This is a genomic window from Pseudomonas fluorescens group sp. PF-69 (genome assembly GCF_054481235.1).
This window is the reverse complement of sequence record NZ_JBTMNC010000001.1, coordinates 6,300,153-6,354,566: the sequence shown is the minus strand read 5'-3', so window position 1 is coordinate 6,354,566 and position 54,414 is coordinate 6,300,153. Positions and strand designations below refer to the sequence as shown.

The following is a 54,414-nucleotide window of genomic DNA, read 5'->3' as shown; positions in this document are numbered from 1 at the left end:
TGCGGGTGATGAGGGACATGGCTGGCTTCCTCCATCACCTCTACCAGCAACACGGCATCGAGCTTGCTATCCAGCCCTTTCAATGAGGCCAGATCAAACGATAACTGGTCGCCCAGCACCAGGCACAGCCGACGGGTGTTTTTCATGAGGCAGGGGCCGGGGTCACAGGTTCACCAGGGCGCAGCCAGTGAAAAAGGAATGCGCATCGACTCGATGGGGCCTTCACGCACGCCGCACATCTCATCGTGGACACATTGCTGCACCAGCACGCAGGGAAAGGGCGGGACAAGCTGCAGCATTTCACGCAGATGACTGACAGAGCGCAGGTGCATCGGCTTCGCTGCATCATCCAGCAGGGTGAACTGGCCGTGATCCAGCCTGACGCGAGCCAGATAAAAACCGCCCTCCAGCGACAGCAGCTCCAGTTCGCGGACTTCACGCTTCAAGGCCCGCTCGGTCAACGCTTGCAGATTCAAGGTGCACTCCTTGCCTACCCGGGTAGGCGTTCGCCGTCAAAAGCAAAGAAACTGCCGCTATCGGCGCCCAATCAGTTGCAGGAACTCCTGGCGCGTCGTGTAGCCGTTGCACAGGTATTGCATCGCTTTGGCTGCGCGCCTGGGTGTGTCCAGCAGTCCTTCGCGCTCAGGGTTCTCGCCGACGCCGACGAGAATTTCACGGTAGTGCTCGGCTAATGATGGGTTCACGTTGATTTTTCTCAGCCATACGGCCTTCAGGAAAGGGACACCCCTGGAGCAGGGGAGTGCTGGTCACTCAAGGTTTTACGCGGGTTTGGTCAAAGCCCTGTGGCCCAAATCCCCAGGCCGGCTGCTCGCCAGCTCCAGAGCGTGGCGTCCAGGCCCGTCATCCAGGGGCCATCGGCGAATCTGGCATGAAGGGAGGACTGCATTTGCTCGACAGTGAACCCCAGGGCCTTTGCGTCAAACGCTTCGTCACTGATGTCAACAAACAGCAGTCGGGCGTTAATCGCGCGTCGGCTCAGGAACCTGATTTCCCGAGCGCAGAGCGGGCATTCACCGTCAAAGTACAGTGTGAGTGGCCATGGCTGTTTGTTATACATGTCATAACTACTTGTATAGGTTTTGTATAAGATAGGCCGAAAAAAACCGACTGACAATGGTCGTCACTCTTCTCCGTGTCATTGGCTCCCGGTGTGGGCCGTATAAGCGACACGCAACCTGCATGGCCAGGAGCGTCTAAGGTTCATCCCTGATGCGGTTTACCTGAATGCAGCTGGCTGAAGTTATGATACGAACGCGCCGGGATGCTGGCGTCTTCGCTGTGAACCTGTGGACAGGGCGCTACACAATCGTGCCCGGATAACCGTAAGTGAGAGGCCCGTCTTGAGCACCAACATCATCACGAAGGAAGGTCATGAGGCTTTGAAGCAGGAGCTTGATTTCCTTTGGCGAGAAAAACGCCCGGACACGACACGCAAGGTCACCTGGGCGGCATCGCTCGGCGACCGCAGTGAGAACGCGGATTATCAGTACAACAAAAAGCTGCTTCGGGAAATCGATCGGCGCGTCCGTTACCTTCGCAAACGGCTCGAGGATGTAAGGGTTGTCGAGTATTCACCCGAACAGGACGGAAGGGTGTTTTTCGGGGCCTGGGTCGAGATCGAAAACGAGGCCGGGGATATCAAGAAATTCCGGGTCGTGGGGTATGACGAGATCTACGGTCGCAACGATTACATCTCGATAGATTCCCCCATGGCCCGTGCGCTGTTGAAGAAAGAGGTGGGGGACGAGGCCGTTGTGCAGACACCCAGTGGAGAAGTGCTGTGGTGGATCAACGGGATTTCATACCGAAAACAGGATGAAACACTCGGATAACGGCATCGTCATGGGGTGGAGGAGGGTTGATGGATCAACCCTCGCGCAGGACTGTCAGGGGGCTGGCGTTCAAGGCGCGACGGGTGCCGAACACGCCGGCGCCGCCGATCAGCACGGCTCCGATCAGTGGCAGCAGCAACAGCCATGGGTGCGGATGCCAGGGCAGGTCAAAGGCGAACCGGTAGAGCACCAGGCTCACGACTTCCGACCCCAGCGCGGCCAGTAATCCGCTGACGGCGCCCAGCAAACCAAATTCGATCCGCCGCGCCTTGACCAGCAACTGGCGTTCCGCCCCCAGTGCCCGCAGCAGCGCGCCCTGACGAATGCGTTCATCCAGCGTCGCCTGCAGGCCGGAAAACAACACCGCCATGCCAGCCGCCAGCACGAACAACAACACGTATTCCACCGCCAGGGTGACTTGGGCGAGGATGCTGCGCAGTTGCTCCAGCAACGCTTCGACCTGCAGGATCGTCACCGCTGGAAAGCTGCGGGACAGATCGACAATCTGCTGATCGTGGCCCGCTGACAGATAGAAGCTGGTCAGATAGGTCGCCGGCAGATCCTTGAGGGTGCCGGGCTGGAAGATCATGAAGAAATTCGGCTGGAAGTTGTCCCAGTTGATTTCCCGCAGGCTGGTGACCTTCGCCTCGCGGTTGACCCCGCCGACGCTGAATACCATGTGGTCGCCGAGCTTGAGCTTCAGGCTTTCGGCGACCTTGCCTTCGACCGATACGCCAGGCACCTCGTCCGGAATCTGGTCTTGCCACCAGTTGCCCGCGGTGAGTTTGTTGCCCGCCGGCAGGTCCGCCGCCCAGGTCAGGCTCAGGTCACGCTGGATCGCCCGATCACCGGCCGAATCCTTGCTGACGATTTGCTGCACCGGTTCACCGTTGATGCTGATCAGCCGCCCTGGCACCACCGGGTAAAGGGGCGCCGATTGCGCCGACAGTGAGATCAGGCGATCGGTAAAGGCCTGTTTATCCGCGGGCAGGATGTTCAGCGCGAAATAATTCGGTGCATTTTTGGGTAACTGGTTTTGCCAGGTGTCCAGCAATTCGCCGCGAAGTAGCGCGATCAACGCCATCGACAGCAGGATCAAGCCGAACGCGAGGGACTGGCCTGCGGCCGCCAGCGGATGACGCAGCAATTGGCCCAGACCGAGGCGCCACGGCAGGGAGGCTCGGGCGAGCATGCGTCGCAGGCTTTTCAGCAGCAGTAACAGCAGGCCACCCAACACCAGCGCGGCGATCATACCGCCGCCCAACAGGGCGAACGTCAGCAGCAGATCCAGGCTCAGGCGCCACATGATCAGGCCCAGTGCAGCCAACGCGGCGCCATAAACCATCCAGGTACTGGACGGAATGGGCAGCATGTCGCGGCGCAGCACCCGCAACGGTGGCACCCGGCCCAGCGCCGCCAATGGCGGCAAGGCAAACCCGGCCAATGCCACCAGCCCGGTACCGATTCCGGCAAAGGCCGGGAACAGGCCGCCCGGTGGCACGTCGCTGGGCAACAAGTCGTGCAGCAAGGCAAATAACCCCAGTTGCGCCAGCCAGCCGATCGCGGCGCCGCTGATGCTCGCGAGCAATCCGAGTACGGTCAATTGCAAACTGAACAGCATCATGGTTTCGCGCCGGGACAGGCCCAGGCAGCGCAGCAGCGCGCTGGCATCGAAGCGGCGGGTGGCGAAGCGTGTCGCTGACAATGCCACCGCCACGCCGGCGAGCAAGACCGCCACCAGACTGGCCATGTTCAGATAACGTTCGGCCTTGCCGAGCGCACCGCCGATCTGCCGGTTGCCATCGCGGGCATCCTGGATGCGCTGGTTGGCTGCCAGGCCAGGCTTGATCAGTTGGCGATAGGTTTCCAGTGCCCGGGCATTGCCACGCCAGAGTTCGCGATAACTGACCCGACTGCCCGGCTGCACCACGCCGGTTGCCGCAAGGTCGTCGAGATTGATCAGCACCCGTGGCGTCAGGCTGTAGAAGTTGCCGGCACGGTCGGGTTCATAGGTCAGCACCCGCGCCAGGGTCAGGGTTTTCATGCCGACATCGATGCTGTCGCCGATCTTCAAATCCAATGCAGTCAGCAATCGTGCTTCGACCCAGGCTTCGCCGGGTTTCGGCCCGCCACCGGACGTTTCCGGGGCGAATGGGGCTGGGGCGCTTTTCAGTTCGCCGCGCAATGGGTAGACACTATCCGCAGCCTTGATACTCGACAGCTGAATGCCGTTGTCGGTGGCGATGACGCTGGAAAACTCCACCACTTGCGCATGTTCGAGGCCCAGATCGGTGCCGCTTCTTATCTGCTCCGGGCGCGCCGGTGAGCTGCCTTCGAGCAGCAGGTCGGCGCCGAGAAACTCGGTGGCGCGCAGCATCATGGCGCCGTTCAGGCGGGCACCGAAATAACCGATGGCCGTACTCGCGGCCACGGCCACCACCAAGGCGAAAAACAATACGCGCAATTCGCCGGCGCGGGCGTCGCGCGTTAATTGGCGAATGGCGAGGCTGAACAGGCGCACAAACGGCAGGCGTGCCATCAAGGCTCCAGGGGGGCGACCAGCAGGCCGGCTTCGAGGCGGATCAGGCGCCGGCAACGGTGTGCCAGGCGTTCGTCGTGGGTCACCAGCACCAGGGTCGTGCCGCGTTCCTTGTTGAGTTCGAACAGCAAGTCGCTGATGCGCTCGCCGGTGTGGCTGTCGAGGTTGCCGGTGGGTTCATCGGCAAACAGCACGTCCGGTTCGGCGGCAAATGCACGGGCAATCGCCACGCGCTGCTGTTCGCCACCGGAGAGCTGGCGTGGCGAATGGGTGAGACGCTGGCCAAGGCCCACGCGCTCGAGCAATTCGGTGGCGCGTTCGCGGGCATCTTTGCGGCCGTCGAGTTCCAGCGGCAACATGACGTTTTCCAGGGCATTGAGGCTGTCGAGCAACTGAAAAGACTGGAAGACGAAACCCACGTGTTCGGCGCGAATGCGGGCGCGCTGGTCTTCGTCGAGGTGGCTCAGGCTTTGCCCGGCGAGGGTGACTTCACCACTGCTCGGCAGGTCGAGTCCGGCGAGCAGGCCGAGGAGGGTGGATTTGCCGGAGCCGGAGGCGCCGACGATGGCCAGGCTGTCACCCTTGTTCAGTTCCAGGCTGAGTTCATGCAGGATAGTCAGTTCACCTTCCGCGCTGGGGACCACTTTGCTGAGGTTCTTCGCGGTGAGAATGCTTGCGCCCATGGAGAATCCGATGCGTGTGTGGTTTTTGAGTGCTGGCCTGGCCTTGATGTGCATGGCCCAGAACGCAGCGGCGGGTACAGTCCTGATCGTTGGCGATAGTATCAGCGCCGGTTTCGGCCTGGATACCCGGGTGGGGTGGGTGTCGTTGCTTGAACAGCGGCTCAAGCGCGAAGGTTTCGACGACAAGGTGTTCAATGCGTCCATCAGCGGCGACACCAGTGCTGGAGGCCAGGCGCGCCTGCCAGCGCTGCTTGCAGAGCATAAACCGGAGTTGGTGATCCTCGAACTTGGGGGTAACGATGGCCTGCGCGGAATGCCGCCCACTCAATTGCAACAAAATCTTGCCTCAATGATCGACAGCTCCCGTGCCAGCGGTGCCAAGGTGCTGTTGCTCGGCATGCAGTTGCCGCCCAATTATGGCAAGCGTTACACCGATGCCTTCGCCGAGGTCTACAGCAATCTGGCCACCGAGAAAAACATCCCGCTGGTACCGTTTTTCCTCGACGGCGTGGGCGGTCATCCGGACTTGATGCAGGCCGACGGCATACACCCGGCAGCCGGGGCCCAGGACAAGTTGCTGGAGAATGTCTGGCCTACCCTAAAACCGCTGTTATGACTCTTTTCTAGGCGCGGGCTTTCGGCTAAGGTGGCGCCCCCGATTTGGAGCCCCCGATGCCGCGTCCCGCCTGGTCACTTTTTGCCTATCAACTGATCGAGCCTGACGAACAGCTGGATCTGTTCGCCTGCCAGGAAGTGCGGGTGCATCTGGTGACGCGTCAGCTGGAGTTGGGCGGCTCGGCGGACCGTACCTTGTGCGGCAGCCTGTTGCCGGCGCAGCCACGCTGGTCGAGTGTCGATCGCCGGGTGTTTCAGGACCAGCGCCTGTGCTCGTTGTGCCGGGCGATTCTCGAGTCGCAAAAGCGCGGCACCTCGCCGATCTGGCCAGAGCTGCGGTTCGAGCTGTAAATCATCAACGATAGCAAGCTATCGGCCAGCTCCCCGAAATAACGGGCGTCAGTGTACAATCGCGTCCTTATACCCTCTGTTGATCATGCGAAGGATTTTCCGGATGTTGCCGCGCTTTCCTGCCGTCACCCGCTGCCTGACACTTGCCGCCCTCTGTGTGGCGGGTCCTGTTGCAGCATTGGAGCTGCCACTACCACCGCCCGGTGAAGATATCGTCGGCCAGGTGCAAGTCATCAAGGCCAAGTACGAAGACACCTTCGCCGACCTTGGTACCACCTACGACCTGGGCTACACGGAAATGGTCGCGGCCAACCCGGGCGTCGACGCCTGGCTGCCGGGGGCCGGTACCGAAGTCATCCTGCCGACCCGTTTCATCCTGCCGCCGGGTCCGCGTGAAGGCATTGTGATCAACCTGGCCGAATACCGCCTCTACTACTACCCGAAAGGCAAGAATGTGGTGTACACCTTCCCGCTGGGTATCGGGCGTGAGGGCTGGGGCTCACCCATCGCCCACACCACCATCACCGCGAAAACGCCTAACCCGACCTGGACGCCTCCAGCGTCGATCAAGGCTGAGCACGCCGCCGACGGTGATCCGTTGCCGAACGTGGTGCCGGCGGGCCCGGATAACCCGCTGGGGCCGTTCAAGTTCAGCCTGGGCACACCTGGCTACCTGATTCACGGCTCGAACAAGAAGTTCGGCATCGGCATGCGCACCAGCCACGGCTGCTTCCGCATGTTCAACAACAACGTGCTGGAAATGGCGAGCATGGTGCCGGTCGGTACGTCGGTGCGGATTATCAATGACCCGTACAAGTTCGGCGTCAGTGGCGGCAAGGTGTATCTCGAAGCGCACACCCCGCTGGATGACAATGGCAACCCGTCGGTGGTCGACAAGCACACGGCGGTCATCAACGCGATGCTCAAGCGTGAAGACATTACCAACAATCTGCGCATGAACTGGGATGTGGTGCGTGACGTCGTTGCTGCTGAAGACGGCCTGCCGGTGGAAATCGCCGTGCCGAGCACTTCCGCGCCGATGGTCACAAGCGCACCGCTCGACCCGATGCAGTAAGCCTGGAAAAGGACCCGCCGACGCAGGCCGCGTCGGCGGGTTTTTTATTGCTTGCGACAAACGCCGGGCAATAAAAAAGCCGACCCAAAAATGGGTCGGCTTGATAACAATCCCGAAGGATTATTACTTGCGGCTAGCTTTGTCCAGCATGCGCAGAGCACGCTCGTTAGCTTCGTCAGCAGTCTGTTGTGCTTTTTGAGCAGCAGCCAGAGCTTCATCAGCTTTACGGTAAGCTTCGTCTGCACGAGCCTGGGAGCGAGCTGCTGCGTCTTCAGTAGCAGTCAGACGTGCTTCGGTTTCTTTCGATGCGCTGCTGCAACCGGTAGCCAGAACTGCGGCCAGGGCCAGAGCAGAGAATTTCAGAACGTTGTTCATCGTGTTCCCCTTCAAGGACTTTCCATTAAATTAGCTATCTCCTCACAGTGAGGAATTAGCCGGCGTACATACTACCCATTACTTGTCGTAAGTAAACTGACGTAAAGCAAGAAGCCAAAAAAATTGTAGGCGTTGATTCTTTTTCGAGCAACTTTTAACTGCTCTGTTTAAAAAATATACAGCTGCAAAGCCCGAGCTGAGCGATCCAGTGAGAAAACGCTTACCGCTCTCGTAGCACTTTTCCTCTGTCTTGGCTGAAGAGTGTCTAGATGGATTCGTCTACACTTTTGTTCGGATCTTGGGTGGCGCCTCTCATATCTTTCTCTATCTTCAGGTGACTTTAACAAAGGGCGTTCGTCTTAAGTCTCAACATCCGGCAATGTTCAGGCTATCGACCTTGGGGCGATCTTCGGTCGAGCCAGCCCTGCGTCACCCGGAGCGGCACCCGCCAACCAGCATGATGACGAGTGTACCTTGAGCATTTTTGCCAATGGTGCCTACTATTTGTACGTGCTCGGTTGCGCGAGATCGGTGTAGCTCTTCTCGGTGTCCATTCAGGCACGGGGTGGCGTAGATGTTTCTTCGCCGGAAAAACATCGGTAAGGTAGGGGTCGGAATCCAAGACCCGCGAGGAGTAGTGATGAGCGAGGCGTTGTCCATCCACCATGACCAGGCTGGTCATCAGTTCGAGACCAATGTGGACGGTCATCGTGCCTACCTGACTTATATGGATCTGGGGAAACAGACCCTGGATATCTATCGCACCTTTGTGCCCAACGCATTGCGTGGTCGTGGCATCGCGGCGGCGCTGACCGAACAGGCGCTGCAGTACGCCGAGGAAATGGGCTACACCGTCATTCCATCGTGCTCCTACGTCGAGCGCTACATGGAGCGTCACCAGCGGCATGCCGCCAAGCTGAGCCAGTAAGCTTGAAAAAAACGAACGCATAAAAAAACGCCGGGTTCAGCCCGGCGTTTTTTTGTCTGCAGCCAATGGCGCGATCAGGTGCGATCGCGTTTAGGCAGCACATCCTTGAGCTTGGCGTGCATGCTGCGCAAGGTCGTTTCAGTGGCCGACCAGTCGATGCAGGCATCGGTGATCGAAACGCCATATTTCAGGTCGGCGAGGTCTTTCGGAATGGCCTGGCAACCCCAGTTCAGATGACTTTCGACCATCAGGCCAATGATCGACTTGTTGCCTTCGAGGATCTGGTTGGCGACGTTTTCCATCACCAGCGGTTGCAGGGCCGGGTCCTTGTTGGAGTTGGCGTGGCTGCAATCGACCATGATGTTCGGCTTGATCTTCGCTTTGTTCAGCGCCTGTTCGCAGAGGGCGACGCTGACCGAATCGTAGTTCGGCTTGCCGTTGCCACCGCGCAGGACCACGTGACCGTAGGCATTGCCCTTGGTGGTCACGATCGACACGCCACCTTCCTGGTTGATACCCAGGAAACGGTGCGGGCTGGAAACCGATTGCAAGGCGTTGATCGCCACGGTCAGGCCGCCATCGGTGCCGTTCTTGAAGCCGACGGCCGAGGACAGGCCGGAGGCCATTTCGCGGTGAGTCTGGGATTCTGTGGTGCGCGCGCCGATGGCCGACCAACTGATCAGGTCCTGCAAGTATTGCGGGGAGATCGGGTCGAGGGCTTCGGTGGCGGTAGGCAGGCCCATTTCGGCCAGGTCCAGCAGCAGTTGGCGACCAATGTGCAGACCGTCCTGGATCTTGAACGAGTCATCCAGGTACGGATCGTTGATCAGGCCTTTCCAGCCGACGGTGGTGCGTGGCTTCTCGAAATACACGCGCATGACCAGATACAGGGTATCGGACACTTCCGCGGCAAGTACCTTGAGGCGCTCGGCGTATTCGTGCGCTGCCTTGATGTCGTGGATCGAGCAAGGCCCGATGACCACGAACAGGCGATGGTCGGTGCCATCAAGAATATTGCGAATGACTTCGCGGCCCTTGGTGACGGTGCGCAGGGCGGCGTCGCTCAGGGGAATATCGCGCTTGAGCTGATCGGGGGTGATCAGAGTCTCGTTGGAGGCGACGTTTAGGTCGTTGATCGGTAAATCAGCCATCGTTTACTCGTCAGGTCACGGGTGCCGGCCGCCAGCGAACCCGCGCGGCGGAGCACAGCAAATTAAGCGCGTCGGGGAGCGGAACCTTAGCGCGTTACACCGTGGCTCGACAATGGGCAGGGGGCGGTTTAATCAAGCATTGATTGCGCAAATGCCCTGTGAACCGTGTCATCGGAGAACTCGTCGGCATGCTCCTGAACCCACTCGAGGGCCAGCGCCTGAACTTCCTGCAGGTCGTTGTGTGCGTCATGCTGGCGGCAGAGGCGCTCGATCTGGCATACCTGCTCGCCCATCCGGGCGCTGAACAAGGTCTGCTCGTCCACGAAGGCAATGCCCACCAGATAGCCATGTTTGCGTCGCAGGCACCAGGCCACGTAGCCTGAAATTCGCATGTCGGGGTTCAGGGTCGGCATGCGCACTTCCAGCGCCGTACCATGGCGCCAGGCGCGATGATAATTGCAAGCCATGCCCCCGAGGCTGGTAGTGTGCAATTGTTGCCGTGAAATACACTCAGGTGTCAGCAACGTTAATTCGACGGGCACTTCATCAGGATGAGGAATGAATCGTCCCATGAACACGGACTCCATGTGTCGGCCATCTGACAGTGTTTCCCCCAGTATAGTGGTCGAATTGGAACTGACCGATTTCGACGCCGACCAACGGCTGCTGACAATGAGCGGCGTATCGCTGGTCATTTTCACCAGCGTGGGCTGCTCCAGTTGTCGTTTTGCCCGTGAGCGATTGCCCTCTCTCGATCTGGCCGTCGATCGGCTGTGCTGGATCGACGCCGGGAACAATGGCGGGGTGGTTGAGCGTTATCAGGTCTTTCATTTGCCGGCGCTGTTTGTCGTGCGCGACGGTGAGTTCTTTGGAGCATTGAATTCGCGCCTGACGGGCAACGAGCTCAATCGAGCGGTGCGCAAGGCATTGAGTCGAACAGCAGAGGAGTTGCCATGATGGGGGCCGTTGCCAAGCCGACAATCGGCATTATCGGGACCGGTGCAATCGGCGGGTTCTACGGGGTGATGCTGGCGCGTGCCGGTTTCGATGTGCATTTCCTGCTGCGCAGCGAGTTTTCCGCAGTGGCCGAGCGTGGGCTGCACGTCGACAGTGCGCCCTACGGTGCCATGACGTTGAGTCCGGTTCAGGCTTATTCGACGGCCGAAGACATGCCGCCGTGCGACTGGCTGCTGGTCGGGACGAAAACCACCAGCAATGCGGACCTGGCCCCCGCCATTCTTCAAGCCGCAGCACCGAATGCCAAGGTATTGCTGCTGCAAAATGGCCTGGACGTCGAAGACAGCCTGCGTGAACGGCTTCCCGATTCGCTGCATGTGCTCGGTGGCCTCTGTTACATCTGCGTTCATCGCGAAGGTCCGGGCGTCATTACCCATCAGGCGCTCGGCGCGGTGCATATCGGCTTCCACAGCGGTCCCGCGACCGATGCGATGGCGCGTGCGGCGATTGTCGAGGAAGGTGTCGGACTGTTCCGTGCCGCCGGTATCGATTCCCAGGCGATGGCGAATCTGCATCAGGCGCGCTGGCAAAAACTGGTCTGGAATATTCCCTATAACGGTTTGTCGGTTTTACTGGGGGCGAGCACTACGCCGTTGATGGCCGATGCCGACAGTCGCGAGTTGATCAGGGCACTGATGGCCGAAGTGGTCCTGGGCGCCACCGCTTGCGGTCACGATATTCCGGCGGGCTATGCCGAACATTTGTTCATGGTCACCGAGAGAATGCCCGATTACTGGCCCAGCATGTATCACGACTTCCTGCACAAGCGCCCGCTGGAGCTGGCGGCCATTTACACCCGTCCGTTGGCGGCGGCCAAAGCGGCGGGGTGTGAGTTGCCGCGCATCGAGGCGTTGTATCGCAGTCTGAGTTTTATCGATCGACGCAACACCTGAGTCGATCAACCAATGGGGGAAGGGCATGCCAAAGGCAATTGACGACAAGCTGGTGCTGGCGATTTCCTCGCGAGCGTTGTTCGACCTGAGTGAAAGCCACAAGGTCTACCTGTCGAGTGGCGTCGAAGCTTACCGGCAGTATCAGATCGAACATGAAGACGAGATCCTCGAACCCGGCGATGCCTTCCCGCTGGTGCAAAAACTCCTCAATCTCAATGCCAGCCTCGGCCGTGCCCGGGTCGAGGTGATCCTGGTGTCGCGCAACAGTGCCGACACCGGGCTGCGGGTGTTCAACTCGATCCATCACTATGGACTGGCGATTTCCCGCGCAGCGTTTGTCGGGGGGCGTAGTCCCTATCCGTACCTCAAGGCATTTGGTTGCGATTTGTTTCTGTCGACCCATGCCGAAGACGTGCGCAATGCGCTGGACGCCGGCTTCGCGGCGGCGACCATTCTGTCGGGAGGCGCCAGCCGAGCGGCCAGCGATGAATTGCGCATCGCCTTTGACGGTGATGCGGTGCTGTTTTCCGACGAGTCGGAGCGCGTCTATCAGGCCGGTGGTCTGGAAGCATTCCAGGCCAGCGAACGCGAGGCGGCCCGCGAGCCGTTGCGCGGTGGGCCGTTCAAAGGCTTCCTCGCCGCCCTCAATCTGTTGCAGCGCGAGTTCCCGGACGATGCCTGTCCTATCCGCACGGCCCTGGTGACGGCGCGGTCGGCGCCGGCCCATGAACGGGTGATCCGCACCTTGCGCGAATGGGATATTCGCCTGGACGAATCGCTGTTTCTCGGCGGCCTGACCAAGTCGGCCTTTCTCGAGGCCTTCGCCGCCGACGTGTTTTTCGACGATCAGGCCGGTCATTGCGAACTGGCCCGCGAAGTCGTCGCCACCGGTCATGTCCCCCATGGCATAAGCAACGAGCAAAAGGTTTAAGCCCGCCGATCAACGTGTTGCGCGGGGCGTCGAACTCGCCACGGCACTGCTAAGCTGATTCAAGTCTGCGCCATGTTGGCACTCGAGGAGGTCATATGATTCATTCGATGCTGTATGCCACTGACCTCGGCCTGTACGCACCGCTAGTGATGCAGCATGCCTTGGCATTGGCACGGACCTTCAATGCCGATCTCTACGTGGTGCACGCGGTTGAACCCATGGGGCTGTTCGCTGAGTCGGTGCTACAGAGTTACCTCGATGAGCAAGCGTTGAACGAATTTCACAGTCAGGGCCTGAACACGGTCATTGCCAATATCGAGCAGCGGGTGCTCGACAGTTTTCGTGAAGAGTTGGGGGGGGAGGGCGCACAGGATCTGGAGCTGATTCGTGCCGTGCGGGTGCTGCAGGGCGATCCGTCGCAGGTGATTCTCGACCAGGCGCAGAAACTCTCGGTGGATTTGTTGATCCTAGGTAGCCACAGCCATGGGGCTGGCGCGGAAACGCCGCTGGGGCGGACCGCGGCGCGCGTCCTGCAACTGTCCCGGGTGCCGGTCTATCTGGTGCCGCTGGTGGAGCGCCGTCGCCAGGGGGATCGCTAGAGCATCAATAGTGGCAGTTTGATAAAAAAGTTCTAGATTTATTCTTCAAACCATTAATATAGTTATATAACGTCGCTGATGCCCGTGGCGTCTATCTGCTTTGAGGGATTCATATGAAGCTTCAACAATTGCGCTACATCTGGGAAGTGGCGCACCACGACCTCAACGTTTCCGCTACCGCCCAAAGCCTGTACACCTCGCAACCGGGCATCAGTAAACAGATCCGACTGCTGGAAGACGAATTGGGCGTCGAGGTCTTCGCCCGCAGTGGCAAGCACCTGACCCGCGTGACCCCGGCTGGCGAGCGCATCATTACCACGGCTGGCGAGATTCTGCGCAAGGTCGAAAGCATCAAGCAGATCGCCCAGGAATTCTCCAACGAGAAGAAAGGCACCCTGTCGATCGCCACCACCCACACCCAGGCGCGTTATGCGTTGCCGCCGGTGATCAGCAATTTCATCAAGCAATACCCGGACGTGGCCCTGCACATGCACCAGGGTTCGCCGATGCAGATCGCCGAAATGGCCGCTGACGGAACCGTGGATTTCGCCATTGCCACCGAAGCGCTGGAGCTGTTTGGCGACCTGGTAATGATGCCGTGCTATCGCTGGAACCGCTGCGTGGTCGTGCCTCAGGGACACCCGCTGACCAAGCTGTCGAAGCTGACCCTCGAAGCCCTGGCCGAATACCCGATCGTGACTTACGTGTTTGGTTTCACCGGCCGTTCGAAGCTCGACGAAGCCTTCAGCCATCGTGGCCTGACGCCGAAAGTGGTGTTCACTGCAGCCGACGCCGACGTGATCAAGACCTATGTCCGCCTCGGGCTGGGCGTGGGCATCGTGGCGAAAATGGCGGTCGACACCAAACTCGACAGCGACCTGGTGGTCCTCGACGCCAGCGAGCTGTTCGAATCCAGCATCACCAAGATTGGGTTCCGTCGCGGCACTTTCCTGCGTGGCTTCATGTGCGATTTCATCGAGAAGTTCGCTCCGCACCTGACTCGCGAAGTCATGGCCAAGGCCATCCAGTGCCACAACAAGCAGGAGCTGGAAGAGCTGTTCGACGGCGTCGAACTGCCGGTCCATTGATCAGTGGGCGCCGCTAGACCACTTCGGTGACAGCAAACTGTTGCCGGGTACCCGCCACCAGAATCTCCACTTCATCGCCCTCGAACTTGCCCAGCAGGCTTTTGCCCAGCGGCGAGCGCGGGGTGATGACCGTGATCAGTTGCCCCACCAGATCGACCTTCAGGCCTGCCGCATCAGGTGCCAGAAACAGCCATTGCTCGCGCCCCTTTTCGTCTTCAAGGCCGAGCAGTGCGCCGACCTCGATCCCGCGCTGCTCATCATAGGGGCGCAGTATCAGGTTCTGGCAAAGTGCCAGTGACTGCCTGATTTCCTCGACCCGTTTGGCCTGGCCGGCGGCCAGATAGGACGCCTCCAGTCCCAGCGTGTCGTACTTGTTCTCGGCGATGTTTTCTTCGTGGGTCGCAGTTTCGTAAGCGGTCTGCGCGGCGCGTTCCGCGATGTCGAGATCAATGCGCAACTTGTCGAGAATCAGTTGGTGGACAGTTTGTTTGTTCATGGTCAATCGCAGAATTGCAAAACGTTGGCGCGACTTTTTTCGCTCGGTGCGGTGTGGTCCTGTTGCAGCCAGAACTGGCACTTGGGATTCGACAGGTTGCGACTGCTGCTGCGAGCCTGATCGAGCCGTTGTGCTTGTTCGTTCTTGCGCAGGTTCTCTTCGTATTGCTCGAACAGCGGGCTCTGTGGCGGAATTTCCGGCACCGGTTGTGCCGCAGCAGGCGGGTTTGCCAGTTGCTGCACGGCCTGGGCCACGGGCGCCAATTGCTCGTTGAACAAAAAGCGTGAAGCAAGCCAGCAGGTCAGCGCGATGGCAATGAATCCCAGCCACAAACCGAGGGCGATGCTGCCGCTCAATTGCAGGGTGTTGAGCTGGATCGGCAAAGGGCGGCGCGGGTTGGGACGGTAGGGCATGGCTGCCTCCTGGCGGTGGTCGCGGGCGAGTGGCGATTGTCGCACGAAGATTAATCGCCGTCGGCTCTTCTGCGCGGGGTAATTTATGCGGACAATCGGGGCTTTTGCCAACGGGAGCCTGGAATGCCTGAAATGAAACCCCGCTGGGATATTTTTTGCACCGTCGTCGACAACTTCGGCGACATCGGCGTGACCTGGCGCCTGGCCCGGCAACTGGTTGCCGAGCATTCGCAGGCGGTGCGGTTGTGGGTCGATGATCTGCGCGCCTTCGAGCGCCTCTGCCCGGACATCGACATCCACGCCTCGCAGCAATGGCAGCAAGGTGTTGAGGTGCGGCAGTGGATGGCCGACTGGCAGCCCACAGAAGCCGCCGATGTGGTGATCGCCGCGTTCGCCTGCCAGTTGCCGGGTGCCTACATGGAGGCGATGGCCGAACGGGAAAAAACGCCGCTGTGGATGAACCTCGATTATTTGAGCGCCGAGGACTGGATCGTCGGCTGTCATGGCTTGCCGTCGGTGAAGTACAAGCAGGTGCAGAAGTTCTTTTTCTTCCCCGGGTTCCACAAGGGCACCGGTGGCTTGCTGCGTGAAAGCGATCTTCTTGAGCGGCGTGAGCAATTTCAACAGAGTCCGGCAGCGCAGCGACTTTTCCTTCAAGGGCTGGGGATCGATCGCGCACCCGGCGCGCAACTGATCTCGCTGTTCGCCTACGAAAATACCGGCCTGGCCAGTTGGCTCGATGCGCTGGCTGGCGACGTGACGCCCACGCATCTGTTGGTGCCGGAAGGGCGGATTCTCGGCGATGTCGAGCGTTGGCTCGGTGTGCAAGGGCTGGCGGCGGGTGCCGTGCATGTACGCGACGCCTTGACCGTGCAAGTGCTGCCGTTCGTCCGGCAGGACCAATACGACCCGTTGCTGTGGAGCTGCGATTTCAACGCCGTGCGCGGTGAGGACTCGTTTGTCCGCGCGCAGTGGGCGGGCCGACCGATGCTCTGGCACATCTATCAGCAGGACGAAGATATCCATCTGGACAAGCTGGAAGCCTTCCTCGCGCTCTATGTGAAGGGCCTTTCCGGGCCGGCTGGCGAGGCGATCAGCGGTCTCTGGCGGGCGTGGAACGCCGGTGAAATAATGACCGACCACTGGCAATCGACCCGCAAACACTGGCCAGAGCTGGAAAAACACGCCCAGGCGTGGTGTCTGGAACAAGCCTTGCAGGCTGATCTTGCCACGGCGCTGGTACAGTTTTATGTAAATTGGATATGATACGCGGCCTAGATTTTTGTAAATCCCATCCAAATTCGGATATTCGCAATGAAAACTGGTAAAGAACTCAAACCCGGTACCGTGATCCGTATCGACAACGATCCTTGGCTGGTTCAGAAAGCTGAATTCACCAAGTCGGGTCGTAACAGCGCGATCATGAAGACCAAGCTGAAAAACCTGCTGACCGGTTACAAGACCGAGACCGTTTACAGCGCCGACGACAAACTGGACGACGTGATCCTCGACCGCAAAGAAGCGACCCTGTCCTTCATCAGCGGCGACTCCTACACGTTCATGGACACCACCGACTACACCATGTACGAGCTGAACGCTGAAGACATCGAAAGCGTACTGCCGTTCATCGAAGAAGGCATGACCGACGTTTGCGAAGCCGTGTTCTTCGAAGGCCGTCTGGTTTCCGTAGAGCTGCCGACCACCATCGTGCGTCAGGTTGACTACACCGAAGGTTCCGCTCGCGGTGACACTTCCGGCAAGGTGATGAAGCCTGCCAAACTGAAGAACGGTACCGAGCTGTCGGTTGCTGACTTCATCGAAATCGGCGACATGATCGAGATCGATACCCGCGAAGGCGGTTCCTACAAAGGCCGTGCCAAATAAGCACAGCTTCAGGAATGAAAAAGCCCGACCATTGAGTCTAATGCTGTTCACTTAAGCGGAGCAGCCTTACGGTCCACTGGAAACCGGGTCTTTGAAATCTTCACCGTCCTTGGCCTCGAAGGCCTGGGGCGGTGATCCAGAAACAGCCCGGCAACGCCTTTTCTTAGTTCTGCTAACCGTCTACCCGTCGCCGAAACGGGATTGGCCGCAGCCATCACGATCAACTGCACGGCGATGTACTGGCAAGCCGGCTTGAATCGGATGTCCGACGGCGCTCGGCCAAACGCCACTGCTGCCTGACTCGCCTCCCGGCGAATCACGTTGTAAGCCAGCAACAGCCCCCATACTTCCTGGTAGATCAGGTCGACTTTTTTGCTGCGCAAGGTCACTGCGTTCTGCTGCATTGAGCTTTTGATATCCCTGAAGCCCAATTCGATTTCCCAGCGTTCTTGATACAACGTGGCAACGGCCTTTGTGCTGTAGGTCTTGGCCGGCAACGATGTCATGACTGTTTTTACTTTGCCTTGAATTTCATAACTGACTTCACGCGCCTCCCAGTGTGTAGGAAGAGTCGGATTTCGCTTTCTGGCTTGCGGCGACACTTTCATACGCACCAAACGATCGTTGTGGTTGTAACGGGCTACCTCCTCGCAAACCAATCCCTTTTTTGCCGGAATCAGCCAGTGGCGGTGATTGCCGTCGCCGCTCAGGCTGAGCATGAGATCGGCGCTCCAGAATCCCTTATCGAACAGCGTCACGGAGTGGTCGGGAATCTTCTGCAAAAACTCATCGGCCAGACGCATTTCGCTGCGTCGGTAAGGGCTAAGTTGTGCATCCAGGATCAGGTGCGAACGCACATTCATCAGCGCCACCAGGCGCAGCATGGGAAAGGGAGTCTGGCGGTCGGTCGAGGTGTTTCCAGAACCGAAATGGTCTCGCAACTCAGGTGTATCCGGCGTGCGCAGAAGCGCACCATCGACCGCAAATACTTGCAAGTCCTGCCAGGCATCATCGGGATAGCGCTGCGCGCCCCATTGAGTGCCAGTTTTGCGAAACAACCACTCAACCGGGTCGGCCCCAAGCCGCTTGCGGGCCTCGGTCACACCGCTACGGGCCAACAGATGGTCAGAAGCCAGACCTTGGGCGCAGATGTTCAAACGCCGGGCGACTTCATGAACAGGTTCGTCGCGAAACAATGCCATTCCGAGCACCAGCCAGAGCACTTGCTCGGCAGGCAAGCGACGCCGCCGGATAGTGGCCTGGCTGGACAAATCCAGCGCAGACGCGACCCACTCGATGGGAATATTTTGAGTGAAAGTGCTCAAGTCACAGAAGTTGAAAAGGTCGCCGAGGTCGAGCAAGTCCTGTTGAACAGACATAAAAAATCCGATGCCAGAGGTCTGGCATCGGATTTTCTAGGAAGCCCGGCTTTGACTCAAATGCTTAAGTGAACAGCATTACGACCATTGAGTCGGGCTTTTTTGTGTCTGCAGTTTAAGGCTCAACGCTAACCCATGTGGGAGCGAGCCTGCTCGCTCCCACTGGTTTTTTATTTCAGGTGCTCTTTGAGTTCTTGCGAAGCCTGCAACATCGCCGAACGCACCGCTGGCACCTGACTGACCACGTTAAGCAAGCCGTAGTCGTGGATCATGCCGTTGTAACGAACCGAGGTCACCGGCACGCCGGCTTCGTCGAGTTTGTGCGCATAGGCTTCGCCTTCATCGCGCAGTACATCGGCGCTGGCGGTCTGCACCAGGGCGGGTGGCAGGCCCTTGAGTTGCGCAGTGGTGGCCCGCAGCGGCGAGGCGTAGATCTCGTTACGTTGATTCGCGTCGGTGGTGTAGTTGTCCCAGAACCACTTCATCATGTTTTTGCTGAGGAAGTGCCCCTCGGCGAACTGGTTGTACGAGCCCGTCTCGAAGTTGGCGTCGGTCACCGGCCACAGCAGCACCTGGAACTTGATCGCCGGTGTGCCCTTGTCTTTGGCCATCAGTGCGACCACGGCCGCCATGTTGCCGCCGACGCTATTGCCGGCCACGGCCAGGCGTTTGCCGTCGACATGGATCTCTTTACCGTGCTCGGCCACCCACTGGGTTGCGGCGTAAGCCTGGTTGATCGCCACCGGATAATGCGCTTCCGGTGACGGGGTGTAGTTGACGAACACCGCCGCCGCACCCGAACCGACAACCAGGTCACGCACCAGTCGTTCGTGGGTCGGGAAGTCACCCAGTACCCAGCCACCACCGTGGAAGAACATGAACACCGGCAGCTCGCCCTTGACCCCGGCCGGCCGGACGATGGTCAGGCTCAGCGGCTGGCCGTCGACCTGAATCGTCTTCTGGCTGACATCGGCTTTTGGCAGCGTCAGCTTCACCCCGGCCTGCGCACCCACCAATACGGCACGCGCTTCGGCAGGTGTCAGTTGCTCGATCGGTTTGCCGGTGCCGGCATTGAGCACATCGAGGAATGCCTGGGTGTTGTGTTCAACGTCGCCGGCAAATGCGCTCTGGATGGACAGGGCGAGAAGGGTACCGGTCAAGACTTTGCTGAAAGTGTTCATGTTCATTTCCTGTTCGGGCCTGGGCAATCAGCGGTTAGACGGTGACGTGCAGACGCACATCAACGTTGCCTCGGGTGGCGTTGGAGTACGGGCAGACTTGGTGGGCCGCGTCGACCAGGGATTGCGCGTCGGCTTGTTCAAGGCCCGGCAGGCTGATGTACAGGTCGATGTCCAGACCGAAGCCACCGGGGATCTGACCGATACCGACGTGGGCGGTGATCGATGCGTCGTTCGGGATGCTGCGTTTGGTCTGGCTGGCGACGAATTTCAGAGCGCCGATGAAGCAGGCGGAGTAGCCGGCTGCAAACAGTTGCTCAGGGTTGGTGGCTGCGCCGCCGGCACCGCCGAGTTCTTTCGGGGTGGCGAGTTTGACGTCGAGGATGTTGTCGCTGGAAACCGCACGACCGTCACGGCCACCGGTGGAAGTTGCGATTGCGGTGTAGAGAGTTTGCATGGTGAAAGCCTCGTTCGGGTTGGTTTGTTTGCGCTAAATATTTGCGCGCTAAGTAAGTGCGAAATGAATGTATCGCGCCAATATTTAGCGCGCAAGATAAATTTTTAAGAAAAATCTATTCAGAGATCGCGTCGATGCGACCGAATTGGCTGGAAGGCTTGATTTAGAGGCGCGGGAGGGGAAAGGCGGGGTCGCAAAAAAATTTATGCGGCCGGGATTTCAAATACGCAGGCGATTCTTGTGGGAGCGGGGCCTGCCGGCGATAGCGTCCTGTCAGTCGATATCAATGGCGCTGAGGTACCGCAAAGCCGGGCAAGCCCCGCTCCCACAGGATTCAGGTTTCCACAAACGGGTGATGCTGCTTTAAATCAGGCTTTCTTGCAGGTGATGACGCAGCGCTTGCAACTCCGCCTGCAGTTTTTGCAGGCGCTCCAGCGTCATGCCGCTTGCGCCGAGGATGCATTGTGGGATGTCACGGGCCTGGTCGCGCAAGGCGCGGCCCTTGGCGGTGAGTTCGACGATCACCACGCGCTCATCTTCACGGCTGCGGGTGCGACTGAGCAGGCCTTCAGTCTCCAGGCGTTTGAGCAGCGGCGTGAGCGAACCAGGATCGGTCAGCAAGCGTGCGCTGATTTCGCCTACGGTCAAACCGTCCTGTTCCCACAGCACCAACATCGCCAGGTACTGCGGATAGGTCAGGCCCAACGCCTGCAACAGAGGCTTGTAGACCTTGGTCATCATCAGCGAAGTGGAGTGAAGGGCGAAGCAGGCCTGATTGTCCAGCAGCAGGTCGTCGCAGGTATCCGGGGTGTCGCGCTCGGTGGTCATGTCAAAGCCTTGATCAGTGATCTTCAGAATCTAGCGGGCGAATCTTTAATGCGCCAGACAATTCTCGACTAGTGGCGGCCCAAGTGGGTTTGCAGCACCAGGTCCCACGGCGGTATCGGGCTGAAACGGCTTTTCAGGTATTCCAGCAGCAAGCGGCTGCGGGAATTGGGTTGTTGTTCCAGGCGCAAGGCATAGATTCCGGAGCTCTCGGGTTTCGGCAGACCGTTTTCGCAGAACAATGGCAACAGTTCGCCGCGCAGCAGGTATTCACTGGCCAGCCAGGTTGGCAAATGTGCGATACCCAATCCGGCCAGTGCGCCGCAGACCAGCGCCTCGGCATTGTTGGCGCTCATGCGCACCCGCGAAGGGCGGTGCAATTGCATTTGACCGTCTCGCTCGAATCGCCAGGCGAAGGGGGGAGCCAGGCCATCCCAATCGAGGCCGTCATGATCAATCAGCTGAGCCGGATCGGTGGGTACGCCCCGGCGCTGCAAATAGTCGGGACTGGCGCAGGCGATGCGCATCATGCTCGCCAGCGGCGTGGCCACCAGCCGGGTGTCGGCCATCAGCCCGGCGCGCAGTACCAGATCGACCTTGCCCAGGTTCAAGCCCTGCATGTCGACAAAACTGTCAATCAGATGCAGCTGCACATCGAGGCCGGGGTAAAGCATCAAGAAATCGGCGATCACCGGCGCCAGATGCCGACGACCGAACGCGGCCGGCGCATCGACCCGAATCAGACCTTCCGGCGCGCTGCTGAGGGACACGGCTTCCGCCCTGGCCAGGCGTAACTCAGCGACGATCCGCCGTGCGCGCTCTGCAAAGGCCAGCCCCGCCGGCGTGGCGCGCACCGCGTGGGTGCTGCGAATGAATAGCTGACTGCCGACGGCGCTTTCCAGGCTATCGATGCGCCGGGCCACCGCCGAAGGCGTCAGCGGATGACGGCGAGATGCTGCGGAAAAGCTGCCGGTTTCCAGCACGTCCAGGAACAGGCCCAGTTGATCGGTCAATTGATTGGGATTCATGCGTGGTCAATGCCTGTGCGAAATTGGCATAGCCATTGTGCGTTGCTGTGCGTTTCCGAGCCAGACCCAACTGCGTAGGATGAACCGCTTCACCTAAAGGGAAAAACTGCTGTGATTGAGTTTCTGATGTATCTGGTTTTCGGCGCAGCCCTGGGAACCCTTGGCGGGATTTTCGGCATCGGCGGAGGCTTGATTGCCATTCCCTTGCTGGGTGTGTTGTGCGGTCTGGATCAGCAGATTGCCCAAGGGACGGCGTTGGTCATGGTCGTGCCGAATGTGATGCTGGCACTGTGGCGTTACCACCAACGCAACCGCATTGAGTTGCGCCACGCGTTGCCGCTGGCTTCGATGGGGTTCTGTTTCGCCTGGATCGGTTCGATCTGGGCCGTGGGCATTGATGCGCAAACCATGCGGATCGGCTTTGTCGCGTTTCTGGTCGCCCTGTCGGCCTACAACCTGGTGCGCATGTTCACCGCCAGCGCGCCGGCCTCGGCGCAGATGAATTATTCATGGCCCTGGCTGGGTGTGCTCGGCGCGGCGTCCGGGACCATGGGCGGGTTGTTTGGCGTGGGCGGGGCGGTCGTGGCCACGCCGGTATTGACCAGTCTGTTCGGTACGACTCAAGTGGTGGCGCAGGGCTTGTCGCTGGCGCTGGCACTGCCCAGCACCGGCGTCACGCTGGTCACCTATGCCGTACACCATCAAGTGCACTGGATGATTGGCGTGCCACTGGCGATCGGTGGCCTGATGAGCATCAGTTGGGGGGTGAGGATCGCCCACGCCATGCCCGAGCGGTTGCTGCGCGGATTGTTCTGCGGCTTCCTGGTGTGCTGCGCGGTGATGCTCGCCTTTAAGGTTTGAAGCCTTCGACGATGTGGTCGGCCAGGCATTCGGTGATCGGTGACGGGTTGTGCAGGTTGCGCACCAGCATGATGCTGGCCTCGGGCAGGATCGGCAGGTCTTCGGCCTCACCGAGGATGCGCATGTCCGCCGTGATCAAGCTTTCCAGTTGCGCAGTCACTGCCAGGCCGGCGCTGACCACCGCCATGATCGCCGACAAGCTATCGCTGTTGTACGCCACGCGATAATCGCGGCCCATGGCATCGAGGGCATTGCAGGCCCACAGGCGGCAGAAGCAGTCACTGTTGAACATCGCCAGCGGCAACGGGGTTTGTTCGTGGGCACTGAAACACTGGGCTTCGGCCCAGACGAAGCGTTCCTTGCGCAGTAGCTGACCGATTTCACTACCCGGTTCGCGGGTCACGATAGACAAGTCGAGGTCCTGGCGCATCAGCAATTGCTTGGACGACTCGCAGTGCACTTCGATCTGGATCAGCGGATAGGACTGGGCAAACCGGCGCAGAATCCCCGGCAGAAAACGCATCACATAGTCGTCCGGTGTACCGATCCGTACGGTGCCGACCATGTGCGGTTCGCGCAAGGTGTTGAAGACTTCGCTGTGCAGCTTGAGGATGCGCCGGGCATACCCGAGCAATACCTGGCCTTCCGCCGTCAGCCGAACCTGCCGGCCGTCGCGCTGGAACAGCTGGCGCTGCAATACATCTTCTTCCAGCCGCTTCATCTGCATGCTCACGGCCGACTGGGTGCGGTTGACCAATTCTCCGGCACGGGTAAAGCCGCCCTGATCGGCGATGGCGACGAAGGTGCGCAGTACTTCGGTGTCGATACTCGGGTAGGCGGACATTCATCAATCTCCGAGATATGTGACATCAGAAACATTCGTTGGATTGATCTTAGTCCCGGCGCGAGACTGGAGCTATCCAAACGGAGGGCAACAAGATGAAAGGTCAACATGAATACCCAGCGGTAGAAAAACACTCGATCCACCTGGTATCCGATCTGCTGCACAAATTCAGTCGCTGGTACGAACTGCACAAGGAACGCGAACTGCTGGCGAGCCTGAGTGATGAAGCGCTGAAAGACATCGGCATGAGCCGTGCGGATGTCGAGTTCGAGTCGGTCAAGCCGTTCTGGAATGACCCGATGCATAAATGATGAGTGCCACGCTACACAAACCACTTACCGGTGAGGTAGGTTGCGAGCAGACAAGGAGATGCTCATGCCCGCAACGTTGTCCTTTACCCTCAAACAGGCTCGGCGTCTGGCGCTGGCCGCCCAAGGGTTCAACGGGCGTCAGCCGCCAGCGACGATCAAGCCGTTTCAGCTCAACCGCCTGATCGAACGACTGGGCATTCTGCAGATCGACTCGGTCAATGCCTTGGTGCGTTCGCACTACCTTCCGCTGTTTTCCCGCCTTGGACACTACTCTTGCGACGTGCTCGACCAGGCTGCCTGGAGTCAGGGCCGGCGTCGAACATTGTTCGAATACTGGGGCCACGAGGCCTCTTTACTGCCCCTGTCGATGTACCCGTTGATGCGCTGGCGCATGCAGCGTGCGAGTCGTGGCGAAGACATTTATCAACAGCTGGCGCGTTTTGGTCGTGAGCAGCAGGACGTTATTCGCCGGGTGCTGGCCTCCGTCGAGGCGCAGGGCGCTCTGGGGGCCGGCAGTCTGTCGACCCGCCAGGAGCGGGCGGGCCCATGGTGGGACTGGAGTGCGGAAAAGCATGCACTGGAATGGTTGTTCGCCACCGGTGAAGTGACCGTGGCCGGCCGGCGTGGGTTCGAACGGCTTTATGATTTGCCGGAGCGGGTGATCCCCTCGGCGATTCTTGCGCAGCCACGGGTTGATGAGGCACAAGCCCAGCGCGGATTGCTGTTGCATGCCATGACGGCGTTGGGCGTCGGCACGGAAAAGGATCTGCGCGACTACTTTCGCCTGAATCCCGCTGACAGCCGTCCACGTCTTGCGGAGTTGGTCGAGGCCGGTGAATTGCTCACCTGCGAAGTCCAGGGCTGGCGCCAGTTGGCCTATTGCCTGCCGGAGCCCAAGGTGCCGCGCAAGGTCGAGGCCAGTGCCTTGCTTTCACCTTTCGATTCACTGATCTGGGAACGCAGTCGCACCGAACGCCTGTTCGACTTTCGCTATCGGCTGGAGATCTATACGCCGCAGGACAAGCGGGTCTACGGCTATTACGTCTTGCCGTTCCTGCACAACGAGCGGATTGCCGCGCGGGTTGATCTGCGCGCCGAACGGGCGGTCGGTCGATTGGCAGTGCACGCGGTGCATGAGGAACAACCGGGGCTGGACGACGAAGGGATGCTGGCGTTGGCGGCTAATCTGCGACAGATGGCGGATTGGTTGGGGCTGGCGCAGGTTCAGTTGAATTGCCCGCGGGCGAGTGCGGACAGGTTGCGGGTGGCATTGGCGAGCATTTGCGGGGTTTGATCTGAGGGCATCGCTGGCAAGCCAGCTCCTACAGATGTTGCGTCGTGCACATTATTGCCCAACGACGTAATTCCTGTGGGAGCTGGCTTGCCAGCGATGGGGGGCGATGCGAGTTAGCGCCGAACCTGCTTCAACGTCTCGGCAATCAAAAACGCCAATTCCAGCGACTGATCGGCATTCATCCGCGGGTCGCAATGGGTGTGGTATCGATCCGACAACCCATCTTCGGTAATCGGCCGCGCGCCGCCTATGCATTCAGTGACGTTCTGCCCGGTCATCTCGATGTGGATGCCGCCGGCGTAGCTGCCCTCGGCTTCGTGAACCTGGAAGAACTGCTTCACCTCGCCAAGAATCTGCGCGAAGTCACGGGTCTTGTAGCCGCTGCTGGCCTTGATGGTGTTGCCGTGCATCGGGTCGCAACTCCACAGCACTTGCTTGCCTTCACGCTGTACGGCGCGGATGAGCTGCGGCAAGTGATCGCCGACCTTGTTCGCGCCCATGCGCGCGATCAGGTTCAGGCGGCCTGGATCATTGTCCGGGTTGAGCACGTCGATCAGGCGAATCAGGTCTTCAGGGTTCATGCTCGGGCCGACCTTGACCCCGATCGGGTTGTTCACCCCGCGCAGGAACTCGACATGGGCACCGTCGAGCTGACGGGTGCGATCGCCGATCCACAGCATGTGCGCCGAGCAGTCGTAGTAGTCGTTGGTCAGGCTGTCGCGACGAACGAAGGCTTCTTCGTAGTTCAGCAGCAGCGCTTCGTGCGCGGTAAAGAAACTGGTCTCGCGCAGTTGCGGCGAACTGTCCATGCCGCAGGCGCGCATGAAGGCCAGGGTTTCATCGATGCGGTCGGCCAGGTGGCTGTATTTTTCCGCCAGGGCCGAGTTGGCGATGAAGTCCAGGTTCCACTTGTGTACCTGATGCAGATCGGCAAACCCGCCCTGGGCGAAGGCGCGCAGCAGGTTCAGGGTGGCGGTGGACTGGTGGTAGGACTGCAGCAGGCGCTCCGGGTCCGGTACGCGGCTTTTTTCATCGAAACCGATGCCGTTGACGATGTCGCCACGGTAGGCGGGCAGGGTCACGCCATCGATGGTTTCGTCGTTGGCCGAGCGCGGCTTGGCGAATTGCCCGGCCATGCGCCCGACTTTGACCACCGGGCAGCCGGCGGCAAAGGTCATGACAATCGCCATTTGCAGCAGCACCTTGAAGGTGTCGCGGATTTTCGCGGCGGAGAACTCGGCGAAGCTTTCGGCGCAGTCGCCGCCCTGCAACAGAAACGCCCGGCCCTGGGTCACTTCGGCAAACTGACGGCGCAACTCCCGGGCTTCACCGGCAAACACCAGCGGCGGGTAGCTGGCCAGTGTTTGCTCGACTTGCAGCAAATGCGCCGCGTCGGGGTATTGGGGTTGTTGCTGGATCGGCAGGGCGCGCCAGCTGTCAGGGCTCCAGGGTTGGCTCATCGCAGTCTCTAATGTTTTACGCTCGGACAGCTATGTTATCAGCAATTAGTGCGTGACCTGTTCCCGTCGCTTCGCGGACAATCGCGCCTTTGCCGCAGCCTGTTCGCGGTGTTATTGCGTTGCCGGGTCCGGTGACGATCAGGAGACGAAATGACTGAGGAGCGCGTCGAGCATCTGCTCGCCGAGGTGCAGGACGAATTTGGCGTGATTCGCGTGCTGGAAGTGGCCGATTACCGCTTTCTCGAATTCGGTGATGCCATCGAACAAAGCTGCGTCTTCACGGCCGATCCGAGCTGGCTCGAGTACGACTACACCAGGGCGATGCTGATTGGTGCGCTGTGCCACGAGCAGCCGGAAAGTGCATTGTTTCTGGGCCTCGGTGCCGGGACGCTGACCCAGGCGTGCCTCAAGTTCCTGCCGCTGGAGGATGTCGAAGCCATCGAGCTGCGCCCTGACGTGCCGCGCCTGGCCATCGAATACCTTGGGCTGGATGACGATCCGCGTCTGTACATTCGCGTGGGTGATGCGCTGGACCTGCTCGACACCGCGGAGCCGGCGGACCTGATTTTTGTCGACCTGTATACCGATGTCGGTCCCGGAGTCGGGCACCTGGCCTGGTCGTTCCTGGAAAACTGCCAGAAACGCCTGAATCCGGGCGGCTGGCTGGTGATCAATCAATGGGCTACCGATGATGGCAAGCCATTGGGTGCCGCGTTGCTGCGCGGGCTCTACCACCGGCATTACTGGGAATTGCCGGTGAAGGAGGGCAATGTGATCCTGATCGTGCCTTCGGAGCTGGATCAGCAACTGGACATGGACGGCCTGATCGCTCGGGCCGAAGGGCTGGCGCCACGGTTGGGGTATTCGTTGCAGTCGTTGATCAAGGCAATTCGGCCGGCGAGCTGATTTGTTGCTCGACCGGACCTCATCGTGGGCTTGCCTGCGATGAGGCCATGGAGGCCAACACACATTTCACATGCCTTTGAAGACTCCGGGCCGCCGCTCCACCAGCGACCGCACACCCTCCCGGGCATCCTCGCTGCTCATCAGCTTCTTCACCAGCGCCGGCAACCCTTGCGCGGCCACCGTTTCCCCTTCATAACGCGCCTGCCGGGCCGACATCAACGTCGCCTGAACCCCGAGTGGCGCCTGCCGGGCAATTCGCTCGGCCAGCTCGATTGCCCGTGGCAGCAAATCCTCGCTGGCCATGACTTCCTGCACCAGCCCCAGATGCAAGGCATCATGGGCATCGAACTCATCCCCGGTCAGCATCCAGCGCATCGCGTTGCCCCAGCCGGCGACTTGATGCAGGCGCAGGGTGGCGCCCCCGAAGGGGAAAATGCCGCGCTGCACTTCCATTTGCGCAAAACGGGTATTGCTGGCGCACAGGTTGATATCGGCGGCCAGCATCAACTCGATGCCGATCGTCAGGCAGTAGCCCTGCGCGGCGACAATCACCGGTTTGTTGACCCTCGGACCGGCGAACACGCCCCATGGATCACAGCCGCCGGGCGGTGCCTGCCAGCCTTCCGTCAACGTGGCGCTGGCATTGACCAGGTCCAGTCCGGCGGTGAAATGCTCGCCATGACCGAAGACCACCGCCACCCGCGCTTCGCTGTCAGCCTCGAACTCGCCGTACGCCAGGCTCAATTCGTTGAGCAGGTCGAGATCGAAGGCGTTGCGTTTGGCGACCCGATCCAGGCCGATCATCAGGACATGACCACGTTTTTCGCGGCTCACGCGGCTGGTGTTGAGCTCTTTCATGGTGCATTTCCTCGGGCGGGAAGGGCAGTCAGACCGACGGTCTGCCTGTTCAAGATGAACCGTTTTAGCGCCATCGCCCGCGGGGCCGGGCCTTTGAAAAATAGACGCTCGCATGATTATCCGCAAAGCCTGTGACAGAACGCCGTACGCAGGAGTTTTGCGATAAAAAAAGCTCCCTTTTTCAGCAAATTCCGGTATAGTGCGCGCCGGCCTTTAGCCGGGCCGCGTTTAGGTAGAGCAATTCCCCGAAGTCAGCTTCGGCTGCACGTCCGCATCGCGGACTCTTCCTTGACGATTCTTTTCATTCATTCGTTTTCGCAAATCCCCGCCGACAAAGCTGCCAGGGCGACTCTTGAGTCTCAACACGGCATGCGCAGCTTTGGAGCATGGGTCTTTGCGGATGCACTTAGAGGCAGACCCATGACCCAGGAAATCGGCGGCTTCGCCGCTCTTGAACTTCATCCCAATATTGTCGCTGCAGTAGTCGCTACCGGCTATGAAGAGCCTTCGGCCATTCAGCAGCAGTCGATCCCGATCATCCTCGCCGGTCACGATATGATTGGTCAGGCGCAAACCGGTACCGGTAAAACCGCTGCCTTTGCCCTGCCTATCCTGCACCGCATTGATCCGTCCAAGCGCGAGCCGCAAGCTCTGATCCTGGCCCCAACTCGTGAGTTGGCGCTACAAGTTGCAACCGCTTTCGAAACCTACGCCAAGCAAATGCCGGGCGTGACTGTTGTGGCTGTCTACGGCGGCGCGCCGATGGGCCCACAATTGAAAGCAATCCGTAATGGCGCACAGATCGTTGTCGCCACTCCGGGCCGTCTGTGCGACCACCTGCGTCGCGACGAAAAAGTACTGGCCACCGTGAACCACCTGGTTCTCGACGAAGCCGACGAAATGCTCAAACTGGGCTTCATGGACGACCTGGAAGTTATCTTCAAGGCCATGCCGGAAACCCGTCAGACCGTATTGTTCTCGGCCACCTTGCCACAATCGATCCGTGCCATCGCTGAGCGCCACCTGCGCGATCCGAAGCACGTGAAGATCCAGAGCAAGACCCAGACCGTTACCGCGATCGAACAGGCTCACCTGTTGGTTCACGCTGACCAGAAGACCTCGGCTGTATTGAGCCTGCTGGAAGTGGAAGATTTCGACGCGCTGATCATGTTCGTGCGTACCAAGCAAGCGACCCTGGACCTGGCCAGCGCCCTGGAAGCCAAAGGCTACAAAGCCGCTGCGCTGAACGGTGACATTGCCCAGAACCAGCGTGAGCGCGTGATCGACTCCCTCAAGGATGGCCGTCTGGACATCGTTGTGGCGACCGACGTTGCTGCTCGTGGCCTGGACGTTCCGCGCATCACTCACGTATTCAACGTTGACATGCCGTACGATCCAGAGTCCTACGTTCACCGTATCGGCCGTACCGGCCGTGCCGGTCGCGAAGGTCGTGCACTGTTGCTGGTGACTCCACGTGAGCGCCGCATGCTCCAGGTCATCGAGCGTGTCACCGGTCAGAAAGTTGCTGAAGTTCGCCTGCCGGACGCTCAAGCCGTTCTGGATGCGCGCATCAAGAAACTGACCAACAGCCTGTCGCCGCTGGTGGCTGAAGCTGAATCGACCCATGGTGAACTGCTGGATCGCCTGACTGCCGATATCGGTTGCAGCCCGCGTGCCCTGGCCGCAGCCCTGCTGCGCAAGGCTACCAACGGTCAAGCGCTGAACCTGGCCGCTATCGAGAAAGAGCGTCCACTGGTGCCGAACAACGCACCGCGTGGCGATCGTCCAGAGCGTTCCGGTGATCGTCCTGAGCGTGGTGACCGCGAGCGTCGCGCACCAATGCCTCTGGCCGAAGGTCGTGCTCGTTGCCGTACCGCGCTGGGCGCGCGTGATGGCATCGCTGCCAAGAACCTGCTGGGCGCCATCCTCAATGAAGGTGGCCTGGCTCGTGAAGCCATCGGTCGCATCCAGGTGCGTGACAGCTTCAGCCTCGTTGAGCTGCCGGAAGATGGTCTGGAGCGTCTGCTGACCAAGCTGAAGGACACTCGCGTTGCCGGTAAGCAGTTGAAGCTGCGTCGCTACCGCGAAGATTGATCCGCTTTCGGGCTGATTGATCTCACATAAAAAATCCCCGACTGGTTCGGGGATTTTTTTTGTCCGGATGGCGGGGCGGCTTGGTGTGCCGGTCAGCCGAAACGATAGATGTCCATGCCCAGTGCCCCCATAGTGAATCCTTGGTGGGCGATGCTGAAATCCCCCCCGGCCGCGCGGGCAAAGTACAGCGGCAGCAGGTGTTCATCGCTGGGATGATTGCGCACGGCATTGGGTGCCAGTTGGCGATAATCGTTCAGGGCCGCTTCGTCGTTGGCCGCAAGCTTCTCGACCATCCAGTCCCGGAACGCCTGTGCCCACGGCTCCACGCTCTCAGGGCCGGCATGCCAATCCAGTTCCCGCAGGTTATGGGTGATGCTGCCGGAGCCGATCAGCAGTACGCCGTGCTGGCGCAGGCTGTTCAGCGCCTGTCCGACGTGGGCCTGCAGGGCAGGACCGCCACGGGTTGGCAGTGAAACCTGAACAATCGGGATGTCCGCCTGCGGATACATCAGTGACAACGGAACCCAGACACCATGATCGAAAGGTCGGTTGGAATCGATGCGGGCGGGAAGATTACTGGCCTTCAACAGTTCGACGACCTCGGCTGCCAGCTGTGGATCGCCGGGTGCCGGGTACTCGACTTCAAACAAGGCTTTAGGGAAACCGCCGAAATCATGCCAGGTATCAGGTCGTGGATTGCCGCTGACCAACAGTTCATTGCTTTCCCAGTGCGCGGAAACAATCACGATGGCTTTGGGTTTCGGCAACTCGGCCGCCAGGCGAGCCAGGGCAGGCCCGCTGGCGCCGGGTTCCAGGGCAAGCATCGGGGAACCATGGGATATGTACAGGCTGGGGAACATGAACGAGCTCCGGAGAGTTAAGATGGCACCATCTTCAGTCAGATCATTGATCTAAATCTAATATAAGTTTTAGGGTGTTTTGATCGAATTTTTGGGGTTACCTATGCAGCCGGAGTTTTGGCACAAGAAGTGGGCGTCGAATCAGATCGGCTTTCACTTGCCGCAAGTGAATCCTTATCTTCAACGGTTCTGGCCAGCGTTGGGCCTGGAAGAGGGCAGTCGCGTTCTGGTGCCCTTGTGTGGGAAGAGTCTGGATGTGTTGTGGCTCGCTCATCAGGGGCACGAGGTTCTGGGCGTCGAACTATCGGAAAAAGCCATCGAGGACTTTTTCAGCGAGCATCACTTTGACCCCGCGGTGAGCGAGCAGGGGCCGTTCAAGGTTTATCGCGCAGGCTCCATCGAGCTTTGGTGCGGTGACTTCTTCGAGCTGACAGCTGGCGATGTGGCTGATTGCTCTGCGCTTTATGACCGGGCCGCATTGATTGCGCTACCGCCATCAATGCGCGAGCAATATGCCACGCATTTGAAGCGGATCCTGCCCAAGGATTGCCATGGGCTTTTGATCACCCTCGATTATGACCAGGCTCAAATGGACGGCCCACCGTTTGCCGTGCTGGATGACGAAGTGCAGCGATTGTTTGGCCAGGCATGGTCGCTAAAAATCCTGGAAGATCAGGATGTGCTGAGCGAGAGCGGGAAATTTCTGGAGGCGGGGGTTACCCGGCTTGAGGAGCGGGTGTATAGGGTGTCCACCCGGTAATCCGAAGAACTAAAAAAAGGCCTGCATCACTGCGGGCCTTCTTGTTTGCCACGGAGTCGCTTAGCCCCGGCGACGAGCCAGAGCATCGATGCGCTCTTCCAGCGGCGGGTGGCTCATGAACATGCGGGCGAAGCCCTGTTTGATGCCACCGTTGATGCCGAAAGCGTTCAGGGTGTCCGGCATGTGCACTGGCAGCCCCTGTTCCGCACGCAAGCGTTGCAGGGCGCCGATCATCGCAGCCGTACCGGCAAGTTGTGCACCGGCTTCGTCGGCGCGGAACTCGCGTTTGCGCGAGAACCACATGACGATGGCGCTGGCGAGGATACCCAGCACCAGTTCGGCGAAGATGGTCGCCACGTAGTAGGCGATGCCTTGACCTTCTTCGTTTTTGAAGATCACCTTGTCGACGAAGTTACCGATGATCCGTGCGAAGAACATTACGAAGGTGTTCACCACGCCCTGGATCAGTGCCAGCGTGACCATGTCGCCATTGGCCACGTGGCCGATTTCGTGGGCCAGTACGGCTTTCACTTCATCGGGCGAGAATCGTTCGAGCAAACCCTGGCTGACTGCGACCAGAGCGTCGTTCTTGTTCCAGCCGGTGGCGAAGGCGTTCGCTTCGTAGGCTGGGAAAATCCCGACTTCGGGCATCTTGATCCCGGCTTCGCGGGACAATTGCTCGACCGTTTGCAGTAGCCATTGCTCGTGACGGGTGCGTGGCTGGGTAATGATCTGGGTGCTGGTGCTCATCTTCGCCATCCACTTGGAGATGAACAGCGAGAACAGGGAACCGGCGAAACCAAAGACCGCACAGAAAATCAGCAGCTGATTGAGGTTGAGATCAACCCCGTTGGCCGCCATGAACCCGTTGAAGCCGAAAAGGCTCAGGGTGATGCTGGCAATCAGCACGACCGCCAGGTTAGTGGCCAAAAACAGCAGGATGCGCATCATGGTTGTAGATATCTCCTTTTGCTAAAGATGTAGCGTACTGCGGGGTATATAAGGTGCTGCACCGGGGTATTCAACCAAGTGACTATTTCAAACTGTGTCTTACGGCAACAGCTTAGCTGCTTGAAGGGCATTTCCGAGGTTTCGGCAGGAAGAGTTTGTAGGCCATTGGACGCCCCGAGCCCCGTCGCCGCTAGTCGTAGGCCGGCAAGTGGGTACAGGTGTGGAGTTGAGGCGTCGGTGAGCCGCAAGACGCAAACATATGTTGCTGAATGAATCACCGTGCGACCCGTCAGGGCGTCGCACGGTGAAAATCCGCTTATTGGCGATAGGACTTCAGGAAGTTGCCAATGCGCCCGATGGCCATGTCCAGATCATCCACGCGCGGCAGGGTGACTACGCGGAAATGGTCCGGCCATGGCCAGTTGAAGGCCGTGCCTTGCACCACCAGCAGCTTCTCGGAGAGCAGCAGGTCGAGGACGAATTTCTCGTCGTTGTGAATCGGGCAGACTTTCGGATCGATACGCGGGAACGCATACAGCGCGCCCATCGGCTTGACGCAGCTCACGCCCGGAATGTCGTTGAGCAGTTCCCAGGTGCGATTGCGCTGCTCCAACAGGCGTCCTGGCGGCAACACCAGATCGTTGATGCTCTGATATCCCCCCAGTGCGGTCTGGATCGCATGCTGGCTCGGCACGTTGGCGCACAGGCGCATGTTGGCCAGCATATCGATGCCTTCGATGTAGCTCTGGGCATGGTGTTTGGGGCCGGATATGGCGATCCAGCCGGAACGGAAGCCGGCCACCCGATAGGACTTGGACAGACCGTTGAAGGTCAGGCACAGCAAGTCTGGTGCCAGGGATGCCGTGCAGATGTGCACGGCGTCGTCGTACAGGATCTTGTCGTAGATCTCGTCGGAGAACACCACCAGATTATGCTGGCGGGCCAGTTCCAGCATGCCCAGCAGCACTTCTTTCGAATACACCGCACCGGTGGGGTTGTTCGGGTTGATGATCACCAGCGCCTTGGTATTCGGGGTGATCTTGGCCTTGATATCGGCCAGGTCCGGCCACCAGTTGGCCTGCTCGTCGCACAGATAGTGCACCGGGCTTCCGCCCGACAGGCTGACCGCGGCGGTCCACAGCGGGTAGTCCGGCGCCGGGACCAGCACTTCGTCACCATTGTTGAGCAGGGCCTGCATCGACATCACGATCAGTTCGGAAACGCCGTTGCCCAGGTAGATGTCTTCAATGCCGACACCTTCCACCTGCTTCTGTTGGTAGTACTGCATGACGGCCTTGCGTGCGCTGAACAGGCCTTTGGAGTCGCTGTAACCCTGGGCGGTGGGCAGGTTGCGGATGACGTCCTGGAGGATTTCGTCCGGCGCTTCGAAACCAAAGGGCGCCGGGTTGCCGATGTTCAGCTTGAGGATGCGATGGCCTTCCTCTTCCAGGCGTTTGGCGTGCTTGAGCACTGGGCCGCGAATGTCGTAGCAGACGTTGGCGAGCTTGTTCGATTTGCTGACCTGCATGGCGATGTGTTCCCGAAAATGAACGATCCAGGCGGCGAATGACCAACCGTACTGGGAATCCTGCGTAATCACAGGTCCGAAGCCTTGAGAGGCAGCACCCATAAATCCGTTTGAATGCGCGTGGTCTGGCTGCCAGACTGGCGTTTGACGAGGCGCAATCATACGTGCCGCCCGATCCGTGGAAAAGATACAGATCGGGCTTTTTCAGCTGCTGAGGTGTGACGATGGAAAAGTTGGAAAAAACCCTGGAAGAATGGAAAGCCATGCTCGATCCGGAGCAGTACAACGTATGCCGGCTCAAGGGCACCGAGCGCCCGTTCTCCGGCAAGTACAACGACACCAAAACCGACGGTGTCTACCACTGCATCTGCTGCAACGAGCCGCTGTTCGACTCCAGGACCAAGTTTGACTCCGGTTGCGGCTGGCCAAGTTTCTACGAACCGATCGCCGACAGCGCCATGATCGAGATTCGCGATGTCAGCCACGGCATGATCCGCACTGAAGTGGTCTGCGCCAAATGCGATGCGCACCTGGGACACGTATTTCCAGATGGCCCGCCACCGACCGGCCTGCGTTACTGCATCAATTCGGTGTGCCTGGACCTCGTCCCTCGAGACTGATCCGGGGTGTAGGGATGCCCTGCAGGTGCTGACAAGCCAGCGCCTGCAGGTTCGGGTTCCACCGAATGAGCAGAGTCGATTGATTAATTAAATTGCACGCAATTCAATTGCTCGTTACTTTATGGTTACTTCCCTTCAATCGGTACCTCAAACATGAGCGATAACCTGCTGAGCATCCCTTGCACCACCATCAAGGGCGAGCAAAAGACCCTGGCGGATTTCGCCGGTAAAGCCGTGCTGGTGGTCAATACCGCGAGCAAGTGCGGTTTCACGCCTCAATACAAAGGCCTTGAGGAGCTGTGGCAGACCTACAAGGATCAAGGCCTGGTCGTGCTGGGCTTTCCCTGCAACCAATTTGGCAAACAGGAGCCGGGCAGCGAAGGAGCGATCAGCGAGTTCTGCGAGCTCAACTACGGTGTGAGTTTCCCGCTGTTCAAGAAAATCGACGTCAACGGCGCCGGCGCTCACCCACTGTTCGTCCAGTTGAAAAAGCGCGCGCCGGGCGTGCTCGGCTCCCAGGGCATCAAGTGGAATTTCACCAAATTCCTGATCGGCAAGGACGGCCAGTTGGTCAAGCGTTTCGCCCCGGCGACCAAGCCGCAGGACCTGAGCCGCGAGATTGAAGCCTTGCTCAAATGAACAGCTTGTCAGTCGATTCGCTGAATCTCGACAACCAGCTCTGCTTCAAGCTATACGCCGCTTCCCGTGCTGTGATTCGTGCTTACAAGCCGATGCTCGATCAGTTGGGTCTGACTTATCCGCAATACCTGGTCATGCTGGTGTTGTGGGAGTGGCAGGAAAAAGCACCCGAACAGCCGACGGTCAAGGCGCTGGGCGAACGCCTGGCCCTGGATTCGGGCACGCTGACTCCACTGCTCAAGCGTCTGGAGCAGTTGCAACTTGTGCAGCGTCAACGCTCGGCGCGGGATGAGCGTGAGGTGCACCTGAGCCTGTCGCCAATCGGTCTGGCGCTGCGCGATCGGGTCGGGCCACTGAAGGCTCGCCTGCTTTGCGACAGCGGTGTGGATCTGGATCGATTGAATCAGCTGCGCGATGGCCTCGACCATCTGTTGGGGCAAATCAAGACTCTGTCGTAAGGGGGATCCACACGTCGAGCAGGGCAGCCAGTTCTTCACGGCTGAAGGGTTTGGCCAGGTAGTCGCTCATACCGGCAGCACGACATCGTTCGCGTTCCTCGGACATGGCGTTGGCGGTCAGGGCGACGATGGGAAGTTGTGGCCAGCGTCCGCTGCGGCGGATTTGCCGGCTGGCTTCATAGCCATCCATCACCGGCATGTTGCAGTCCATCAGCACCAGATCGAATTCCTTGTACTCCAGCTGATCCAGCGCCTCGGCACCGTGCGCAGCGACGGTGACATCGCAGCCGAGTTTCCCGAGCATGCCCTTGGCCACCAGTTGGTTGACCGGGTTGTCCTCAACCAGCAGCACCCGTCCGCGTCGTTGCGGTGAATGGGTGTCGATAGGGGGGGCATTGACGATGCTGGTATCCGGTTGAAGGATTCGCCGTAAGGTCTGGTGCAGTGCGTTGCGTGCCAAGGGGCGTGCCTGTTGTTGCAGGGGGGCGAGGGCGCTGACCTGGTCGCTGGGCATGAAACTGCCGTAAGCGGTCACCAGCAAAATTGGCGCGGTGAAAGTGGGACGCAGGTTGAACAGGCATTCGGGGCAATCGGTAATCAGCACGTCGGGCGCCAATCCGGTCAAAGGGGCATCGATGGCGCACTGATGATATTCAAGCCCCCATCCTGGCAACAAGCTGCCGAGCAATTCCGCCAAACCGCTGCTGGCCGCAGTGATTGCAACCACTCTGCCTTGCAGCGCCGGGATGGCGAGTGCCCGGGTGTGACGGGGGAGTGGCAATTCTGCGCAGAACTGGCTGCCGAAACCCGCTTCCGAACTGATGGTGAGGCGGCCCTGCATGGCTTCGCAGAGGTTGTAGGTCAGGGCCAGCCCCAGCCCGGTGCCGCCAAATTGCCGGGTGATGCCGGCACCGGCTTGAGTGAAGGGCTGGAAAATCTTGACCTGTGCGTCCTGCGGGATACCGATGCCCGTATCGCAGACCTCGATTCTGACGCCGTCGTCAAAGGTAGACAGACGCACATCGACCCGACCGAACCGGGTGAATTTGAGTGCATTGGACAGCAGGTTGCTGACGATTTGCCGGACCCGGGTCGGATCGCCGAGCACCAGCGCCGGAAACTGCGGTTCGATCAGGCAGGTCAGTTCGACACTCGGCGCGGCGTTCTGCGACAGCAGGTTGGCGGTGTCTTCGATCAGCGAGGCGAGGTCGAACGGGATGTGTTCGAGTTCCAACTGACCGGCATCGAACTTCGACAGATCAAGGATATCGTTGAGCAACTCCACCAGAACCTTGCCCGAGTCATGGGCAATGGACAGTTGTTGCTGCTGCTCGGGATTCAGCGGGCCGTCGAGGGACAGCGCGATCATTCCCAGCAGGCCATTGAGGGGCGTGCGAATTTCATGACTCATGTTGGCCAGGAACGCCGAGCGTGCTTCAGCCATGTCCAGGGCAGTGCTGCGAGCGGTCTCCAGTTCCTGGTTGGACTGGCTGAGCCGCGCATTGATCGCCTTGAGTTCCGCCGTGCGGGCCGAGACGATGTTTTCCAATTGACCGAGATAGTCGGTCAGGCGGTTTTCGGCGTTGCGCCGCTGCTGGATTTCGGTGGCGACATTTTCAAACTGCTGGTTGGCCACTTTCACCAGTACGCCGATTTCATCGTCGGCGTGCCCCGCCGGACATTCCAGTGACGTCGGCTCCATACTGCGCGAATCGCGGCCACTGAGTTCGTGGATCAGGCGCACCAATGGTTTGGTCAGCATCACGTAGAACAGCGCCAGCAGGATGCCCGACAGGATCAGACTACGGGCGAAGCCATTAAGCAGGGTCACCTCGGCCCGACGCAGGAAACGGTAGCCGAAGGAGTAAGTGTCGACGTCCAGTTGCAGCGTGCCCAGGGATTCGTTCGGCAAGTGATCCAGATACAAGCGGTCTTCGAACTGGCGATCGGCACCAAACAGGAAGTCGCTGAGCACCCGATAGCCGCTTTGCAGGCCCGGGCGTTTGACGTTGGCCAGCACGTTGCCGTTGTTGTCCGTCAGTTTCGCGCCAATGATCGCGGGTGAGCGCAGCAGGCCCAGTGTCAGTTCCTGAGCCAGTTCGGCATCAATGTTATAGGCGATGCGGGACGCGGGGTTGTGGCTGATTTCCAGTAAAGACTGTATTTCGCGGTTGATGGAAGCGTCTTCACTGGCATAATCGATGCCTATTTGCAGCAGGCTGAGCAGCATGCCCAGAATGAACCCGACCAGCACGGTAAGCCGCGCTTGTTTGTAAGACAGTCGGTTGGTGAATTTAATGTCCATGGGGTGTTGAACCACTTCCGTTTCCCTTCGCTGCTCAAGCATAGTCGATCATGCATGGATTCCGATGTGCCTGGCGAGCCCTTGCACACAGGGCTAGCGGCTCGTCGCCTGCCATGTTTCGTCGCTGTATCGCCATCATTACTGTGAACGTGCCCGAGGAAAAGACGTGGATTCCCGATTGAATGCTTTTCTTGAACGCGCCGATGCCGTTCTGGCTCGTATCGAGCCACTGTTGCCCACCCCTCGGCATGCCATCGACTGGACCCAGAGCCTGGCGGCGCGCTGGCAGCGTGAGGGACGCAGCGGCTTTCTGTTGCCCCTGGAAGTCAGTCTCGACATGCGTCTTTCCGACCTGATCGGCGTCGATCGCCAAGTGGAGCAACTGGGGCGCAATACCCAACAGTTCCTTGATGGCATGCCGGCCAACCACGCATTGCTCTGGGGTTCGCGCGGTACCGGTAAATCCTCGCTGGTTCGCGCCTTGCTGGCCGAGCACGCCCAGGCGGGTTTGCGTCTGATCGAAATCGAGCGCGATCACCTGGCCGATTTGCCGCGCGTCGTCGAACAAATCGCCAAACTGCCGCAACGTTTCGTGTTGTTCTGCGATGACCTGTCGTTCGAGTCGGGCGAAGGTGATTACCGCGTACTCAAGAGCGTACTCGACGGTTCGCTTGAGCAAGCACCGGATAATGTTTTGCTATACGCCACGTCCAACCGTCGCCACCTGGTGCCGGAAAAGGAAAGCGATAACGAAAACTGGAAGCGGGTCGACGGCGAACTGCATCCCAGCGAGGCGGTGGAAGACAAGATCGCGCTCTCGGATCGCTTCGGACTGTGGCTGTCGTTCTATCCGTTCACCCAGGAGCATTTCCTCAACGTGGTCGAACACTGGATCGGCCAACTGGCGGACAAGGCCGGCCTCAAGTGGCAACGTGACGAGCAACTGGACATCCTTGCGGTGCGCTGGGCCACCGGGCGCGGTAATCGTAACGGACGTTGCGCGTATCAATTTGCCCGCTATTGGGTTGGGCTGAAACTGTTGGAGCACAAGGCATGATCGATATACACAAGAGCGGCCAGGGCCTCGAAGGCTACGGCATGCTGCACGCGCAGCTTGAGTCGTTGCTGGCGGACGAGCGGGACTTCATCGCCAATGCCGCACAGTTTTCGGCCTTCCTGTTCAATCAGCTCGATGACTTGAACTGGGCCGGCTTCTATCTCAATCGCAATGAAGAACTGGTGCTGGGCCCGTTTCAGGGGCAGATCGCTTGCGTGCGGATCCCGTTCGGCCGCGGTGTTTGCGGAACGGCGGCAGCGACCTTGCAGAGTCAACGGGTCGAAGACGTGCATGCGTTTCCAGGGCATATCGCCTGTGACAGCGCCTCGAACAGCGAACTGGTCGTGCCGCTGGTCAAGGACGGTCGTTTGATTGGCGTACTTGACCTCGACAGCCCGAAACTGGCGCGTTTCACCGCAGAGGATCAGGCCGGCATCGAGCAACTGGCGGCGATTTTCCTGCGCCTGACCGATTGCTGATCAAACCCGCAAGCCTGCCTTGATCAGCAGGCTTGACGCATCGACCGCATCGATTTGCCGTGGGTCGAGAAAACGCTCGGCGTAGCGCAGATAGATGTGGTCGCTGATGAACAACCCGAACAATTCCGGATCGATGTGAGCGTCCCGGCACATGCTGGCCATGATGCCCAGCGCTTCGCTCAGGGGCTTGGCTTTCTTGTAGGGGCGGTCGGCAGCAGTCAGCGCCTCGAAAATATCGGCAATCGCCATCATCCGCGCCGGCAGGCTCATGTCTTCGCGCTTCAAGCGTTTGGGATAACCGGTGCCGTCCATTTTTTCATGATGGCCACCGGCGATTTCCGGAACGTTGCGCAGGTGGCCGGGGAAGGGCAGGTGGTTGAGCATCAGGATCGTCTGCACCATGTGATGATTGATGATGTAGCGCTCTTCGTTCGTCAGGGTGCCTCGGGCAATGCTCAGGTTGTAGAGCTCGCCGCGATTGTATTTGTAGCGCGGCACATCGAGCTTGAATCCCCAGGGATTTTCCGGGGCAATGAGTTCGGCGTCGATGCGTTCGAACAAATGCTCGGGTTTGTCCGCCAGCAGCGACTCGCTGACCGGCAGTGTCGGTGCCGGGGTGCGTTCCTGACGCCGGTTCTCTTCCCAGGAAACGCCCAACCGGTCATCCAGGGTTCGGGTCCAGGTGCGCTGGCCGATACTGCGTAGTCGTTGCAGGTCGGCTTCTGCCATGGCTTCACCGCCAAGGTTGCACCGGGCAATAAAGGCGAAATCATCATCGAGTGCCGCCAGCGTGGCATCGCGCAGTAGCGACAGGTCTTGCTCTTCCCCCCCCATTGCAACGGCTTGCCAATAGTGGACCCAGGCATCGCGCTTGAGCACTTCGAAACGGGTGCGGATTTCGTGGATGCGGTCGTTCAGCGTTTCCAGTTTCGTGGCTTTATCGACGACGTATTCAGGGGTGGTGACCTTGCCACAGTCATGCAACCAGGCTGCAATGTGCAGCGCCTCCCATTCATCCTCGGTGGGGCGATAACCGCTGAAGGCTGGATCCTGGCTGGCCGCGGCAGCCTGGGCAATCATCAGTGCCAGGGCGGGTACTCGCTGGCAATGCCCTCCGGTGTAGGGGCTTTTGGCGTCGATCGCGCCGGCCAGCAGTTTAATGAAGGCATCCAGCAGGTTTTTTTGTCGGGCTTGCAGGCGCTGGCTTTCAATACTCACGGCTGCCGCACCGGACACCGCCTGCAGAAACGCGATACGGTCGGGCCGAAGTTTTTCCAGGTCACTCTGGTTACCGCTGTCGGCCAATAAAAACACCAGCAGGCCCACGGTTTCGTTATGACGATTGTGCAAGCGGATACCGATCAGATGAACCCGGGGGCAAGCCAGTGCGAGCAACACTTTTTGCAAATCCCCCGCCTGTTCGAAGCCGATATGGCTGACGACATTGTCGGCGGTCGAAAGCTGTTGCATCCAGGCTGGAGTTTTCGGGTCTTGAAGATCATGTCCGTGGATATCGAATGATGACAGCGTTTCAGCGGTGTCATTGATGACCAGGCCCTGGGGCTCCATGCGATCACCGTCACCTTCGCGCAGGTAAATCAGACCGGCCTGGGCCTGGCCGATTTTCACGGTTTCAAATAACACCCGCTCCATCAGCGGCGCAAAACGGGTCTCGGCGCTCAGGCTGTCGGTGATCTGGAAGAAGCTTGCCAGAGTGTCTTTCATGCGCGCCATCGACACGCTCAGTTGATCGACTTCCAGCACCGGGGAGCGACGGGAAAGCGGGAAATTGAAGTCGAAGCTGCGAATCGCATCCGCTTCCTGTACCAACGCGCGCAGAGGTTTGACCAACACCCTGGACGTCAGCCAACCCAGAGGAACGCACAACAGCAGTGTCGCCAGAGTAATCAGCGCACCTTGCCAGCGCATGCGGTAGGCATCGACCAGCAATTCGTCTTCCGGCACCAGCAGTGCCAACTGCAGACCTTGTGGACCGCCTTCCTGCATGCTGCTGCGGGCCACGATCCATTGGCGACCGCCGGCATTCAACCGATTGCCCTCGGGAGGGCTTTTGAGCAGGGCGCCGAGGCTGGGGCTCAGGTCGGCGGCCTTGATCAGACGCGCCGTCTGGTCGTCGACGATCAGGCGGCTGCTGTCGGGATACGCGATGGCATTGCCCTGGGCATCGAACAGCACGATCTCGGTGGCGGGCGTCACGACATGTTTGGCCAGGGTGGCGCTGAGTTCTTCCAGGGTCAGGTCGGCGCCCATCACGGCATGGTCGCCGCTGCGCAGGGCCAGCGTGGTGCCGACGTTGTGGGTAGAGAAAAAGACATAGGGTTCGGTGGTGATCTGGGTGCTGTCGCGGCTGGCGCTTGAAAACCAGGCGCGGCTACGTGGGTCGTAGGTGTCGGTGGGGTCTTCGTGACGACTGATGAAGGCCAGGTCCTGATCGAAAAACAACGATTGGGAATGAGCCTGACCGAGGGTGTCTCGCTCGATGCTCCACACTTGGTAAGCCGCTGCTTCCGGGGCGTTGAGCAGCGTTTTCAGCTGCGGGGCGCGCAGCGGGCGAACCATGAAAAAATCACCATTGCCATAGCCCAGGTACAGGGATGCCAGATCCGGGTTATCCCGCAGCGACTGACTGAAGGGTTTGAGCAGCGCCAGGCGTTGCTGAAGGTCGGAGCCTTGCACGGCGGGGTTGAGCACCAACAAGCTGAGCAGATGTCGTATCGGCTCGTAGGTCGCCTGCAGATCCAGGCGGACATCCTGCTCGATGCGATTGAAGAGCTTTTCGCTGCTGGAAAGAATGATCTGCGTGGTTTGACGGTAATTGAAAATGCCCAACACCACCCCGGTCAGCAACAACAGCAGGGTGAACATCACGCTGATATGAACGTGCAGGGGAAACCGCCGTTGATCCGGGCGCAGTGGGTTGGGCATGCAGTTCACTCCATGATGGTTAACGCACTGCTCAGCGTCCAAGCATAGTTAAGGCTCTGTGATTTTGCTTCCGTCGTTTTGCCCAATTTGCTGCAGCAATGCCTGGTCCAATTCGAGCATGGCGCTCTCGATGGCCTTGCAGCATTCGGCCGTCCTGCCGGGCTCGAACAGGCTGCGGCAGGCCGCTTCAAGCGCTTCGCAGGTGTCGATCAATCGGGAGGCTTGAACGATTCGGGCGGCACCTTTGATCTTGTGGGCGATATCGAGAAAAACCTGTGGATCCGTGGACCCGGATAACGCCAGCAAGCTTTGTCGGTCCAGACGATTGCTATTGATCAGCTCGGTCAGCAATCGTCGGTTGAGTACGGGATTGCCTCCCGTCATCAGCTCGAATCCTTGCAGGCTGAAAACGGGGGTGAGGACCATGGGTTCCATGCCCTCAACCCATTGACTCAAGGCCGTCAGGGTCAGCGGTTTGAACAGGCAATCGTCCATCCCGGCCTGTTTGCAACGTTGAATTTCTTCCGGCTGTGCATTGGCCGTAAATCCCAGTACGGTGCACGGACGTTGTAGCGTTTGGCATTCCTGGCGGCGAATGGCGCGGGCTAGCTCGTAACCATTCATGACTGGCATGTTGCAATCGACAATGACCAGATCGAAAGTGCCGGCTCTCCATAGCTCGAATCCTGCCTGACCATCCTCGGCGACGCTGAATCGATGGCCCAGAAACTCCAGCTGCTGACACATGAGCAGGCGATTGGCTGCGTGATCATCGACTACCAGTACATTCAGGGGAGTTAATGCCGCGGGTGTGTCTGTTTCAACCACTTTCGGCCCAGGTTCAAGTGGCAATGTGGGCAGGTGCAAGGTAATGCCCACTTGAGTGCCCAGCCCCGGCTGACTGCGTAACTGCAGGCTGCCCCCCATCCTTTCGCACAAACCGCGGCTGATCACCAGGCCAAGCCCGGTGCCGCCCCTGGCGGACTGTCCGGCGTTATCGGCCTGAGCGAAAGGCTCGAACAGGCGTTGCTGATCCTGTTCGCTGATTCCGATACCGCTGTCCTCGACCTGCAGTTGCATTCGTACCTGGCCCGGCTCGGCGGACGGCTGCAGCTCGACGATAATCCTGACTTGACCGTGCTCGGTAAATTTGATGGCGTTGCTGACCAGGTTGGAAAGCACTTGCTTGAAACGCAATGGGTCCAGCAGGACGTCGATCGGTGGGTTGGCCGGGTTGAACTCCAGCCGCAATTCGAGTCCTTTCTGGTGGGCCAGTCCATCGAAGTTACGTGCTACTGACGTGACGATTTCCTGCGGATTGACACGCTCCGGGCTCAGGCTCAAGTGCCCCGATTCGATGCGGGCGATGTCGAGAATGTCGCCGATCAATTCCAGCAAGTCTTTTGCCGAGTTGTACGCCACATCGATGGCTGGACGATCCGGGTGATCCTGTTCGATACGCTTGAGCGTCAATTCGAGCATGCCGATCACTGCATTCATCGGGGTGCGGATCTCGTGGCTCATGGTGGCCAGGAATGTGCTTTTGGCCCGGTTGGCTTCGTCGGCGCGTTCTTTCGCACAACGCAGATCATCGAACAGTTGCCGCCGTTCGCTGATGTCGATCCAGCCACCGATGATGCCTTGCACTTCGCCGCTAGAGTCACGGTAGGGGAGAATCCAGTGATAGATCGTCAACCGGCGTCCACCGATGTGCAGTTCACGATCAAGAATCAGGGGTGTGCCCTCGGCCACGACACGCTGGTAATCGGCCTGATATTCCCGGGCTTCGAAGGCGTTGCTCATAGTGCCTTGAATGACACTCTTGCCAATGACGTCTTCGCGTTTTGCATTGAAGGCTTGCAAGTAGCTGTCATTGCAGCTTTGGAGCAGACCCTGGCGATCACGTACATAAATCGGATGTGGCGTGCCGTTGACCAGTGAGCGCATGAATTCGAATTGATCGTTCAATGCGCGTTCGGCCGCTTTGCGTTGATTGATCTGGCGCCGCATGTTCGCGTTCCAGGCCATGGAAATTAACAACAGCACGCCTGCGCCGATGACGATTTGATAGAACAGCCGATGATAGGTGCGCCAGGTACTTTGTGAGGATGCTGAATAACCACGCCAGCGACTGTTGATAATCCCCAGTTCCTCCGGCGAGATGCTCAACAGCGCCTTGTTGAGGATGTCATTGAGTTCTTTGGCGTTGCGGCCGGTGGCCAGGGAGAATGCCGCTTGCTCGGTGCCGATGGTGGTGCTGATTTGGAGGCTGTGCTCGAAGAGCCGCGATGAGATGAAGTAGTTGGCGATCACCAGAGAGCTCACTGCACCTTCTGCCTGGCCCTCGGCAAGCATTTCCACGGCACTGAACGTGTCCGGCATTTTGACGAGTTTTATCTGCGGGAACTCGGTACGCAAAAAATCTATCAGTGGATTACCTTGGGCGATGGCCAGGCGCTTGTCATGGAGTTGCGTAAGATTGGCAGGGCTGTCTGCGGCTTTGCGCGTCAACAGGACATTGGAGTTTTGCAGATAGGGTCGACTGAAATTCAGCAGCCTTTCCCGTTTTGCGCTGGGCAGCAGAGCGGCGATCAGATCGGCCTGGTTGTCTCTGATCCGCTGAATCATGTCGCTGTCGCTTCGGCTGCGCTGGATCTCGAAGCGCAGGCCGGTTCGCAGCCTGATGAGTTCAAGCAGGTCGGCGGCAACGCCGCGGAAGTTGCCGTCACTGTCGAAAAACGTCAGTGGCGCGAGTGCTTCATTGACGACTACGCGGACCACCGGGTGTTGCGCCAGCCAGCGTTCTTCGCCGTAACTGAGCTCCAGCTTGTGATCGGTGAGCAGAATGTCGCTGCCGGCGCTCCAGCGCTTGGCGATGTTTTCTCGTTCGCTGACAGGGATCGCCATGAGCGTCGTATTGATGATACCGAGCAGTTCCGGGTTGTTCTTGTGCACCGCAAAACTGAATCCGTGGGCTTCGTGTTTGCCGAAGTTGGCCATGCGGATGTTGTTCAGGTAGCCCTTGTTGATCATGTAATGGGTCGAAATGGTATCTCCGAGAAACACGTCCGCCTGGTCGAAGGCTACGGCGTTGATCGCGTTCTGATAGGACGGATGGGATGTAATGATCGCCTTCGGGTAGAGAGCCTTGACCTCCTCCAGCGGCAGATAGTGATACACCATGCTCAGGCGCAGACCGGCAAGGCCGTCTGTCAGTGATCGGGTTTCGCCTTCGCGTGTCACCAGGACCGGTTGGTCCACCGCGTAGGGCATCGACAGTACGATGTCGGCATTGCGCGCTTCGAATCCATTGGCGGTGCCGAGCAAGTCAACCTCTCCGCTTTTGAGTGCTTCGATTGCGGCTCCCCGGGACGAGAAGCGCTGAACCTTGATGGGCAAGCCAGTGGCCTTGCCGAGTATGCCCGCATAATCGGCAGTGAAGCCTTCATAGTCGTGGCCGCTGAGGGTCAGGTCGAACGGTGGATAATCCGGTGCTGAGGTACCCAGAACCAATTCACGTTTGTTCCTGGCCCATTGTCGTTGCGATTGATCCAGTTGGACTTCCAGATTTCCGGCCGTCGAGCGGCTGAGCAAGACGTAATCCTCACCATCCTGCGCCGCGAGCAATGAGGTGCTCAGGCATAAGCCTGCTGTCGTGAGTATCAGAAAATCCTTTAAACGACTGAGCATCCTGTTTCTCACACCAAAGCGTTACGTTTTGCCATTTCGATAAGTTCAACCAGGGATTTGGCCTTGAGCTTTTGCATGAGACGCTTTTTATAAGTGCTGACAGTTTTGTTGCTCAGAAACATGCCTTTGGCGATCTCCTTGTTGGTGCGGCCTTGGGCAAAAAGTTGCAATACCATCAGTTCCCTATCGTTTACTGACTTGAACAGTTCGAGTTCGGCGTAACGCGCTTCATCGCCGCGAACCGGGTTGAGCGCTTCACTTGGGAAATAGTTGTAACCTGACAATACTGCTTTAATGGCACTGATCAGTTCGCTCAGGTCTTCCTGTTTGCAGACATATCCAGAAGCACCGGACTGCATGCAGCGAATACCGAAAAGTGTCGGGCATTGTGCCGTTAATACCAATGTTTTAAGTGGGGTACTCATTGCGTTGAAGCGGGCCAGTACTTCCAGGCCATCCAGCTTGGGAATGCTGATGTCGAGAATGACCAGGTCGGGCATGCATTCGCGAACCATCTGCATGGCGTCGACCCCATTATCAGTTTCGCCAACGACTTCATAACCTTCGTGTTCCAGCAGCATACGGACGGCAAGTCGGATGACAGGGTGATCGTCGACAATAAAAACGGAGTTCATAATAAAATTCCATGCAAGCTCAAATAAAGCGCGCACCTTAGCTCAGATAGTTGAGGTGACGTATGAACTGAGGTAGTCGTAGCGCCATTATCAGAATGTTCCTACATGCAAAAAGGAATGGGCCTACGTGTCAACTAGGTTTTTTATAAGGATCAATAAACTTTGTTAGGGTTTAGTTGTAATATTTAGTGCTGGTTTTTTGTTGTTATTTGTTATGGGGTCAGGGTCAATAATTTTCTGAATTCTGATTGTTTCAAAGGCTTGATCAAGTAGCCCAGCAACGGGAGTCCATGGGTGTTTGCCATGTGTTCAAGTTGGTCCAGTTCGGCGGGTGTCAGGCTACTTAGAAGTATTGCCTGTTTGATCATCCCTTGATGACTGGCGAATTTGACCAGATCAAGGCCACAGAGATCGGGAAGACATTGGTCGCACAAAAGAATATCGAACGGTTGTGTTGCGGTGAGCATTAGTTGCAATGCACCTTGGGCACAGTCAGTGGTGGTTAGCTGGGTGAAGCCGTAACTCTCGAGCAGGTACTGAGTGGCTCTGAGCTGAAACGGGTGATCTTCCACCAACAAGATGCGCAGATTGTCTTTGATCATATTATTCACGCTTTTTCTATCGAACAAAGTAGGCGTGATTGTTCCGTGGGAAACGCGGATAAATCGATCAGTTCACTCGACAGGAGCTGTAGGGGATTTCCGTTAACCTTGAGCGCACTTGCAGTTTTCGGGGGACATCAGCCATTAAGGGGGGCGTAATGGCTGATGTTCCGGTTCTTGTCAGTGGCTGGAACTACCGGTCATTTCCAGTGCCATGTCGCTGGCATAGCTGTCGGTCATGCCGGCGATGAAGTCGATCATGCGCAGGAACGATGTGTGTAACGAGCCGTTGGGGTCGGGGGCGTTGTTGCCCAGCAGGTCGAGAACCCGCCGACTCTTGAACGATGGCGTCCGGCCACCGTGTTGCTCAAGCGCCGCGCCGCAGAAAGCGTTGAGCAGGATTTCCAGCGTGGTGTAGGCGCCGATTTCGTGCAGGGTCTTGCGCTTGTCCTGGAAGATTTTCTTGCGCGCCATGTCCTTGGCGTTCAGCACGCAGCGTTTGGCGGGGCCGTGCATGTGCTCTACCAAGTCGCCGTGCAGGGTGCCGGCCAGCAGCGCGTCCTGTTGCTCGACAAAGGCCCGGGCCGCCGCATTGGTCAAATGCTCGATGGCTTTGCCTCGCAGGATCGCCAGTTTGCGTCGACGCGAATCCTGCGGGCCAAGCTGGCGATAGGTTTCCGGCAGGTCATCGCCCACCAGATTCAGCAACAGGGACTCGACTTCGGTGTATTCCAGCAGCTCCATTTCCAGGCCGTCTTCGAGATCGATCAACGCGTAGCAAATGTCATCGGCGGCTTCCATCAGATACACCAGCGGATGACGTGCCCAGCGTTGCTCTTCGAGTTGCGGCAGGCCGAGTTTGTGAGCGATCTGTTCCAGTAGCGGCAGCTCGCTCTGATAGCAACCGAATTTGTGTTTTTTGTAACCCAGCGAGTCGGCGTGCCGGGCCGTCCATGGATACTTCAGGTAGGTGCCCAGGGTGGCGTAGGTCAGACGCGTCCCGCCGTCGAACTGGTGATACTCAAGCTGCGTCAGCACCCGGAACCCTTGGGCGTTGCCTTCGAAATTGAGGAAGTCACTTCGTTCCGCTTCGCTCATTGCGTCCAGCCAGCCACGGCCGGCGGCTTGCAGGAACCAGTGCCGAATCGCATCTTCACCGGAATGCCCGAACGGCGGATTGCCGATGTCATGTGCCAGGCAGGCTGATTGCACCACCATCCCAAGGTCACTGGGTTCGCACCAGTCGGGCAGGGCGCCGCGGATGGTTTCGCCGACACGCATGCCCAGTGAACGACCCACGCAGCTCACTTCAAGGGAATGGGTCAGACGGGTGTGGATATGGTCGTTGCTCGAAACCGGATGAACCTGGGTTTTGCGCCCGAGACGCCGAAACGCTCCCGAAAAAATGATGCGGTCATGGTCTTTGTGAAAGGGGCTGCGACCGAGTTCTTCCGGACTGTGCAGCGGTTTTCCAAGACGTTCACGGGTAAGCAGGGTGTGCCAATCCAAGGCTGGTTCTCTCCGTCAGGTGACTGATTGCTTTAGCTTCCCGGTTCGCATCAGGACCTGCAAGGGAAAAACACGCATGCCTGCAGGTGCAAGACTTGCCGGCGATGGTGGTGCATCGGGCGCTGCAACGTCGAGTCAGCTGCCGCCATCGCCGGGCGGTCTCGGTTCCTAGAGCCCGACGGCATCGATATCGATCAGCAGCAAACGTTCGCCATTGTCGAAAAATTGTCCGGCGGTGAGGCAGTACTGATTGCTGGTGGCGTCGCGGTAAGTGTTGGAAAGGGTCAGTCGACGCTCATCCCAGCCCTCGGCCAACAGATGATAGAAATAGGGGCGCCACGACCAGTTGTGGCCCAGATAACGGTTATCGGCGACCCAGCCGTTATTGCGCCATTCTAGGTTTGGCGTCAGTTGGGTTCCGTGCCGGTCGCATTGATAGAAGCGCAACAGCCAGGGGAAGGCATCCAGTTGGGGCAGGGCGCTGAGCGGGGCGCGGTTTTGTGCCCAGGCTTGAAGGATCGCCATCAGTTCGCCGAGTTGCTGGCGCATGTTCATCAAGCGACCACGCTCGGCCAGCTTTTGCTGAACATAACGTTGGCGCAGTTGTGCAAAACGCTCGACAAAGGCGTTGGTGGCGAAGAAATCCTCTTGCGCCCCGGCAAACAGAAAACCCTGCACGTAGCGTGAGCCGCATTCCAGGGCAAAATTCAGTTGGGCTTCGGTTTCCACGCCTTCGGCGATGATCCAGCAACCGGTTTTCTCGGCCATCAAGGCCAGGGCCTTGACCACGTCAGTGCTGGGCCCACCCAGTGCCGCCGCCTGGAACAGGCGCATGTCGAGTTTGAGAATGTCTGGCTGCAACGCCAGAACGCGATCGAGTTGAGAGTAGCCGGCACCGAAATCGTCGATGGCGATCCGTGCGCCGGCCTGACGGTAACGCGTCACCACTTGGGCCAGGCGCTGGATATCGCCCCCCAGTTCCGTGATCTCGAAGACGATTCGCCGTGGATCGATGCCATGACTGCTCAGTTGCTTGAGGCTCGGCAGCGGCTGGTCTGGACGCAGGCGGCTGATCCAGCGTGGTGAAATGTTCAGGCTCAAGAACCAGTCGGAAGGCGCCTCATGCAGACGCCTCAAGGCGTCATCGCGCAATTGGCGGTCCAGCCGACGCAGGATGATGGCGTTAGTTCGCGGGTCGGCGAACAGCGGACCCACTGAAGCCAATTGACCGTCGGCTTGTCGCAGTCGACCCAGAGCCTCTACGCCCGCGATACGGCCCGTAGCGGTATCGATGAACGGCTGAAAGCAAGCGAGCGGTTGCCCGTCGATCACGAGGCCTCCTTAGCGGATCTTGTTTTTGGAATGAGTCTGATCACCGGGTGGGCGAACAGGGCTGAACCCCTCGATAAAGAGGTGCAGCCCGTGTGTGTTGCAAGAATGTAGCCAGATTGCGATGGTTTGCTATTTACGCGATGAGCCTTGCAAGATCAGCTTGATCAGGGGCCCCAATGTGGTGCCAAGCCGAATCAGCCGGGTCAGGCTGCTCAGACCACCGCCGTTTTTTGCGCCTTTGCCGGTCAGGAAACCGAGCAACGTTACGGCGGCGACGCCCCAGAGTGGAGCGTGCTTGATGCCGAAGCCGTCCTGCAGGCTTTGCGTCATCCCGCGCACACGGTTCAGGGGTTGCAGCAGTTGCGCGGACTCGTGGCGGATTTCCTGGCGATGCATTTCCATGCGCAGGCGAATCAGCGCCTTGCGCATCTCTGTGCGCGAGCTGTTTCGAGGCAGTTCAGGCAGGCTCATGGCAGCAGGCGCTCCCGGTCATTGGCCAACTCTTCCAGAGTGCCGTGGAAGGGAGAGGACTCATCGAAGATCGCCGCTTTCAGGCGCAGGCCGCAGAAAATGGCGGCGAGAGCGTAAAACACACAGAGCCCAATGATGGCCGGTAGACGATAGGTGTCCCAGAACAGGATCAGCACCAGCGTCGACAACCCCACCAGCAACAGCAACGCAAACACCAGCGCCAACCCGGCAAACAGCAACAGGCTTACGGTACGGGCTTTTTGTTCCTGCAGTTCGATGCCGAACAGCTCGACATGGCTGTGCAGCAGGCCCAGGAATGCAGCGCCCAGGCGCCGCGGTGAGGAGCTTTGCCCCGTCTCGGACGAACCGGATTCACCGATTGCCATATCAGCGCCGCGTCGCCAGCAGGCCAATCAGGAAGCCCACGCCGGCCGCGATCCCGACCGATTGCCATGGGTTGGCCTGGACATAGTCCTCGGTGGCAGTGACGGCTGCCTTGCCGCGGTCGCGCAGGGAGTCTTCGGTCAGTCGCAAGGTTTCGCGGGCACGCAACAGACTGTCGTGGATCTGGTCGCGCAGCTCGTCGGCCTGATCACCGGCCAGGGTGGCGGTGTGTTCCAGCAACCGTTCGGTGTCGTTGACCAGAGTCTGAAAATCGCTCATCAGGATTTCTTGAGCAGTCTTTGCCTTGATGCTGGCCATTGGTGATCTCCATAAGTGGCTTCTGAAACGTTCGAGTATGAGCCTTGGGTGAAGGTTCAGTACAAATGACTGGTACAACTTTTGCTATGTCGTGGTGCGTCAGTCTGCGCCGTTGCGCTGTCGCTGGGCATGATTTCAGTAAAACCATAACTCAAACAATCAAAACCCGTGAAATTGTCCTGGTCATCGTTGGCCATGACGAACCCTGTGCGCCAAATCGGTTCATTGGGGGTGACCTGCTCGATGCGGACAGGTCACAACTTGGTGCATGGATTGCCCGAACGAACTGCTTTGGTGCTTTTTTCAGCCTTAAAGGTCTGCCAAATCCATGGAAAATCTGCAAAGCGCTGTGGACAGCCTGGTCCATAGCTCAAACACGTTGTTCATTCTGATCGGCGCTGTCATGGTTTTGGCCATGCACGCCGGTTTTGCCTTTCTGGAAGTCGGAACGGTTCGGCAAAAAAACCAGGTCAACGCGTTATCGAAGATCCTCAGCGACTTCGCCGTTTCAACCCTGGCTTACTTCTTTATAGGCTATTGGATTTCCTACGGCGTCACTTTCATGCAACCGGCCGCGGTGATCAATGCCGATCACGGCTATGGCCTGGTGAAGTTTTTCTTTCTGCTGACCTTTGCGGCGGCGATCCCGGCGATCATTTCCGGGGGCATTGCCGAACGCGCCCGGTTCGTCCCGCAGTTGTGCGCGACCGCCTTGATCGTAGCGTTCGTCTATCCCTTTTTCGAGGGCATGATCTGGAACGGTAACTTTGGCTTGCAGGCCTGGTTGCTGGAACGTTTTGGCGCAGGTTTCCATGATTTTGCCGGCTCAGTGGTGGTCCATGCCATGGGCGGTTGGCTGGCGCTCGCGGCGGTGCTGTTGCTGGGGCCGCGTAATGGCCGTTATCGCGAAGGACGCCTGGTGGCGTTCGCGCCTTCGAGCATTCCCTTTCTGGCGTTGGGTTCGTGGATCCTGATTGTCGGCTGGTTCGGTTTCAACGTCATGAGCGCCCAAACCCTGCAAGGTGTCAGTGGATTGGTGGCGGTGAACTCATTGATGGCCTTGGTTGGCGGCACCGTGGCGGCATTGATCGTCGGACGCAATGACCCGGGCTTTCTGCACAACGGTCCATTGGCCGGCCTGGTGGCCATCTGTGCCGGTTCCGACCTGATGCACCCGGTGGGCGCGCTGGTGACCGGTGCGATTGCCGGTGCGTTGTTTGTCTGGTGTTTCACCGCCGCTCAAAGCAAGTGGCATATCGACGATGTGCTGGGTGTCTGGCCCCTGCATGGCCTGTGTGGCGCGTGGGGCGGTATCGCTTGTGGCATCTTCGGTCAGGGTGCGCTGGGTGGGTTGGGTGGGGTGAGCCTGATCAGTCAGTTAATTGGTACCGCGTTGGGCGTTGGCGTGGCATTGACCGGTGGTTTTGCGGTGTATGGCGTGATCAAGGCGCTCCATGGTCTGCGGTTGAGTCAGGAGGAGGAGTATTACGGTGCAGACTTGTCGGTCCACAAGATTGGTGCTGTCAGCCAGGATTGAGACCACTGAAATTTACGTTTCAAGGCAGAGGACTCAATGGCTCGACGGCTTTTCAGGGCAGGCCTAGAATAAGCACTTAATTTTTTAGGTTGAGCGCTCATGCTTCCTGAATGTCAGTTGTTCGGCACCCTCGGGTGCCATCTCTGTGAAGTGGCCGAAGCCATGCTGATGGAATTTGTTGAGCGCGGCTTGCTGGTGGAACTGGTGGATATCGCTGAAGACGAAACCTGGTTCGAAGCCTACAGTCTGCGCATTCCTGTTTTACGGCGGGTCGATAACGGCGCGGAGCTAGGCTGGCCGTTCAGTGCCGATGAGGTGGTGGCGTTCCTGCGATAAACGTTTTTTGCGATGGCCTGTTCCCGCCTGTCGATCTTCGCGAATGATCCCCTTGGCTTAATCAATGCGATTCGGATACTGTATGCGCATACAGTTATCCGGATTGCCGACCTTGTCACCCCTGACTTCAGGGTTTGAGCAGGCGAGCCCGGGCGTGAGAGGGATGAATCGTGGTCAATGTCGAACAATTGAAAAGCAGCGTGAACCGGATGTCGGTGGACGTAGTACGCGAAGCGGTTCTCGAACTGCGTCTTGATGGTCTGGTGACGGAAGGCAAAACCCCCTTCAACAAGCTGCATTTCAATACCTGTTTCGCAGAAATCGAAGCCTTGTTTCAGCGCGCTGGCTATCACCGGCAACTGGACGTCGTGGGCTACCAGGGTTTGTTGTATGCGCTTTATGACCCGGCACGCTGGGAGGCGGTCGATGTGCTGCGCTGGCTCAAGGAGTACACAGAAGCCGCGGCGCGCAAGCAGATTCCTGCTTGAGAATCTCTTCTAGGCTCACTCCTGTCTCTGTCGGATAATGCCGCCCTGCATTGAGGGTTAGAGCTTTCGTATGTCCACTTCAACTTTTTCGGCTGCACACCACCAGGCAAGCACGCTCTATTT

56 protein-coding genes and 3 pseudogenes (2 of these 59 running past the window's edge) are annotated in these 54,414 nt (G+C 59.0%); 27 read left to right on the top strand and 32 right to left on the bottom strand.

Annotated elements, in window-relative coordinates; genetic code table 11:
* The 4 genes and pseudogenes from ACX3YF_RS29655 to ACX3YF_RS29640 form a co-directional block, all read right to left on the bottom strand.
* Positions 1–146 carry the start of a cryptochrome/photolyase family protein gene (locus tag ACX3YF_RS29655; protein ID WP_204149814.1) on the bottom strand. 1,393 nt of this gene lie to the left of the window's left edge, so 146 of the gene's 1,539 nt are visible here — the first part of the coding sequence; it begins with the start codon at positions 144–146; the stop codon falls past the left edge of the window.
* Positions 147–170: 24 nt separating this feature from the next.
* Positions 171–476 (bottom strand): DUF6482 family protein, encoded by a 306-nt coding sequence (locus ACX3YF_RS29650; RefSeq protein WP_130210858.1) that lies wholly within the window; start codon positions 474–476, stop codon positions 171–173.
* A 99-nt stretch (positions 477–575) separates the two neighbouring features.
* A pseudogene (locus ACX3YF_RS29645) lies at positions 576–704 on the bottom strand (GTP cyclohydrolase I); the annotation flags it as partial.
* A 92-nt stretch (positions 705–796) separates the two neighbouring features.
* A pseudogene (locus tag ACX3YF_RS29640) lies at positions 797–1,078 on the bottom strand (thiol-disulfide oxidoreductase DCC family protein); the annotation flags it as partial.
* Positions 1,079–1,361: 283 nt separating this feature from the next.
* Here ACX3YF_RS29640 and greB point away from each other — a divergent pair.
* Positions 1,362–1,853, top strand: coding sequence for a transcription elongation factor GreB (greB, locus tag ACX3YF_RS29635; protein ID WP_458974746.1), 492 nt, complete (start codon positions 1,362–1,364; stop codon positions 1,851–1,853).
* Positions 1,854–1,887: 34 nt separating this feature from the next.
* Here the strand turns inward: greB and ACX3YF_RS29630 are convergent, their stop codons facing one another.
* Both ACX3YF_RS29630 and ACX3YF_RS29625 read right to left on the bottom strand, forming a co-directional pair.
* On the bottom strand, positions 1,888–4,392 hold the full coding sequence (locus ACX3YF_RS29630; RefSeq protein ID WP_458974745.1) for an ABC transporter permease: 2,505 nt from the start codon (positions 4,390–4,392) through the stop codon (positions 1,888–1,890).
* Positions 4,392–5,075, bottom strand: a complete 684-nt coding sequence (locus tag ACX3YF_RS29625; protein ID WP_047527144.1) for an ABC transporter ATP-binding protein — start codon at positions 5,073–5,075, stop codon at positions 4,392–4,394. Before ACX3YF_RS29625 ends, ACX3YF_RS29630 begins: the two co-directional genes overlap by 1 nt.
* A 10-nt stretch (positions 5,076–5,085) precedes the next feature.
* Here ACX3YF_RS29625 and ACX3YF_RS29620 point away from each other — a divergent pair, with 10 nt between their 5' ends.
* The 3 genes from ACX3YF_RS29620 (at position 5,086) to ACX3YF_RS29610 (ending at position 7,116) form a co-directional block, all read left to right on the top strand.
* Positions 5,086–5,691: an arylesterase gene (locus ACX3YF_RS29620; protein WP_103405318.1), complete on the top strand. Its 606-nt coding sequence runs from the start codon at positions 5,086–5,088 to the stop codon at positions 5,689–5,691.
* 56 nt (positions 5,692–5,747) lie between these two features.
* Positions 5,748–6,041 (top strand): hypothetical protein, encoded by a 294-nt coding sequence (locus tag ACX3YF_RS29615; protein WP_003226812.1) that lies wholly within the window; start codon positions 5,748–5,750, stop codon positions 6,039–6,041.
* Positions 6,042–6,144: 103 nt separating this feature from the next.
* The gene (locus ACX3YF_RS29610; protein WP_047527148.1) at positions 6,145–7,116 is read left to right on the top strand and encodes a L,D-transpeptidase family protein; all 972 of its coding nucleotides are present in this window, start codon (positions 6,145–6,147) and stop codon (positions 7,114–7,116) included.
* A gap of 123 nt (positions 7,117–7,239) precedes the next feature.
* Here the strand turns inward: ACX3YF_RS29610 and oprI are convergent, their stop codons facing one another.
* Positions 7,240–7,491: an outer membrane lipoprotei OprI gene (gene oprI, locus ACX3YF_RS29605; protein ID WP_003199355.1), complete on the bottom strand. Its 252-nt coding sequence runs from the start codon at positions 7,489–7,491 to the stop codon at positions 7,240–7,242.
* Between the two features lie 640 nt (positions 7,492–8,131).
* Here oprI and ACX3YF_RS29600 point away from each other — a divergent pair.
* On the top strand, positions 8,132–8,419 hold the full coding sequence (locus tag ACX3YF_RS29600) for a GNAT family N-acetyltransferase (RefSeq protein ID WP_020800382.1): 288 nt from the start codon (positions 8,132–8,134) through the stop codon (positions 8,417–8,419).
* Between the two features lie 74 nt (positions 8,420–8,493).
* On the opposite strand, the gene ACX3YF_RS29595 is transcribed toward ACX3YF_RS29600, so the two are convergent.
* On the bottom strand, positions 8,494–9,570 hold the full coding sequence (locus ACX3YF_RS29595; RefSeq protein ID WP_130210851.1) for a 3-deoxy-7-phosphoheptulonate synthase: 1,077 nt from the start codon (positions 9,568–9,570) through the stop codon (positions 8,494–8,496).
* Between the two features lie 128 nt (positions 9,571–9,698).
* Positions 9,699–10,142: a PilZ domain-containing protein gene (locus ACX3YF_RS29590; RefSeq protein WP_130210850.1), complete on the bottom strand. Its 444-nt coding sequence runs from the start codon at positions 10,140–10,142 to the stop codon at positions 9,699–9,701.
* On the opposite strand from ACX3YF_RS29590, the gene ACX3YF_RS29585 reads away from it, so the two are divergent.
* From ACX3YF_RS29585 to cysB, 5 genes are all read left to right on the top strand, one after another.
* Positions 10,141–10,527, top strand: a complete 387-nt coding sequence (locus ACX3YF_RS29585; protein ID WP_130210849.1) for a thioredoxin family protein — start codon at positions 10,141–10,143, stop codon at positions 10,525–10,527. The two genes, ACX3YF_RS29590 and ACX3YF_RS29585, sit on opposite strands and share 2 nt — an antisense overlap.
* The gene (locus ACX3YF_RS29580; protein ID WP_204149817.1) at positions 10,524–11,480 is read left to right on the top strand and encodes a putative 2-dehydropantoate 2-reductase; all 957 of its coding nucleotides are present in this window, start codon (positions 10,524–10,526) and stop codon (positions 11,478–11,480) included. The genes ACX3YF_RS29585 and ACX3YF_RS29580 overlap by 4 nt, the downstream gene beginning before the upstream one ends.
* A gap of 25 nt (positions 11,481–11,505) precedes the next feature.
* Entirely contained in the window at positions 11,506–12,411 is a 906-nt protein-coding gene (locus ACX3YF_RS29575) for a 5'-nucleotidase (RefSeq protein WP_103405343.1), read from the top strand.
* A 95-nt stretch (positions 12,412–12,506) separates the two neighbouring features.
* Positions 12,507–13,010 (top strand): universal stress protein, encoded by a 504-nt coding sequence (locus ACX3YF_RS29570; RefSeq protein WP_047527168.1) that lies wholly within the window; start codon positions 12,507–12,509, stop codon positions 13,008–13,010.
* A 113-nt stretch (positions 13,011–13,123) separates the two neighbouring features.
* Entirely contained in the window at positions 13,124–14,098 is a 975-nt protein-coding gene (gene cysB, locus ACX3YF_RS29565; RefSeq protein WP_007899921.1) for an HTH-type transcriptional regulator CysB, read from the top strand.
* A 13-nt stretch (positions 14,099–14,111) separates the two neighbouring features.
* Here the strand turns inward: cysB and ACX3YF_RS29560 are convergent, their stop codons facing one another.
* Positions 14,112–14,594 carry a GreA/GreB family elongation factor gene (locus tag ACX3YF_RS29560; RefSeq protein ID WP_130210846.1) on the bottom strand — a complete coding sequence of 161 codons (483 nt, stop codon included), beginning with the start codon at positions 14,592–14,594 and terminating at the stop codon, positions 14,112–14,114.
* Between the two features lie 2 nt (positions 14,595–14,596).
* On the bottom strand, positions 14,597–15,007 hold the full coding sequence (locus ACX3YF_RS29555) for a hypothetical protein (protein WP_130210844.1): 411 nt from the start codon (positions 15,005–15,007) through the stop codon (positions 14,597–14,599).
* A 123-nt stretch (positions 15,008–15,130) separates the two neighbouring features.
* Between ACX3YF_RS29555 and earP the strand changes: the two genes are divergently transcribed.
* Both earP and efp read left to right on the top strand, forming a co-directional pair.
* Entirely contained in the window at positions 15,131–16,273 is a 1,143-nt protein-coding gene (earP, locus tag ACX3YF_RS29550) for an elongation factor P maturation arginine rhamnosyltransferase EarP (protein ID WP_130210843.1), read from the top strand.
* 48 nt (positions 16,274–16,321) lie between these two features.
* A complete protein-coding gene (gene efp / locus ACX3YF_RS29545) occupies positions 16,322–16,891 on the top strand; it encodes an elongation factor P (RefSeq protein ID WP_008057003.1) in 570 nt (189 codons plus the stop codon).
* 47 nt (positions 16,892–16,938) lie between these two features.
* Here the strand turns inward: efp and ACX3YF_RS29540 are convergent, their stop codons facing one another.
* The 5 genes from ACX3YF_RS29540 to ACX3YF_RS29520 all read right to left on the bottom strand — a co-directional run bounded on the left by ACX3YF_RS29540 (position 16,939) and on the right by ACX3YF_RS29520 (position 21,758).
* Complete coding sequence (locus ACX3YF_RS29540; RefSeq protein ID WP_458974744.1) at positions 16,939–18,270, bottom strand: IS4 family transposase; 1,332 nt, start codon at positions 18,268–18,270, stop codon at positions 16,939–16,941.
* 170 nt (positions 18,271–18,440) lie between these two features.
* Positions 18,441–19,451, bottom strand: a complete 1,011-nt coding sequence (locus ACX3YF_RS29535) for an alpha/beta hydrolase (RefSeq protein WP_458974743.1) — start codon at positions 19,449–19,451, stop codon at positions 18,441–18,443.
* 34 nt (positions 19,452–19,485) lie between these two features.
* A complete protein-coding gene (locus tag ACX3YF_RS29530) occupies positions 19,486–19,905 on the bottom strand; it encodes an organic hydroperoxide resistance protein (RefSeq protein ID WP_458974742.1) in 420 nt (139 codons plus the stop codon).
* A gap of 363 nt (positions 19,906–20,268) precedes the next feature.
* Positions 20,269–20,733, bottom strand: a complete 465-nt coding sequence (locus ACX3YF_RS29525) for a MarR family winged helix-turn-helix transcriptional regulator (RefSeq protein ID WP_458974741.1) — start codon at positions 20,731–20,733, stop codon at positions 20,269–20,271.
* 68 nt (positions 20,734–20,801) lie between these two features.
* On the bottom strand, positions 20,802–21,758 hold the full coding sequence (locus tag ACX3YF_RS29520; RefSeq protein WP_130211505.1) for a LysR family transcriptional regulator: 957 nt from the start codon (positions 21,756–21,758) through the stop codon (positions 20,802–20,804).
* Positions 21,759–21,869: 111 nt separating this feature from the next.
* On the opposite strand from ACX3YF_RS29520, the gene ACX3YF_RS29515 reads away from it, so the two are divergent.
* Complete coding sequence (locus tag ACX3YF_RS29515) at positions 21,870–22,619, top strand: sulfite exporter TauE/SafE family protein (protein ID WP_458974740.1); 750 nt, start codon at positions 21,870–21,872, stop codon at positions 22,617–22,619.
* Here the strand turns inward: ACX3YF_RS29515 and ACX3YF_RS29510 are convergent.
* On the bottom strand, positions 22,609–23,463 hold the full coding sequence (locus ACX3YF_RS29510; protein ID WP_454837931.1) for a LysR substrate-binding domain-containing protein: 855 nt from the start codon (positions 23,461–23,463) through the stop codon (positions 22,609–22,611). The two genes, ACX3YF_RS29515 and ACX3YF_RS29510, sit on opposite strands and share 11 nt — an antisense overlap.
* A gap of 95 nt (positions 23,464–23,558) precedes the next feature.
* Between ACX3YF_RS29510 and ACX3YF_RS29505 the strand changes: the two genes are divergently transcribed.
* Positions 23,559–23,774: a DUF1127 domain-containing protein gene (locus tag ACX3YF_RS29505; protein WP_090318083.1), complete on the top strand. Its 216-nt coding sequence runs from the start codon at positions 23,559–23,561 to the stop codon at positions 23,772–23,774.
* Positions 23,775–23,838: 64 nt separating this feature from the next.
* Complete coding sequence (locus tag ACX3YF_RS29500) at positions 23,839–25,068, top strand: winged helix-turn-helix domain-containing protein (protein ID WP_458974739.1); 1,230 nt, start codon at positions 23,839–23,841, stop codon at positions 25,066–25,068.
* Positions 25,069–25,181: 113 nt separating this feature from the next.
* On the opposite strand, the gene ACX3YF_RS29495 is transcribed toward ACX3YF_RS29500, so the two are convergent.
* Positions 25,182–26,528, bottom strand: coding sequence for a class II 3-deoxy-7-phosphoheptulonate synthase (locus ACX3YF_RS29495; protein ID WP_090318089.1), 1,347 nt, complete (start codon positions 26,526–26,528; stop codon positions 25,182–25,184).
* A 150-nt stretch (positions 26,529–26,678) separates the two neighbouring features.
* On the opposite strand from ACX3YF_RS29495, the gene ACX3YF_RS29490 reads away from it, so the two are divergent.
* The gene (locus ACX3YF_RS29490; RefSeq protein WP_288097981.1) at positions 26,679–27,434 is read left to right on the top strand and encodes a spermidine synthase; all 756 of its coding nucleotides are present in this window, start codon (positions 26,679–26,681) and stop codon (positions 27,432–27,434) included.
* 66 nt (positions 27,435–27,500) lie between these two features.
* Here ACX3YF_RS29490 and ACX3YF_RS29485 read toward each other — a convergent pair whose 3' ends face one another.
* Positions 27,501–28,292 (bottom strand): crotonase/enoyl-CoA hydratase family protein, encoded by a 792-nt coding sequence (locus ACX3YF_RS29485; RefSeq protein ID WP_130211510.1) that lies wholly within the window; start codon positions 28,290–28,292, stop codon positions 27,501–27,503.
* A gap of 386 nt (positions 28,293–28,678) precedes the next feature.
* Here ACX3YF_RS29485 and ACX3YF_RS29480 point away from each other — a divergent pair.
* Positions 28,679–30,386 (top strand): annotated as a pseudogene (locus ACX3YF_RS29480) (DEAD/DEAH box helicase).
* 92 nt (positions 30,387–30,478) lie between these two features.
* On the opposite strand, the gene ACX3YF_RS29475 reads toward ACX3YF_RS29480, so the two are convergent.
* A complete protein-coding gene (locus tag ACX3YF_RS29475; RefSeq protein WP_130211512.1) occupies positions 30,479–31,246 on the bottom strand; it encodes a DODA-type extradiol aromatic ring-opening family dioxygenase in 768 nt (255 codons plus the stop codon).
* Between the two features lie 103 nt (positions 31,247–31,349).
* Here ACX3YF_RS29475 and ACX3YF_RS29470 point away from each other — a divergent pair, with 103 nt between their 5' ends.
* Positions 31,350–32,006, top strand: a complete 657-nt coding sequence (locus ACX3YF_RS29470) for a thiopurine S-methyltransferase (RefSeq protein WP_090468085.1) — start codon at positions 31,350–31,352, stop codon at positions 32,004–32,006.
* Positions 32,007–32,066: 60 nt separating this feature from the next.
* On the opposite strand, the gene htpX is transcribed toward ACX3YF_RS29470, so the two are convergent.
* The gene (htpX, locus tag ACX3YF_RS29465) at positions 32,067–32,957 is read right to left on the bottom strand and encodes a protease HtpX (protein WP_047527200.1); all 891 of its coding nucleotides are present in this window, start codon (positions 32,955–32,957) and stop codon (positions 32,067–32,069) included.
* Between the two features lie 316 nt (positions 32,958–33,273).
* Positions 33,274–34,485, bottom strand: coding sequence for a pyridoxal phosphate-dependent aminotransferase (locus ACX3YF_RS29460; protein ID WP_047538412.1), 1,212 nt, complete (start codon positions 34,483–34,485; stop codon positions 33,274–33,276).
* Between the two features lie 224 nt (positions 34,486–34,709).
* Between ACX3YF_RS29460 and msrB the strand changes: the two genes are divergently transcribed.
* From msrB to ACX3YF_RS29445, 3 genes are all read left to right on the top strand, one after another.
* A complete protein-coding gene (msrB, locus tag ACX3YF_RS29455) occupies positions 34,710–35,105 on the top strand; it encodes a peptide-methionine (R)-S-oxide reductase MsrB (RefSeq protein ID WP_130211405.1) in 396 nt (131 codons plus the stop codon).
* Between the two features lie 153 nt (positions 35,106–35,258).
* The gene (locus ACX3YF_RS29450; RefSeq protein ID WP_103405332.1) at positions 35,259–35,744 is read left to right on the top strand and encodes a glutathione peroxidase; all 486 of its coding nucleotides are present in this window, start codon (positions 35,259–35,261) and stop codon (positions 35,742–35,744) included.
* A complete protein-coding gene (locus ACX3YF_RS29445) occupies positions 35,741–36,202 on the top strand; it encodes a MarR family winged helix-turn-helix transcriptional regulator (protein ID WP_448646118.1) in 462 nt (153 codons plus the stop codon). The genes ACX3YF_RS29450 and ACX3YF_RS29445 overlap by 4 nt, the downstream gene beginning before the upstream one ends.
* On the opposite strand, the gene ACX3YF_RS29440 is transcribed toward ACX3YF_RS29445, so the two are convergent.
* On the bottom strand, positions 36,186–38,507 hold the full coding sequence (locus ACX3YF_RS29440) for a hybrid sensor histidine kinase/response regulator (RefSeq protein WP_275424146.1): 2,322 nt from the start codon (positions 38,505–38,507) through the stop codon (positions 36,186–36,188). The two genes, ACX3YF_RS29445 and ACX3YF_RS29440, sit on opposite strands and share 17 nt — an antisense overlap.
* Before the next feature lie 166 nt (positions 38,508–38,673).
* Between ACX3YF_RS29440 and ACX3YF_RS29435 the strand changes: the two genes are divergently transcribed.
* Both ACX3YF_RS29435 and ACX3YF_RS29430 read left to right on the top strand, forming a co-directional pair.
* A complete protein-coding gene (locus ACX3YF_RS29435; protein ID WP_196585312.1) occupies positions 38,674–39,564 on the top strand; it encodes a DUF815 domain-containing protein in 891 nt (296 codons plus the stop codon).
* Positions 39,561–40,043 (top strand): GAF domain-containing protein, encoded by a 483-nt coding sequence (locus tag ACX3YF_RS29430; protein ID WP_130211402.1) that lies wholly within the window; start codon positions 39,561–39,563, stop codon positions 40,041–40,043. The genes ACX3YF_RS29435 and ACX3YF_RS29430 overlap by 4 nt, the downstream gene beginning before the upstream one ends.
* On the opposite strand, the gene ACX3YF_RS29425 is transcribed toward ACX3YF_RS29430, so the two are convergent.
* The 9 genes from ACX3YF_RS29425 to ACX3YF_RS29385 all read right to left on the bottom strand — a co-directional run bounded on the left by ACX3YF_RS29425 (position 40,044) and on the right by ACX3YF_RS29385 (position 51,930).
* The gene (locus ACX3YF_RS29425; RefSeq protein ID WP_458974738.1) at positions 40,044–42,989 is read right to left on the bottom strand and encodes an HD domain-containing phosphohydrolase; all 2,946 of its coding nucleotides are present in this window, start codon (positions 42,987–42,989) and stop codon (positions 40,044–40,046) included. It lies immediately after the preceding gene.
* A gap of 48 nt (positions 42,990–43,037) precedes the next feature.
* Positions 43,038–46,679: a transporter substrate-binding domain-containing protein gene (locus ACX3YF_RS29420; RefSeq protein WP_458974737.1), complete on the bottom strand. Its 3,642-nt coding sequence runs from the start codon at positions 46,677–46,679 to the stop codon at positions 43,038–43,040.
* An 8-nt stretch (positions 46,680–46,687) separates the two neighbouring features.
* Positions 46,688–47,314, bottom strand: a complete 627-nt coding sequence (locus tag ACX3YF_RS29415; protein WP_047527217.1) for a response regulator transcription factor — start codon at positions 47,312–47,314, stop codon at positions 46,688–46,690.
* Between the two features lie 212 nt (positions 47,315–47,526).
* Positions 47,527–47,916, bottom strand: coding sequence for a response regulator (locus ACX3YF_RS29410; protein ID WP_458974736.1), 390 nt, complete (start codon positions 47,914–47,916; stop codon positions 47,527–47,529).
* A gap of 180 nt (positions 47,917–48,096) precedes the next feature.
* The gene (locus ACX3YF_RS29405; RefSeq protein ID WP_130211399.1) at positions 48,097–49,425 is read right to left on the bottom strand and encodes a deoxyguanosinetriphosphate triphosphohydrolase; all 1,329 of its coding nucleotides are present in this window, start codon (positions 49,423–49,425) and stop codon (positions 48,097–48,099) included.
* Positions 49,426–49,593: 168 nt separating this feature from the next.
* On the bottom strand, positions 49,594–50,757 hold the full coding sequence (locus ACX3YF_RS29400; RefSeq protein WP_130211398.1) for an EAL domain-containing protein: 1,164 nt from the start codon (positions 50,755–50,757) through the stop codon (positions 49,594–49,596).
* Positions 50,758–50,886: 129 nt separating this feature from the next.
* A complete protein-coding gene (locus ACX3YF_RS29395; protein WP_130211397.1) occupies positions 50,887–51,228 on the bottom strand; it encodes a hypothetical protein in 342 nt (113 codons plus the stop codon).
* A complete protein-coding gene (locus ACX3YF_RS29390; protein WP_130211396.1) occupies positions 51,225–51,614 on the bottom strand; it encodes a phage holin family protein in 390 nt (129 codons plus the stop codon). The genes ACX3YF_RS29395 and ACX3YF_RS29390 overlap by 4 nt, the downstream gene beginning before the upstream one ends.
* A 1-nt stretch (position 51,615) precedes the next feature.
* Positions 51,616–51,930, bottom strand: a complete 315-nt coding sequence (locus ACX3YF_RS29385) for an ElaB/YgaM/YqjD family protein (RefSeq protein ID WP_047527230.1) — start codon at positions 51,928–51,930, stop codon at positions 51,616–51,618.
* Positions 51,931–52,258: 328 nt separating this feature from the next.
* Between ACX3YF_RS29385 and ACX3YF_RS29380 the strand changes: the two genes are divergently transcribed.
* From ACX3YF_RS29380 to ACX3YF_RS29365, 4 genes are all read left to right on the top strand, one after another.
* Positions 52,259–53,467: an ammonium transporter gene (locus ACX3YF_RS29380; RefSeq protein WP_047527233.1), complete on the top strand. Its 1,209-nt coding sequence runs from the start codon at positions 52,259–52,261 to the stop codon at positions 53,465–53,467.
* 99 nt (positions 53,468–53,566) lie between these two features.
* Positions 53,567–53,803 carry a glutaredoxin family protein gene (locus ACX3YF_RS29375; RefSeq protein WP_130210435.1) on the top strand — a complete coding sequence of 79 codons (237 nt, stop codon included), beginning with the start codon at positions 53,567–53,569 and terminating at the stop codon, positions 53,801–53,803.
* 170 nt (positions 53,804–53,973) lie between these two features.
* Complete coding sequence (locus ACX3YF_RS29370; RefSeq protein ID WP_047527238.1) at positions 53,974–54,291, top strand: hypothetical protein; 318 nt, start codon at positions 53,974–53,976, stop codon at positions 54,289–54,291.
* A gap of 70 nt (positions 54,292–54,361) precedes the next feature.
* Positions 54,362–54,414, top strand: the 5' portion of a protein-coding gene (locus tag ACX3YF_RS29365; RefSeq protein WP_458945751.1) for a pseudouridine synthase. 838 nt of this gene lie beyond the right edge of the window; only the first 53 of its 891 coding nucleotides appear in the window; the start codon lies at positions 54,362–54,364; its stop codon lies beyond the right edge, outside the window.

What these genes read in the sequence shown, in the direction of transcription:
- ACX3YF_RS29630 (WP_458974745.1), bottom strand. Translation starts at nt 4,392, where the DNA reads ATGGCACGCCTGCCGTTTGTGCGCCTGTTCAGCCTCGCCATTCGCCAA.
- ACX3YF_RS29625 (WP_047527144.1), bottom strand. Translation starts at nt 5,075, where the DNA reads ATGGGCGCAAGCATTCTCACCGCGAAGAACCTCAGCAAAGTGGTCCCC.
- ACX3YF_RS29620 (WP_103405318.1), top strand. Translation starts at nt 5,086, where the DNA reads ATGCGTGTGTGGTTTTTGAGTGCTGGCCTGGCCTTGATGTGCATGGCC.
- ACX3YF_RS29615 (WP_003226812.1), top strand. Translation starts at nt 5,748, where the DNA reads ATGCCGCGTCCCGCCTGGTCACTTTTTGCCTATCAACTGATCGAGCCT.
- ACX3YF_RS29610 (WP_047527148.1), top strand. Translation starts at nt 6,145, where the DNA reads ATGTTGCCGCGCTTTCCTGCCGTCACCCGCTGCCTGACACTTGCCGCC.
- oprI (WP_003199355.1), bottom strand. Translation starts at nt 7,491, where the DNA reads ATGAACAACGTTCTGAAATTCTCTGCTCTGGCCCTGGCCGCAGTTCTG.
- ACX3YF_RS29600 (WP_020800382.1), top strand. Translation starts at nt 8,132, where the DNA reads ATGAGCGAGGCGTTGTCCATCCACCATGACCAGGCTGGTCATCAGTTC.
- ACX3YF_RS29595 (WP_130210851.1), bottom strand. Translation starts at nt 9,570, where the DNA reads ATGGCTGATTTACCGATCAACGACCTAAACGTCGCCTCCAACGAGACT.
- ACX3YF_RS29585 (WP_130210849.1), top strand. Translation starts at nt 10,141, where the DNA reads ATGAACACGGACTCCATGTGTCGGCCATCTGACAGTGTTTCCCCCAGT.
- ACX3YF_RS29590 (WP_130210850.1), bottom strand. Translation starts at nt 10,142, where the DNA reads ATGGGACGATTCATTCCTCATCCTGATGAAGTGCCCGTCGAATTAACG.
- ACX3YF_RS29580 (WP_204149817.1), top strand. Translation starts at nt 10,524, where the DNA reads ATGATGGGGGCCGTTGCCAAGCCGACAATCGGCATTATCGGGACCGGT.
- ACX3YF_RS29575 (WP_103405343.1), top strand. Translation starts at nt 11,506, where the DNA reads ATGCCAAAGGCAATTGACGACAAGCTGGTGCTGGCGATTTCCTCGCGA.
- ACX3YF_RS29570 (WP_047527168.1), top strand. Translation starts at nt 12,507, where the DNA reads ATGATTCATTCGATGCTGTATGCCACTGACCTCGGCCTGTACGCACCG.
- cysB (WP_007899921.1), top strand. Translation starts at nt 13,124, where the DNA reads ATGAAGCTTCAACAATTGCGCTACATCTGGGAAGTGGCGCACCACGAC.
- ACX3YF_RS29560 (WP_130210846.1), bottom strand. Translation starts at nt 14,594, where the DNA reads ATGAACAAACAAACTGTCCACCAACTGATTCTCGACAAGTTGCGCATT.
- ACX3YF_RS29555 (WP_130210844.1), bottom strand. Translation starts at nt 15,007, where the DNA reads ATGCCCTACCGTCCCAACCCGCGCCGCCCTTTGCCGATCCAGCTCAAC.
- earP (WP_130210843.1), top strand. Translation starts at nt 15,131, where the DNA reads ATGCCTGAAATGAAACCCCGCTGGGATATTTTTTGCACCGTCGTCGAC.
- efp (WP_008057003.1), top strand. Translation starts at nt 16,322, where the DNA reads ATGAAAACTGGTAAAGAACTCAAACCCGGTACCGTGATCCGTATCGAC.
- ACX3YF_RS29540 (WP_458974744.1), bottom strand. Translation starts at nt 18,270, where the DNA reads ATGTCTGTTCAACAGGACTTGCTCGACCTCGGCGACCTTTTCAACTTC.
- ACX3YF_RS29535 (WP_458974743.1), bottom strand. Translation starts at nt 19,451, where the DNA reads ATGAACACTTTCAGCAAAGTCTTGACCGGTACCCTTCTCGCCCTGTCC.
- ACX3YF_RS29530 (WP_458974742.1), bottom strand. Translation starts at nt 19,905, where the DNA reads ATGCAAACTCTCTACACCGCAATCGCAACTTCCACCGGTGGCCGTGAC.
- ACX3YF_RS29525 (WP_458974741.1), bottom strand. Translation starts at nt 20,733, where the DNA reads ATGACCACCGAGCGCGACACCCCGGATACCTGCGACGACCTGCTGCTG.
- ACX3YF_RS29520 (WP_130211505.1), bottom strand. Translation starts at nt 21,758, where the DNA reads ATGAATCCCAATCAATTGACCGATCAACTGGGCCTGTTCCTGGACGTG.
- ACX3YF_RS29510 (WP_454837931.1), bottom strand. Translation starts at nt 23,463, where the DNA reads ATGTCCGCCTACCCGAGTATCGACACCGAAGTACTGCGCACCTTCGTC.
- ACX3YF_RS29505 (WP_090318083.1), top strand. Translation starts at nt 23,559, where the DNA reads ATGAAAGGTCAACATGAATACCCAGCGGTAGAAAAACACTCGATCCAC.
- ACX3YF_RS29500 (WP_458974739.1), top strand. Translation starts at nt 23,839, where the DNA reads ATGCCCGCAACGTTGTCCTTTACCCTCAAACAGGCTCGGCGTCTGGCG.
- ACX3YF_RS29495 (WP_090318089.1), bottom strand. Translation starts at nt 26,528, where the DNA reads ATGAGCCAACCCTGGAGCCCTGACAGCTGGCGCGCCCTGCCGATCCAG.
- ACX3YF_RS29490 (WP_288097981.1), top strand. Translation starts at nt 26,679, where the DNA reads ATGACTGAGGAGCGCGTCGAGCATCTGCTCGCCGAGGTGCAGGACGAA.
- ACX3YF_RS29485 (WP_130211510.1), bottom strand. Translation starts at nt 28,292, where the DNA reads ATGAAAGAGCTCAACACCAGCCGCGTGAGCCGCGAAAAACGTGGTCAT.
- ACX3YF_RS29475 (WP_130211512.1), bottom strand. Translation starts at nt 31,246, where the DNA reads ATGTTCCCCAGCCTGTACATATCCCATGGTTCCCCGATGCTTGCCCTG.
- ACX3YF_RS29470 (WP_090468085.1), top strand. Translation starts at nt 31,350, where the DNA reads ATGCAGCCGGAGTTTTGGCACAAGAAGTGGGCGTCGAATCAGATCGGC.
- htpX (WP_047527200.1), bottom strand. Translation starts at nt 32,957, where the DNA reads ATGATGCGCATCCTGCTGTTTTTGGCCACTAACCTGGCGGTCGTGCTG.
- ACX3YF_RS29460 (WP_047538412.1), bottom strand. Translation starts at nt 34,485, where the DNA reads ATGCAGGTCAGCAAATCGAACAAGCTCGCCAACGTCTGCTACGACATT.
- msrB (WP_130211405.1), top strand. Translation starts at nt 34,710, where the DNA reads ATGGAAAAGTTGGAAAAAACCCTGGAAGAATGGAAAGCCATGCTCGAT.
- ACX3YF_RS29450 (WP_103405332.1), top strand. Translation starts at nt 35,259, where the DNA reads ATGAGCGATAACCTGCTGAGCATCCCTTGCACCACCATCAAGGGCGAG.
- ACX3YF_RS29445 (WP_448646118.1), top strand. Translation starts at nt 35,741, where the DNA reads ATGAACAGCTTGTCAGTCGATTCGCTGAATCTCGACAACCAGCTCTGC.
- ACX3YF_RS29440 (WP_275424146.1), bottom strand. Translation starts at nt 38,507, where the DNA reads ATGGACATTAAATTCACCAACCGACTGTCTTACAAACAAGCGCGGCTT.
- ACX3YF_RS29430 (WP_130211402.1), top strand. Translation starts at nt 39,561, where the DNA reads ATGATCGATATACACAAGAGCGGCCAGGGCCTCGAAGGCTACGGCATG.
- ACX3YF_RS29425 (WP_458974738.1), bottom strand. Translation starts at nt 42,989, where the DNA reads ATGCCCAACCCACTGCGCCCGGATCAACGGCGGTTTCCCCTGCACGTT.
- ACX3YF_RS29420 (WP_458974737.1), bottom strand. Translation starts at nt 46,679, where the DNA reads ATGCTCAGTCGTTTAAAGGATTTTCTGATACTCACGACAGCAGGCTTA.
- ACX3YF_RS29415 (WP_047527217.1), bottom strand. Translation starts at nt 47,314, where the DNA reads ATGAACTCCGTTTTTATTGTCGACGATCACCCTGTCATCCGACTTGCC.
- ACX3YF_RS29410 (WP_458974736.1), bottom strand. Translation starts at nt 47,916, where the DNA reads ATGATCAAAGACAATCTGCGCATCTTGTTGGTGGAAGATCACCCGTTT.
- ACX3YF_RS29395 (WP_130211397.1), bottom strand. Translation starts at nt 51,228, where the DNA reads ATGAGCCTGCCTGAACTGCCTCGAAACAGCTCGCGCACAGAGATGCGC.
- ACX3YF_RS29390 (WP_130211396.1), bottom strand. Translation starts at nt 51,614, where the DNA reads ATGGCAATCGGTGAATCCGGTTCGTCCGAGACGGGGCAAAGCTCCTCA.
- ACX3YF_RS29385 (WP_047527230.1), bottom strand. Translation starts at nt 51,930, where the DNA reads ATGGCCAGCATCAAGGCAAAGACTGCTCAAGAAATCCTGATGAGCGAT.
- ACX3YF_RS29380 (WP_047527233.1), top strand. Translation starts at nt 52,259, where the DNA reads ATGGAAAATCTGCAAAGCGCTGTGGACAGCCTGGTCCATAGCTCAAAC.
- ACX3YF_RS29375 (WP_130210435.1), top strand. Translation starts at nt 53,567, where the DNA reads ATGCTTCCTGAATGTCAGTTGTTCGGCACCCTCGGGTGCCATCTCTGT.